The sequence below is a fragment of the Rarobacter faecitabidus genome (genome assembly GCF_006716265.1).
GTDB lineage: Bacteria > Actinomycetota > Actinomycetes > Actinomycetales > Cellulomonadaceae > Rarobacter > Rarobacter faecitabidus.
Genome location: NZ_VFOS01000001.1, coordinates 1,095,042 through 1,152,712, shown reverse-complemented (window position 1 = coordinate 1,152,712; position 57,671 = coordinate 1,095,042). Strand labels below are relative to the sequence as shown.

Here is a 57,671-nt window from a genome sequence, read left to right as displayed (position 1 = left end):
CGCAGGCGGCGCGTCGCGGGGAGGTAACCCTGATCGGGCGTATCCGCTCCGTCCTGGTCCAGCCGCGCGGAAGCGCACCCAGTCTCGAGGTGCAACTGGATGACGGGACCGGAATGGTCCGGCTGGTGTGGCTTGGTCGCCGCCGAATACCGGGCATCGAGGCGGGTAGGGAACTGAAGGTGCGCGGCTTCGTCAATCGCTCGGATTCGCTGATGACCATCTACAACCCGCGCTACGAACTGCGCGCAGTCCCGGGGGAACGATGACTAACGAGACCGGAATCAAGTCACTGACGGGGGACAAGTTCCATCCGCTCGCGGCGCTGGGGGGGATCCGCGGCATCATCGAGGCGATGGCGCCTGGTGCCGTCTTCGTGATCGTCTTCGTGGCCACCCGCGAACTGCTCGCCCCCGTGATCTCGGCCGGGGCGATCGCGCTGATCGCGGTGATTGCGCGCCTCATCCAGCGCACGCCGATCACCCAAGCGTTCTCCGGTGTCATCGGCGTCGGTATCGGCGTGATCTGGGCGTGGCGCTCCGGTGCGGCCGAAAACTATTACCTCTGGGGACTGCTCACAAACGCGGCCTATCTGTTGCCGATCCTCGTATCGATTCTGGTGCGCTGGCCGGTGGTGGGGCTGATCGCCGAAGGGCTCAAGGCCGGATTGACCGATGCCGGCAAGATCGAGCGGGGCGAGACCAAGGGCTGGACCTCCTGGCGTCGCAACCCGGAGATGATGCGGCGCTATCAACTCGCCACGTGGCTCTGGGTGGGACTGTTCGGCCTGCGCCTCGTGGTGCAGGTGCCGCTGTACCTCGCCCAAGAGGTCGGCTACCTCGGCACCGCGCGGCTCGTGATGGGTGTTCCGCTATGGGCCGTCACGCTGTGGCTGACCTGGATGCTCGTCCGCACTCCTGACGAGGATCCGGTGGACGATGTCGCTGCCGGTCGTGCCGTGGGCGTTGCTGATTCCACCGAAGTCGCTGCCGGTCCTGGCGTGGGCGTTGCTGATTCCACCGACGTCGCTGCCGGTCGCGCCGTGGGCGTTGCTGATTCCACCGATGTCGCTGCCGGTCGTGCCGTGGGCGTTGCTGATTCCACCGATGTCGCTGCCGGTCGTGCCGTGGGCGTTGCTGATTCCACCGATGTCGCTGGAGACTGAACCGCTCGCGATCCCCACTCCACCGCTGGCGGGCACCGGTTAGGGTTGCTCAGCACCCGATATAGCCGGTGTCGAGCAACCCCAACCGGTGTTTCATCGAGGGGAATAGCGCATCGGCACCCCAGCACGCTGCAAAATGCGTGCGAACCTCGCCGCATCGATGACGTCCCGCCAGGCAACACGGATCACGATAACCCCCGTGCGCCGGATGCGATCTTCCCGGAGTTTCTCGTCAACCAGGACTTCCGATGGGTTGCGACCACGCAGGATCGACTGGTCGATGTACTTCACGTGCCCGTCAAATTCCAGGAGGATTTGTGCATCTTCCCAGTAGAAGTCACCTCGACCTATGAATCCATCAGCATCGTAGAAGGCGTGCTGCAACGACGGCTGTTCGAAATGGAGTTCGTGGATGCGCGCGCGGCAAAGGGATTCCCCGACTGACTCGACTCTGGCGTCTGCAAGCCGTGCAACATCGCTTGCCCTGGAGAAACCAGTACGGTGCTCGTTCTCGCTGATGATGCCCAGCAATTGTCGCCTGGTGACGCGGCGATCGCGCAACGCCGCGTCCGCGCACGCAAGTCCGACCGCAAGGGGTTCGGCGCAGGCCACATCCAGGAGCGTCCTGGCAACCGATGTCACACGAAGACCGTCGACCGTGGTGGGTGCCGGGTCGAACCCCACTCGTCGACGTTGAATCACGGCTGATGACCGAGCTCCACCCTTGCGATGAGTGTTCACTTGCGCCTTCGAAGGAGGGGAGGACAGCCACGGCAGCCCGTGGAGCAGGGCGGCGGTTGCATGGCTGAACTGCAAGTCATCGGACCGTCGTGCCACCGCACGAGCGAGTTCTAGGTGCCTCCCCTCTGGCGTCAGGTTCTGCCAAACCTCGATGGCCGCGTAGTACCCGTATGCCACACGCACAAGCGTGCCTCGATCTACAAGTGAGCGCAGTTGCCCGCGCGAATAGGGTTTCTGACGTAACTCGGATGCGTGGGCGACGCAGAAAAGCGGTCTGCCCAAAATCGCGATGCCGGGTTCTGCCATCTGCGGTGCGGTCGACGTTGGGGCCATACGGACAGAATGCTCGAAAACGCACCTTCGAAGCCGCGCTGTGGGCGTATGTGGAAAACTGTGCGCGATGCCGCCGCGCGATAACACCGCTTGGGGTTCCCAAGCACCCGATATAGCCGGTGTTGAGCGACCCTAACCGGTGTCCGGCAGGAGGGGTGCAGGGATGCCGCCGCGCGATAACACCGGTTAGGGTTCCCAAGCACCCGATATAGCCGGTGTTGAGCGACCCTAACCGGTGTCCGGCAGGAGGGGTGCAGGGAGATCGCTCGGGCAGGAGGGCGCGTAGCGCGCAACGCGGTGCTCGGCCAGGAAGAGCACCGGGCCCGCGGAACTCGCAACGCGGTGCTCGGCCAGGAGGGTGCAGTGCCCGGAGAGCCGCAACCCGGCAGGAGCCCGCGCCGTCCCGGGAGCCCTATCCGGCCAGGTCGTCCGGATCGGGGGCGCCCGCAACCAGCAATGTCCGCAGGGCCGCCTGATCGGCGTCCGGACTGGAGACGAGCAGCAACTCGTCACCGACCTCGAGGGTGTCGTCTGCATCCGGCGTGAACGGCGACCGGTCGCGCACCACAGCCGCCAGCACGCATCCGGCGGGCCACGAGATGAGCCCCAGGGGCACGCCCACCACGGGCGAATCCTCCGGCAGGGTGATCTCCAGGATGTCGGCGCCCGACTGATGGAACGTGAACACGCGCACCAGGTCGCCGACGGATACGGCTTCCTCGATGAGCGCCGTCATCGTGCGCGGCGTCGACACGGCGACGTCGACTCCCCACGCGTCGTCGAACAGCCACTCGTTCTTGGGGTTGTTGACGCGCGCGACCGTGCGCGGCACCCCGAACTCGGTCTTGCACAGCAACGAGATGACGAGGTTCGCCTTGTCGTCACCGGTCGCCGCGACGACCACATCGGCGCTCTCGACCTGCGCCTGGGTGAGCGCCGACAGTTCGCACGCGTCCGCCAGCAGCCAGTCCGCCTCCGGCACCTGTGCTACCCGCATCGCCGAAGCCTGTCGGTCCAGCAGCGTCACCTCGTGCCCGTTGCCGACGAGTTCGCGTGCGATCGAACGTCCGACCGATCCGGCCCCCGCCACGACGACCTTCATGAGGTCGCCTTCTTCGGCGGGTTGGTCATGATGCGCTCCACGTGGCTGACCTGATCGATCGGCATTAGCAGATGGAGGGTGTCGTTCTCCTGGAGCACGGTGCTCGGCTGGGGGAACACGCCCTTGCCGTCGCGGATCAGATAGGCGGTCCGCGCGCCTGTCGCGCGTTCGACGCTCGTCAGTGCGATGCCGTACCACGTGGGGTGCACGTCGACCTGGTTCAGAGTGATGGTCCCGGACGGATCAACGAAGTCCTCCGTGGCACCCATGGGCAGCATGCGCCGCAGCACCTGATCGGCCGTCCACCTCACCGTGGCAACGGTGGGAATGCCGAGACGCTGATAGATCTCCGCGCGGTGCCGGTCGTAGATGCGGGCGACGACGTTGTCGATGCCGAACGTCTCGCGGACCACGCGGGCAGCGAGGATGTTCGAGTTGTCGCCATCGGACACGGCCGCGAAGCCGTAGGCGTCGCTGATGTCCGCCTGTTCGAGTGTGTCCCTGTCGAACCCGATGCCTGTCACGCGCTTGCCGCCGAAGTCGGTGCTCAGCCGCCGGAAGGATTCGACGGCCTGATCGATGATGGCGACCGAGTGCCCGTGCTCCTCCAGGGAGTCGGCGAGCGTGGCGCCCACGCGCCCGCAACCCATGATCACGAAGTGCATAGTTGCCAACGGTATACCCGTTCGCCGTAGCCGGGCGACACGCGCGCGCGGCGGTGGTGGACGGGCAGTGGTACTACGCTTTGCATGTGCCGAATCTTGGTGCCGCGGTCAAGCGGCTTATCGTCGGACGACCTGTTCGCTCTGACCGTGCGGGCGGCGCGCTGCTGCCCAAGCGCCTGGCGCTGCCGGTGTTCGCTTCCGACGCCTTGTCGTCGGTTGCGTACGCCCCGGACGAGGTCCTCCTCACTCTTGCCGTCGCGGGCGGCGCGGCGACCCTGATATCGCCATGGATCGGGGTGGCGGTGGCGATCGTCCTGGCGACGGTCGTGGCCTCCTACCGGCAGAATGTCCGCGCCTACCCCTCGGGTGGCGGCGACTATGAGGTGGTCACCGATAATCTCGGAGACAAGGCCGGGATGACCGTGGCGAGCGCGCTGCTGGTCGACTATGTGCTCACGGTCGCGGTGTCCGTGTCGGCCGGCGTGCTCTACGCTGCCAGCGCGATACCCGCGCTGCGCGGGCACGAGGCGATCACCGCCGTTGGAGCCATTCTGCTCCTGGCCGTGGTGAACCTGCGTGGCTTGCGCGAATCGGGTCGTGTCCTCGCCATTCCCGTGTACCTCTTCATGGGCGCCGTTGCCTTGACGGGAGTGGTTGGGTTTGTCCGGTTCGCGACCGGGACGTTGCCCGCGGTCGAGAGCGCGAACCTGGAGATCATCCCCAGCGCCGGCTACGAGGCTGGGCTGGTCGGGCTGGCGGGTGTCCTGCTGGTGGCCCGCGCCTTCGCGTCCGGCGCCGCCGCGCTGACGGGCGTTGAAGCCGTGAGCAACGGCGTTCCCGCCTTCAAGGAACCCAAGTCGCGCAACGCCGCGACGACCCTCGCGATCCTGGGGGGCGTGGCGATCACCATGATCGTGAGCATCCTGGTCCTCGCCCACGTGACAGGCGTCAAGTACGTGGAGAACCTCGACCAGTTGCGCAGCGCCGACGGTGCGTTGCCCGACGGCTACGTGCAGCATCCCGTGCTCGTGCAGTTGGCGAGCGCGTCCTTCAGCGGCGTGCCCGTCATGCTGTACGTCGTCTCGGCCGCGACCGGCCTCATCCTATTCCTCGCGGCGAACACGGCGTTCAACGGGTTCCCGATCCTGGGCTCGATCCTTGCCCGCGACGGCTACCTGCCGCGCCAGTTGCACACGCGCGGCGATCGACTCGTCCTGTCCAACGGCATCATGATCCTCGCCGCCATCGCTGCGATCCTCGTTTTTGCGTTCGACGCATCCGTGACGCGGCTCATCCAGCTGTATATCGTCGGCGTCTTCGTCTCGTTCACGCTGTCCCAGCTCAGCATGGTCCGGCACTGGACGCGCAAACTAGCCACGGCGACGGACTCGTCCGAAAAACGCCGGATGCAACGCTCCCGCCTCGTCGGTGCGTTCGGATTCCTGCTCACGAGCTCGGTCCTCGTGATCGTTCTGGTGACGAAGTTCACGCACGGCGCCTGGATCACCCTGCTGCTGATGGCCGGCACGTTCGCGTTGATGCGCTCCATTTCCAAGCACTACGCGACGGTGGGCGGTGAGGTGCGCTACGAAGAGGACGATCCCACGGTCCGTTCCCTGCCCAGCCGCGTGCACGCCATGGTGCTCGTCGCGCGAGTGCACAAACCCACCATGCGCGCCATTGCCTATGCTCGTGCCACGCGCCCGTCCCAGATCGAGGCGGTGACGGTCGCGGTCGACCCGAGCGAGTCTGCGAAACTGCTCCGGCAGTGGGATGATCTGTCGATCCCGGTACCATTGCGGGTGCTGGATTCGCCGTTCCGGGAGATCACCAGGCCGGTGCTGGGGTACATCAAGTCGATCCGGCGCTCCTCTCCGCGCGACCTGGTGGTGGTATTCATCCCCGAGTACGTGGTCACGCACTGGTGGGAGCAGCTCTTGCACAACCAGAGCGCGTTGCGCCTCAAGACGAGGCTGCTGTTCGTGCCGGGCGTCGTCGTGGCGTCCGTGCCGTGGCAGTTGGGCGATTCCGGCCACGGGGACCACACGGCCCCCGGAAACAGAACGAGGCCTCCACAGGGCCGGATTGGACACGAGTAACGATGACGACCACGCAGTCGGCGGCGCACTATCCGGGTGACCTGATCGAGGTGACCGTCGGCGCTCCGGCTCATGGCGGGCACTGCGTGGCGCGCCTCGACGGTCGCGTGGTCTTCGTCCGGCACGCCATCGAGGGTGAACGCGCGGTCGTGCGCCTGACCGAGACGGCGCGCAAGGGGTTCTGGCGCGGCGACGCCATGCAGATACTCGAACCCTCGCCCGACCGGGTCACTCCGGCGTGGTCCCATGCCGGTCCCGATGGCGTGGGCGGTGCCGAACTCGCGCACGTGGCCCCCGCGGCGGCCCGGGCATGGAAGTCGCGCGTGCTCACGGAGCAGTTCAAGCGGTTGGCCAAGATGGACGTCGACGTGCCGGTCGCGGCGATCGATGGCGACGATGAGGCGCGCTCCATGGGGTATCGGACGCGCGTACAACTCGTAGCGGGGGAGTCCGGACGCGCGGGCATGCGCGCTTTCCGTTCGCATCGCGTGGTGGAGTTGGACGAGATTCCCCTCGCCACTGAGGCGGCCTCTCAACTGCTGGCCGAGGAGGACGTCTTTGGCCGCGAGTGGAAGCCTGGCACATTGATCACCGCTGTGGCCCCCGCTGACGGTAGCCCGGGAATGATCCTGGTCGATGACGTGCCTTGGCATCACGGGCGTGCCGACCGCAGGCCGAATGCGCGGCAGACCGTAGCGGAATCGGTGCGGGTGGGGGAGGACGATTTCTCCTACCGCGTAGCAGCAGCAGGATTCTGGCAGGTGCATCGGGCCGCACCCGCAACGCTCGTCGATGCTGTGCTGGACCTGGCTGGCCGAGGTGAACTAGCCGGTGAGGACGTCATCGATCTCTATAGCGGGGCGGGGCTCTTCACGCAGCCGCTCGCGAGGGCGGCGGGGTCGGCGGGCAGCGTGCTCGCGGTCGAGTCCGGCCAGCGTGCGCTGCGCGATGCCCGGCGCAATCTTCGCGAGTACGGCAACGTTCAGTTCGTCGAGGGGCGCGTCGAGCAGGTGTTCTCGGCCGATTCTCCGGCCCGAGCCGACCTGGTGGTGCTCGACCCGCCACGCGCCGGGGCCGGGCGGCACGTGGTGGATGCTATTGCCAGCGGTGGTGCCCCGAGCGTCGTATACGTTGCGTGCGACCCCGCGTCACTCGCCCGCGATGTCGCCACCTTCGCCGAGCATGGGTACCGACTGCAGGAGATGCGGGCCTTCGATATCTTCCCAGCAACGCATCACTTCGAGTCGGTAGCCTTGCTGGTGCGGGACTAATCGGCTCGGTCCCCCGCTCGCCCGTTCCGCCGGCTCGCTCGGAACGGCTCGGGTAAACCTGACCACTCGGAGCGCGAGCGGATCGCCTCCAGCCAACGACAAGCGCCCCGGGAGGGCACATGCCGAAGACGAACGTGTTGTCCCACGAAGACGGTTTGACCTCATCCGAAGTCGCTCAGCGGGTAGCCGAGGGCAAGGTCAACGCGTTCGACGATTCGACATCGCGTTCGATCGGCACCATCCTGCGTGCCAACACGTTCACGCTGTTCAACTTCATCCTCGCTACCGCGCTCGTCGCCGTCCTCATCACGGGGCGCTGGCCCGATGCCGTGTTCGGCTTCGTGATGCTCATCAACATCGTGATCGGCGTCGTGACCGAGATCCGCGCCAAGCGCACGCTCGACTCGCTCGCCATCCTGTCCGCCCCGCACGCGGTCGTGACCCGCGACGGCCGGCAACTCAATGTGGGAGTGCACGAGGTCGTGCTCGACGACATCGTCACCGTTAGCACGGGCGATCAGGTCCCAGCCGACGGGGAGTGCCTCACGACGGTCGGACTCGAGGTGGACGAATCGCTCCTGACAGGGGAGTCGAAGCCGGTGCGCAAGCAGGTGGGGGACGAGTTGCTCTCGGGTTCCGCGATCGTCGCCGGCACGGCGACGTACCGCGTGAACCGGGTCGGCGCCGACGGGTACGTCAACAAACTCACCACCGCGGCCAAGAAGTACTCGCGCGCCCGCTCCGAGCTGCAGGAGGGGATCAACAAGATCCTCAAGGTCATCTCGATCATGCTCGTGCCCATCGCCATCCTGCTGGCCAACAGCCAGTTGCGCGCCACGGGCGGCTGGTCCCAGGCGTTCGTGGATGACAATTGGAAGGACGCCATCGTCGCTGCCGTCGCAGGCGTGGTCGGGATGATCCCCGACGGACTCGTGCTGCTCACCTCGATGAACTTCGCGCTCGCGGCCGTACTGCTGGCGCGCTCCAAGGTCCTGGTGCAGGAGCTGCCAGCGGTCGAGGTACTAGCCCGCGTCGATGTCCTCTGCCTCGACAAGACCGGCACCATCACCGACGGCACTATAGCCCTGAGTGAACTCATCGATCTAGCGGACGAGCCCGGCGCGGCCGCCGCGCTCGCCGCGCTCGCGCACCTGGGGGGAGGGAACGCAACCTCGGATGCGCTCGCGGCAGGACTGCCAGACGTGATGCCCGCGCATACTACGGACGCGGTGCCGTTCTCGTCCTCGCGAAAGTGGAGCGCCGTTGCCACGCCTGACTCGGCTTGGATCCTCGGCGCGCCCGAGATCCTCCTCGCGGGCCGCGAGGATGAGCCCGCGCGGAAGGCGATGGAAGCCGTGCGCACGTCGGCTTCGGCTGGTGCGCGCGTCATTCTGCTGGCGGCGTGTGACACCCTGCCGGATCCCGAGTCGCCGCTGCCCGGCGACTCGCGTCCCGTACTCGTGGCGGTGCTGGGCGAGCATATCCGCGAGGATGCGCTCGACACGCTGGCGTACTTCCGCCGCCAGGAGGTGGGCGCCAAGGTCATCTCTGGTGACAACCCCGAGACGGTGGCGGCGATCGCCACGAAGGTCGACCTGCTCGGCGACGGCCAGCAGTTGACCGGATTCGATGCCCGGGACCTGCCGGAGGATCTGGACGAGTTGGCCGACGTGCTGGAGCAGAATCATGTGTTCGGACGCGTGGTTCCCGAACAGAAGCGCGCGATCGTCCGTGCGTTGCAGAGCCGCGGTCATACGGTAGCGATGACAGGCGACGGCGTGAATGACTCGCTCGCGCTCAAGGACGCAGACCTCGGGATCGCCATGGGCAACGGGGCGGCCGCTGCCAAGGCGGTTTCCCGCATCGTCCTGCTCGACGGCAAGTTCAGTCGTCTCCCCGGCGTCCTAGGCCAGGGTCGGCGCGTGATGGCAAACATGGAGCGGGTATCGACCCTGTTCCTGACGAAGTCGGTGTATTCCTTCGTGCTGGCGCTCACGGTCGTGCTGCTGAGTTGGCCCTACCCGTTCCTGCCTCGGCATCTCACTCTTGCCAGTTCCCTGACGATCGGCATCCCCGCGTTTCTGCTGGCCCTGCCGCCGAACAATCGCCGCTACGTGGCGGGCTTCCTTGGACGAGTGCTCTCGTTCGCGATTCCGATAGGTGTCATTCTGGGGGCGGGAATCCTGACGAGTTATACGCTGCTCGGCGGGAACGACGATCCAGCGATGGCTCGCACCGCGACGACTGCGATGCTGATCACGGCCGGCCTATGGATCGTCGGCGCGCTGGCGCGTCCCCTCGTGCACTGGAAGATCGCGATGCTCGCCGTGCTCGCCGGTGCCGGCATACTGGCGTTCCAGATCCCGTTCGTTCGAGAGTTCTTCATGATGGAACCGGTGAACACCGAGCACTGGGTGATGGTCGCCGCGTGCGCCGTCGGCTGCTGGATCCTCATTGAGGCCGTCTACCAGTGGCATCAGCGCTATTGGCGTTCTGCGACGAGTCAGCATGGCGTCGAGTAGCGGCACACGTTATTGCCGCCGTTCGGTCATTGTCGACCGCCCCGCAAATTATCTTGACGTCAAGATATTGCGGTAGGCTGAGGTGTAACCCCTCATGTGCGTTGCCACGCCCCGGTGGCGCACCGCGTCCTTGAAGTAAGGAGCCCACTTGTGAGTCACGTCGATTCATTCGGTGCCAAAGGAAACCTGACCGTCGGTGACAAGTCCTACGAGATTTACCGACTTGCGTCGGTTCCAGGTCTTGAGCGTCTGCCCTACAGCCTGAAGATCCTCGCGGAGAACCTGCTGCGAACCGAGGACGGCGCGAACATCACCGCCGATCACATCAACGCCCTCGCGAAGTGGGACCCCACCTCGCAGCCGAGCACCGAGATCCAATTCACCCCGGCGCGCGTGATCATGCAGGACTTCACCGGCGTGCCCTGCGTCGTCGACCTTGCGACAATGCGCGAGGCAGTCGCTGACCTCGGTGGTGACCCCGCGCGCATCAACCCGCTCGCGCCGGCAGAACTGGTTATCGATCACTCCGTGCAGATCGACGTGGCCGGACGTGCCGATGCGTTCGAGCGCAACGTCGAGATCGAGTACGAGCGGAACCACGAGCGCTACCAGTTCCTGCGCTGGGGCCAGACGGCGTTCGACGACTTCAAGGTCGTCCCGCCGGGCACCGGTATCGTCCACCAGGTCAACATCGAGTACCTGGCGCGCGTGACCATGACCCGCGAGGTGGGCGGCGTCGTCCGCGCCTACCCAGACACGTGCGTCGGCACCGACTCTCACACGACGATGGTCAACGGGCTTGGCGTACTCGGCTGGGGCGTCGGCGGCATCGAGGCAGAGGCCGCGATGCTCGGCCAGCCCGTCTCCATGCTGATCCCGCGCGTGGTCGGCTTCAAACTGATCGGATCCATTCCGTCCGGCGTTACGGCTACGGACGTGGTCCTCACCATCACCCAGATGCTCCGCCAGCACGGCGTGGTGGGCAAGTTCGTCGAGTTCTACGGCGCGGGCGTCGCCGAGGTCCCGCTGGCGAACCGCGCGACCATCGGGAACATGAGCCCCGAGTTCGGCTCGACCGCCGCGATCTTCCCGGTCGACGATGTCACGCTCGACTATCTGCGCCTCACGGGCCGTTCCGACGATCAGCTCGCGCTCGTCGAGGCCTACTCGAAGGAGCAAGGCCTGTGGCACGACTCGGCCCACGAGCCGCAGTTCTCGGAGTATCTCGAACTGGACCTCAGCACGGTCGTTCCCTCGATAGCGGGGCCCAAGCGCCCGCAGGACCGGATCGAACTCTCACAGGCCAAGCAGCAGTTCCTACGCGACCTGCCGAACTATGCTCCAGAGGCGACGAACAAGATCGACGAGGCCGAGAAGGAATCGTTCCCGGCTTCCGACTCCCCGGCCATAGTGCCCGGTGAGGGATTCCATGCCCGTTACCCCGTCACCACCGCGGAGGGCGGGACATACGATCTGTTCCATGGCGCCGTCGCCATCGCCTCCATCACTTCCTGCACCAATACCTCAAACCCGTCGGTCATGCTTGCCGCTGGCCTGCTCGCCAAGAATGCCGTGGCGCGCGGATTGACGGCGAAACCGTGGGTAAAGACGTCCATGGCGCCCGGCTCTCAGGTCGTGACGAACTACTACGAGAAGGCGGGTCTGTGGCCGTATCTCGAGAAGTTGGGCTTTCACCTCGTCGGCTACGGTTGCGCGACCTGCATCGGCAACTCGGGTCCGCTCGCGCCCGAGGTCTCGGATGCCGTCAACGAGCACGACCTCGCGGTCGTTTCTGTGCTCTCGGGTAACCGCAACTTCGAAGGGCGAATCAACCCCGACGTCAAGATGAACTACCTGGCGTCCCCCCCGCTCGTCATCGCCTACGCATTGGCGGGCACGATGGAGTTCGACTTCGAGACCGAGCCGCTCGGCTTCGACGAGGCGGGGGCACCGGTATTCCTGCGGGACATCTGGCCGAGCCCTGCCGAGGTTCAGTCGACCATCGACTCGTCCATCAATCGTGAGATGTTCACCTCCGACTACGCGGACGTGTTCGCCGGCGATGACCGCTGGCGTTCGCTCGATACGCCGACCGGATCCACGTTCGAGTGGGACACGGAATCGACGTACGTGCGCAAGCCGCCGTACTTCGAGGGGATGGGCCTCACGCCGGCGCCGGTAACCGACATCGCTGGCGCGCGCGTGCTGGCGAAGCTGGGCGACTCCGTCACGACGGACCACATCTCACCCGCGGGTGCGATAAAACCGGGAACACCTGCCGCGCAGTATCTGGAAGCGCATGGCGTGGGCCGCCGGGACTTCAACTCGTACGGTTCGCGTCGCGGCAACCATGAGGTCATGATCCGCGGAACTTTTGCCAACATCCGACTGCGCAATCAGTTGCTGGAAGGCGTCGAGGGGGGCTACACGTTCAACTTCCTCCGTTCCGAGCAGTCGTTCATCTACGACGCCGCGCAGGACTACGCTGCGGCGGGTATTCCGCTCGTCGTCCTGGGTGGAAAGGAATACGGCTCCGGATCTTCGCGAGACTGGGCAGCAAAGGGGACGAGCCTGCTTGGTGTCCGTGCCGTCATCGCCGAGTCGTTCGAGCGCATCCACCGCTCCAACCTGATCGGGATGGGCGTGCTGCCGCTCCAGTTCCCCGCGGGGGAGTCAGCCGACTCCCTTGGACTGGATGGGACAGAGGTCTTCGCCATCTCAGGTGTTACTCAGCTCAATGAGGGCGTGACTCCGGACACGCTGAGCGTCGTGGCGACGCGGGCCGATGGCTCGACGATCCAGTTCGACGCCGTGCTACGTATCGACACTCCGGGTGAGGCGGATTACTACCGGAATGGTGGAATCCTGCAGTACGTTCTGCGCTCGCTGGCGTCCTCATGATGCTTATTTCCTGAGAGTTGCATCGTGATGGCGGGGCCGCTCCCGCGGGTTTGATTTGAACCCGCCGGGGAGTGGCCCCGCTGCCGTTTCCGATTAACACGAAACTGGTGGCCGTGCATCTTGACCCGGTCGTTCCGCTAGCCGTATGGTTCGGATGTGACAGCGTTGTCGGCTCCGGACTATTTCGGGGTGACGGTCACGCCTGAGTTATTCATCCGAACCGAACTGGGAGTGCAAGGATGCATCCAATTCAGCCGCAAAATCGCGGCGTATCAGCGGGATTCAGCGGGAAGCGGCGAGTGCTAGCCGCTGGCACCGTATTCGCCATATCAGCTTCGCTCATGGGCATCTGCGCCCCGGGAGCAACCGCCGCCGACATCGAAGGCGGGACGTGGTCGACGACGTACGAGACCGGACAACCGCAACCGCTGTCGCGCGTGGCGTATGAGCCGGTTGTCAACCTGCACGGCGAGACCGATGCTGCGCAGGACCTCGTCACGAGCGTCTATTCGGCCGACGCGAACGGCGGAAACACCGGAGCTGAGAACGTTTCGCTCATCGCGGACCGCGAGAAGACCTCAAAGTGGCTGGTCTCTCGGACGCTGAACGCGGGGAACCCCGTGCAGGCGATTTACTCCTTGAGCCAGCCCTCGCGCGTGACGGGCTACGAGATCACCTCGGCAAACGACAACTACAACCGCGACCCGAAGAACTGGATCGTGTACGGCTCCAACTCCGCTTCGGCCGCCACGAGCACGAGCGACGCTTCCTGGGTGCCGATTGATACCGTCACCAACGCCGACTTCGTCGTGACGGCCAGCCCTCGCCGTGGCACAAAGCGATTCGAGGTCGACGCGCCCGGCTCGTACCAGTACTACCGGATCGCCGTCTCCGACTCGAACGGCGCGACCGACCGGATGCAACTGTCCGACTGGACGCTGCTCACCCCCGATGCTCCCTCGACGCGCGCCCGGCGCGTTGCTCCCGCAGAGATCGTGAGCGCCTCGGCCAACCCGACCGCCGGCTGGCAGGCGGACGGCGAGAACTTCGACAAGCTGCACGACGGCGACTACGGCACCAAGAGCCTGGTAGCCCCCGGCATCGACTACGCCAACTTCTACATGCTGTACGAGCTGGCAGCGGAGACTCAGATCGACGGCTACATCTTCACGGCCGGTAACGACGCACCAGAACGCGACCCGAAGGCATGGACCATCTGGGGCACGAGCGACCCCGCGGTCGCTGCCACGCCGGCCAGCACGGCGGGCTGGACCCAGATCGACTCGCGTAGCGACATCGCCTCGACGACCTACCGTCGCGGCAGCCGCTACTTCACCGCAGCATCGCCCGGATCGTTCAAGTGGGTTCAGCTGCGCGTTTCCGGCGACAACGGTGGGCGTTTCCAGATGTCCGAGTGGACTCTCACCTCACCCTTGGCCGACAACCCGAATCTCGCCGTCAAGTTGGCCGACGGCCGCGCCGAAGGCGGCACCGCGAGCAACACGGTCCTGGCCTACGCGGGAAGCCCTGTCGCCGCCGGCGCCGCCAGCTCCGCGATTTTGATCCATCAGGGGCTCGATGTCGCGATCGGCTCGGACACCGCGCTCAGCTACCGCATCAAGCCGACGTCGGCGAGCGGTAAGAACGTCGTCGTGGACGTTGAATACTCAGATGCGGGAGGTGCCAACCCAGGGGTCGCCACACAGGCTAGCTTGCACGACATCCGCGGCAACGTATTCTCCACCGCGGGTCAAGGGGCCGCGCTCTTAGCGAACCAGTGGAGCAAGGTCACGGTTCCGCTGGGATCCCTGGCTGGCAAGGTCGTCCACAAGGTCGTCGTCCGCTACGCCGAGGCCAGCGCAACGGCAGGATCCGTGGCTTCGGGTCTCATCGATGACGTCGCCATCGGTAGCAGTCCCTTCACGGGCAGCCTCACCGTCAAGAACGTCGTGAACACGCAACTGCGCGCAGGCCAGGCGAACAACAAGGTGCTCGGCGTCATCACCGGACTGGGAACAGTGGCTACCGGCAACGACCTCGCAGCGGTTCTTCACCTGAACGATGCGGCGAATACCGAACTTCCTCTGGTCCTCACGGAGGGCGAGAACGGCACGAGCGTCTCGCTTGATCCCGCCTACCGCCCGCAGCAGGCCGGCATCTTCAACGCTCGCATCACCGCGACACTCGGCGCCGCCAGTGCATCGGCCAACTTCACGCTCACCGTGGTCGCCGATGACTCGCTCACGGGTCAGTTCGAGGATCTCGCGAACCTTGCCTGCTTCACGGTGACTGGCACGGTCGCGGACTGCGATGGCAACACTTACGCGTACGACCGCGTGAAGCTCGCAGCGCTCAACTACATCCCCGGTCAGAACGGCACCGTCACCATCGGAGCCACGACCTTCCACTTCGAGGTACCCAACATCCCGGTGGGGCAGTTCGACACCATCACGCCCGCAGGTCAGGCTTGGAACATCCGGGTGCCAGCGGGCGCCACTCAGATCTCGTTCATCGGAACGGGTAACGAGGGCACCAAGTCTCGCGACATTCAACTCGTCTACACCGATGGAACGACTGAGACGGTGACCGTGACGTTCGCCGACTGGGCCACCAGTGACACGACGAACTTCACGAACGCCGGTAACACGGTGGTGGCGCGCCCGCAGGGACGCCTCATGGGAACGAGCTCTTCGGACAACCTGTTCTCCGCTGTGCTCGCGTCGACGCCGCACACACTCGCGGCTGGGAAGACGATCGACTACGTTCAGCTCCCACCGAAGGTCGGTAACATCAAGCCCGAGGGGCAGGTGCACCTCTTCACCTTCGCCACGGACGCGCCGGTGCCCGCGTCGGTTCCGGCTCCCGTCGTGACGGCTTCGACGGTTCCCGCACAGCAGGCCACTGTTCCGTTCTCCGGTGAGCTCGTAACCTTCACCGGAGCGACCAATCCGGTGAACGCGACGATCAACTGGGGCGACGGCACGGCCTCCTCGAACGGAACCATCGGTTCCGGGAACGTCTCCGGTTCGCACACCTACGCGACGCCGGGAACCTACACGGCGACCGTGACCGTGACCGGGGCCGGAACGAGTGCATCGACGACCACCGAGATCGTGGTGACGACCGCGTCCTCGTCGGTGACCCTCACCGGTCCGTCTACCAACCCGATCGGAACCGCGGCGAACGTTACCGCGACGGTCGCTCCGGCGGCCGCCACGGGTACCGTTCAGTGGTCCGTCGACGGCGTCGACAGTGGCACGCCTACGCCGCTGAACGGTTCCAACCAGGTGACGTTCGACGTTTCCGGCCTCACAGCCGGAAGCCACTCGATCGTGGCGACCTACTCGGGTGACTCGGTGTTCGCCACCTCGGCTTCCGCCGGGCACGCGATCACGATCACCAAGCTCGCCTCATCGATCACGCTGGGCGCGTCCGCCTCCAGCGTGACCATCGGTGACTCCGTCACACTCACGGCCACGGTGTCTCCGGCCGTGGCAGGGCGCAGCGTGACCTTCACCGGTCCAGATAGCTGGTCGGCCACGGCTACGACGAACGCCTCTGGTATCGCCACCACTTCGGTGACGCCGTCTGCGGTCGGAGCTGCCAACTACTCGGCGTCGGTTGCCGAAAACGCCACCTACCTGACGGCTACGTCGACCCCCGTCGGCGTCACGGTCGTCAAGAAGGTCCTCGCCGCGGGCGACTGGACGGTGTCTGCTCCTACCGGGAGCGTTACCGTCGGCGGCGCGGGTTCGGTGAACGTCACGCTCCCGTCGCTTGCAACGGGGACCGTGTCGTTCCAGGTGGGTTCCTCGACTCCGGTCGTGGTTCCCGTGACCGCGGGCCAGGCATCCTTCGCGACCTCGTCGTTGGTTGCCGGTACTCACACCATCACGGTCGCCTACTCGGGTGACAGCAACTACGACGCACCTGCGCCGAAGACGGCGAACGTCACAGTGGTGAAGAACATCACGTCCGTGACGCTCTCCGCACCCGAGGGCAACATCGCGATCGGTGAGGACGTCGTCGTGACCGCCTCGGTGCCCACCGGGGCCACCGGCACCGTTCAGTTCAAGAACGGAACGGAGAACCTCGGTGCACCCGTGAATGTGACAAGCGGATCCGCAAGTCGCACGCTGTCGGGCCTGGCGCTCGGTGGCTACTCGATCACGGCCGTGTACTCGGGGGACGCCGCTTACGAGACCGCGACATCGGGTGCCAAGACGTTCACGATCGTCAAGCGCACGGCAACGGTCGGGCTGACCGCATCGTCCGCCAGCGTTGACGTCGGTACGGCGGTGACGCTCACCGCGACCGTTCCGAACGACGCGACGGGCACCGTTCAGTTCAAGAACGGAACGGAGGACCTCGGAACGCCGCAGGGCGTTACGAGTGGAACTGCGGCGCTGACTCTGAGTGATTTGCCGCTCGGAGCCAACTCGATCACCGCCGTGTACTCCGGTGACGGCAACTACGAGCCCGCGACTTCGTCGGCTCAGACCGTGACGGTGAACAAGAAGACGTCCTCGACGATCCTGCAGGCGTCGGCGACGACCCTGGACGAGGGTGAGTCGGTGACTCTGACCGCGACCGTTCCGCTCGATGGCACCGGTACCGTGCAGTTCTTCGACGGCACGTCTCCGGTTGGTGACGCGGTTACCGTCGCCGCTGGAAAGGCCGAGATCACGCTCTTGGGCGTCGTGGCTGGCGCTCACGAGTACACCGCGGTGTACTCGGGTGACTCGGTCTACCTTTCCTCGAACTCCGCACCGGTAACGGTCACGGCGCACGTCGTCGTTCCACCGGCTACGGATCCGACCGTGAGCGCGGTAACCGTGTCTCGCAGTAGCCAGGCCTACAACCAGAAGAGCGCAAGCAAGCGGGTCACCGTGAGCGTCGACATCACCGGAGCCACTTCCGGGACCGTCTCGTTCGTGTCCGCCAAGGGTGCGCTCGGATCTGCCAAGATCGTGGTCTCCGGGGGGAAGGCGAAGGCGAGCCTGACCGTCAAGGCTAAGGCGGCTGTCGGGACGTACTCCGGCCTGCGGGCTGTGCTCGCGGTATCCGGCACGAGTTACGTCTCACCCGCCGCGACCGCCAAGTTCAAGGTCGTTCGGGCCGCGGCTTCGCAGGTCAAGATCGCGACCAAGTCCTTCAAGTCGGGCTCCAAGCCGAAGATCAAGGTCACGGTCGGCAAGCTCTCGAACGGCCGCGTTGCCACCGGCAAGGTGCAGCTCCGCATCGGGAAGAACGTGGTCAAGACGGTCAAGTTGACTGCCAAGAGCAAGGGCAAGGTCACGGTCAAGTTGCCGAAGGCTTACACCAAGACCATCAAGGTCAAGGCAAAGTTCGTGCCGACGTCGACGAAGACGACTGTCGCCAAGTCGTCCAAGGCGGTGAAGGTCAAGGCCAAGTGATCGTAGATTAGTTCGCGATCAATCGAGACGGTCCCGCATCCCGAAAGGGGTGCGGGACCGTTCTGCTGTCCGCGGTGCTTGGTCCCAATTCGACACCGTTTGGGGCTGTGCGACACCCGATATATCCGGTGCGCGGCGACCCTATCGGGTGTCGGCGGGGCGATTATGCGGGGCGGTTGCGCGGGCGGAAGGTGCGCAACCCCATGAGCGCGCGCGGAACGATCAGTTCCAGCCGTCGCGCGCCGTCTTCCTTGATCGAGGCCAACTCGTCCGACGACAGGTCGTCCACCATTTCGGGCTCAGCAAGCCACTGCGCGAGGTGTGCGGGCGTGACCTCGAGATGGAACTGCAGGCCAATGGCGCTGCCGAGCGAGAATGCCTGCACCGGCGTGCGTTCCGTATAGGCGAGGAGTGTGGCGCCGGGAGGCAGCGTCACAGAGTCGCCGTGCCAGTGCAGGACGTCGGGATCCGCGGTCGCCTCCACGGCCAGCGGATAAAGGAGCGGATGCACCAGGCCATCGCCCGTTAGGGAGACGGGCGCGAGGCCGATCTCGCGCGCCGATCCAGTGTTCAGCCGCCCGCCGAGAGCGACCGCAAGCAACTGCATGCCGAGGCAGACGCCCAGCGTGGGCACACCGGCAGCCACCGCGTCGGCGATCAAGGATCGTTCCCGCGCCAATCCGGGAAATTCTGCGTCATCGAGCGCACCCATCGGCCCGCCCATAACGACGAGGGCTTTGAGGGACGAGGGCTCCGGCAGTTCGGCGGCCGGTTCGTCGATGAGGCTGAGCGTTCGCATTGCGCCCGCGGCGTCGTACGCGCCTAGCGCGCGGCCGATCAGCCCCGGATGCTCCCAGGGCCTGTGCTGCAGGACGAGCACACCGCCGTCAGCCGTGCTCACGCGTCACCACCCTCGCGGCAGGGGACGGCCCTCGGCGTAGCCTGCACTCGACTGGATGCCAGCCACGGCGCGCCGGAAGAACTCGTCCAAGTTGGCGGCACCGGCGTAGGTGCACGAGGAACGCAGCCCCGAGGCGATCTCGTCGATGAGGTCCTCGACGCCTGGCCGCGCGCGGTCGATGTACATGCGCGAAGTCGAGATCCCCTCCTTGTATAGCCCTTTGCGCGCCCGGTCGAACGGGTCGGAACCGGCCGTCCGCGCCGCGACCGCGCGGGCGGAAGCCATGCCGAACGATTCCTTGTAGAGTCGGCCCTCGCCATCGGCATGCAGATCTCCCGGCGATTCGTGGGTACCGGCGAACCACGAACCGACCATGACCTGACTCGCGCCCGCTGCGAGCGCGAGCGCGATGTCGCGCGGATGGCGCACGCCGCCGTCGGCCCAAACGTGAGCGCCCAACTCGCGCGCGGCGGCCGCACACTCGATCACCGCAGACAACTGTGGTCGGCCCACCGCCGTCTGCATGCGGGTCGTACACATCGCGCCGGGTCCGACGCCGACCTTGACGATGTCCGCTCCCGCATCGATCAGATCTCGCACGCCGCCCGCGGTCACGACGTTGCCCGCGACGATTCGCGTGTGCGGCGCCGTTGCGCGCACACGGCGCAGGGCCTCGATCATCTTGAGTTGGTGCCCGTGCGCCGTATCGACCACCAGCACGTCGGCTCCCGCGTCGAGCAGGCCTATGGTCTTGCGCTCCACGTCACCATTGATACCGATGGCGGCGCCGATCAGCAGCGCCCCGCTGGCATCGGTGGACGGCTCGTAGATGGAGGACCGCACCGCCCCGGTCTGCGTGAGAACGCCGACGAGCTTCCCGTTGTCGACGACCGGCACGAACCTTCGCCGGAGGGTCGAGAGCTCAGTGAAGATTTCCCGTAGGCCAGCGCCGTCCTCGCCGATCCGCGACAATTGCGCGACCTCGGGGTGCGGCGTCATGATCTCGTGGACCTGGGTGTAACGATCCGCCCCCTCGCAGTCGGCCGGTGTCACGATGCCGAGCGGCTCGCCATCGCGCACCACGATGGCCGCACCATGGGATCGCTTGGGAATCAGGCTCAGCGCCGTCTCGATGGGATCCGTGGGGGAGAGCGTAACGGCAGTCTCGACTACGGCGTGGCACGACTTGACGCGTTCGATGACCTCGCGCACCACGTCGAGTGGAATGTCCTGGGGAATGATAGCGATACCGCCGCGCCGGGCCACCGTTTCGGCCATGCGCCGCCCCGATACCGCGGTCATATTGGCGACCACGATCGGAATGGTGTTTCCTACACCGTCAACCGGCGTGAGGTCCACGTCGAACCTGGAGGTGACGTCCGAGCGGGAGGGGACCAGGAACGCGTCCTCGTACGTCAGATCGAACTGTGGGGCATGGCCGGGGAGGAATTGCATAGGTCCAGTGTAGGTATCGCCTGATGAATTCAGGTGAGACCAATGTTGCGCCCCGCTCAGGCTAAGGTAGTGAACTGTCTCGACAACGCGCGCGATGCGTGGCTTGAGGCGGAAGCAGCGTGAACCGGGAGGGGTACGTGGGAATTCTGAGGCGGGTGAAGACGCCCGCGGACGTGCGTGGGCTGTCCACCGCGCAAGCTGTTCAACTGGCGGCTGAGATCCGTACCTTCCTCGTGAAGAACGTTGCGATAACGGGCGGTCACCTCGGTCCGAACCTCGGGGTCGTCGAGCTCACGATCGCCCTGCATCAGGTATTCGACTCGCCACGCGACACGATCGTTTTTGACACCGGGCACCAAGCGTATGTCCACAAACTCCTGACCGGACGCTCCGACTTCTCCTCCCTGCGTCAGCGCGAAGGCCTGTCTGGCTATCCGTCGCGGCAGGAGTCGGAGCACGACGTCGTGGAGAACTCCCACGCCTCGACCGCCCTGAGTTGGGCCGATGGCATCGCCCGGGGATACCGGCTGCGCGGTGGTCCCAATCGGCATGTGGTCGCGGTGATCGGCGACGGCGCGCTCACCGGCGGCATGGCCTGGGAGGCGCTGAATAACATCGCTGCGGTTAAGGATCACCCACTGGTGGTGGTGATCAACGACAATGGCCGTTCCTACGCCCCCACGATCGGCGGTCTGGCCCACCACCTCGATACGCTGCGAACCACGCGTGGCTACGAGAACTTCCTCGACTGGGGCAAGAAGACACTCAAACGCGGCGGTTCGCCGGGGCGCCTTGCCTACGAGGCGCTGCACGGCCTCAAAAAGGGCCTGCGCGACGTGGTCATGCCGCTCGGCATGTTCGAGGACCTCGGGCTGAAGTACATGGGGCCGATCGACGGACACGACATCGTGGCCGTCGCGCGAGCGTTGCGCCGCGCCAAGGACTTCGGCGGGCCCGTGCTCGTACACGTCATCACGGAGAAGGGGCGGGGATACACCCCGGCGGAGAAGGACACGGCGGACCGTTTCCACGGGATCGGACCGATTCACCCCGAGACGGGTCTGCCCATCGCCCCGTCGCGCTTCGGATGGACGTCGGTGTTCTCCGATGAGATCGTGAAGATCGGCCGGGAGCGCGACGACGTCGTCGCGGTCACTGCGGCCATGCTCCGGCCCGTTGGCTTGGCGGCCTTCGCGGACGAGTTCCCCGACCGCGTAATGGACGTCGGCATCGCTGAGCAGCACGCCATCACCTCGGCCGCTGGAATGTCCTTTGCGGGGGTGCATCCCGTCGTGGCGCTGTACGCGACGTTCCTGAATCGTGCTTTCGACCAGGTACTGATGGATGCGGCGCTGCACCGTGCCGGCGTGACGATCGTCCTCGACCGTGCCGGCGTGACCGGTGACGACGGCCCCAGCCACAACGGCATGTGGGACATGGCGCTGCTCGGGGTTGTTCCAGGCCTACGACTCGCTGCACCGCGTGACGAAGCCACGCTGCGCGCCGCCCTGCGCGAGGCTGTCAGCGTCGAGGATCGCCCGACCGTGGTTCGATACCCGAAGGGACCAGTCGGCCCCGCGCTGCCGGCGATCGACATCGTCAACGGCGTTGATGTCCTGGGCAGGTGGCAGGCGAAGGAGTATCGCGGTGAAGCCGCGAATCGGGATGCCGCGGCGGCCGAGGAGCGGCCGCGCGTGCTACTGATCGGGATCGGCGCGATGGCCGTAACGGCAGTGACCGCCGCCGAGGATCTGGCGGCGGAGGGAGTCGACGTGACGGTGGTTTCGCCAACCTGGGTACTGCCCGTCGCGGGCGGTCTCCTCGACCTCATAGCGGACTACTCCATCGTGCTGAGCGTCGAGGACGGCGTGGTGGACCAGGGGATAGGGGAGCGAATCTCCGCGGCCGCTACTCGCGCGGGTTTCACGGGAACTTTCGTCTGCCGAGGGCTGGCATCGGAGTTCATCGAGCACTCGACTCGTGTGCAGATCCTGACGGATCAACGCCTGCTTCCCGCCGACTTGGCCGATGAGGTGCGGCGCGCCGCCGAGGTTGAGGCGAACTGAGCAGCCATCCCGCATGCCTTACGGGCGCCGTTTGGGCCCGCAGTTTGGGGGCCGGTTCCCGGCCAGCGCAGCGATGCGTTCGCCATGCTGCTGGTCTCATTAAGCCCTGGACTTTAAGTTCTGATAGATTGACGAACGCAACCGTGTGGTGCGGTTCCTGCTCGCCTCGATGTCGACGGGCAACCGCGCGGGTCACATGTCATCGGTAACGGACGGAGTTTCTGGTTTACGTGAAAAGTCGATTTCTCGGGAGCGTTCTCACCCTCGCTCTCCTTGCCACTGGTTCCACCGTCGCGGCGGCGGCATCGCCTGCCCCGGCGGACTCATCGTTGCAGGCTCGCGCATCGTCCCGCCTCGCGGAGAACCGCAAACTCCTCGCTCAGCGGCACCCGGACCTCAAACTCTCGGACAGGATCCGTGCGAACGCGGAGTCGGCCACGGTATTCGTGGAGGTGAACGCCGAGTCGGGGCTCGAGGCTCGCGGCAAGGCTGTGCGCTCCGGGCGAACCAAGTCGCAGGCCCGCCAGGTGACGGCGACTGCCGCTAGCAAGGCCGCCCAAGCGACTCGCGTGGTCCAGGCGGCTGCCGTGGCGCTCGACCCCGGGGCCGAGGTTCTGTATGCGGCCTCGTACTCCGCGGCCGGATTCGCCGCGCGGCTAGACGGCGCCGCGATCAGAAAACTCGCTCAGCGCGCCGATGTGGTCAGTATCGCCCCGGTGAGTCGCTACTATCGCCCCGAATCATCGCCGACGCCAGGCGGGCGTGCGGCCCTGCCTCGAAACGCGAGTTCGGCGAGCGCGACCCACACCTTCGGCGCGTGGGGCGACGGCGCGACCGGAGCCGGGCAGACCGTTGCCGTGATCGATACGGGCGTCGACTACACGCACGCGACATTCGGTGGCCCCGGCACGCGGGCGGACTACGACCTGGCTTTCGCGGCGCGGAACTCCACCACTGCCCCGAACTCAGCCTGGTTCAACGCGGCAAAGTTCAAGGGTGGCGTGGACCTCGCGGGGGAGGACTACGAAGCCATGGCGACCCTCGATGACCCGGATGGTTTGACTCCGATCCCGCATCCCGATGCGAACCCCATCGACTCACGGGCTCAGGGGCACGGCACGCATGTCTCGGCCACCGCGGTTGGATTCGGGGTGGGCGCCGATGGGCAGACCTTCACAGGCAGCTATGCGGCACTGGATCTCGAAACAGCCCACACCTTCAAGGTGGCTCCGGGTACGGCTCCGGAGGCCGCACTGGTGTCCGTCAAGGTCTTCGGCGATAACGGACAATCGACGGACCTTGCTGGCGCGGGCCTCGAATGGGTTGCCCAGCACGTCGACACCATTGACGTCGTGAACATGTCTATCGGTTCGGACTTTGCTCCCGCCGACGACCCCGACAACGCCAAGATCGACGCATTGACCGCCGCTGGCGTCGTCGTCGTGGCCGCGGCCGGTAACGCGGGCAACGCGACGGCTGCAGGGGGATCCCCAGGGAACGCCAAGTCGGCGATCGCCGTAGCTGCGTCCGATTCGGGGTACGTGTCGTACGACACGGCGGTCGTCAATGCGCCGGCGTCGTTCGCAGGCGCCTATCCGGGCCGCTACGACAACGTCTATCAGGGTGCGCCGGTTTCCGCGGAGATCGCGCGTCTCCCGTTCGGGAACGTCGGTCAGTTGTGCGCTCCCCTCACGCCGTTTCAGAAGCTCCGGGTTCAAAACAAGATCGTGTGGATCGAAGTGGACGTGCCGCAGTACCTGGACCCGGAAACCTGCCCGTACCTCGACGTCTTGAATCAAGCTTCGGTGAAGGGAATCGTCATCTACGGCGAGGACGCGTTCTACGCGCCGTCCGGCAGCGAAAACTTCCCGACATTCGTATTGTCCGCTGCCGCGGCGCCCGTCCTGAACGATGCGGTGGGCCAGGGAATCAACATCACCCTCGACCCCTCACGAAAATTCGACTACACGGAGCACAACGCGGCCTGGGACTCGACGCTCGCGGACTTCAGTTCGCGAGGTGAATTCGGCGCCTACGACCAGGTGGTCAAGCCCGACGTGGCGGCCCCGGGTTACGGCATCGTGTCCGCATTCGTCGGTTCCGGCATTGGTGCCGAGGCAATGGACGGGACATCAATGGCCAGCCCGCAGGTGGCGGGCATCGCCGCTCTCGTTCGCGAGGCGCACCCCTCGTACACGGCGATTGAGGTCAAGTCCGCCCTGATGAATAACGCCGTGCACGACCTGGCGGCCGATGCGGGGGTTGCCGGTCCGCTACGCGCGGGGACGGGTCTCGTGGATGCGACCAAGGCGATATCCGGAGCCGTGTCGGCGGTTTCCGTCGAGAACGGCTCGCTTATCACGGCCTCGTTCGGCGTCGTGGAAGCAGGGACGACTCCTCTGACCCAGACCAGGACGGTCAAGGTGACGAACCATGCGGCTACGCCCGGTGAGTTCGATGTGGCCTACCTGGAGCGCACGCGCCAATCCGGAACCGTCATCTCCGTTTCGCCCGATCACCTGTCGCTCGCGGGTGGCGCGAGCGCTAATGTGACTGTCACGCTCGGCGTCGCAGACCCCGCCAAACTCGCCCGCACTCCCGAGGGCGACGAGGAGACTATTGTTGATCCGCTGTTCATCACGTCGGTGAGTGGAATCGTGCAGGTGACGGATTCAGCATCGAGCGCCGACGAGGTGGCACGCGTCGCGGTCGTCGCCTCGGTCAAGCCGACGAGCGCGATGAAGGCGTCCGCACCCGAATTCGCACCCGGTGAGTTCGACGGAACGATCAGCCTGCAGGGACGCGGCCTGTTCCAGGGTGAAGGGCCCGAGGGTAACGAGAACGCCTACTCGTCTTACGTGGCGCCGCTGCAGTTGGGAACCACCGACCCTGAGGGGGATGCTCAGGACATCGGCCTCGGTGCCGTGCAGGCCGCGGCGTCGGACATCGTCGTGGCGGGTGCCGCGTCGGACTTCCCGTACATGCAGGACGTGGAATCGACCACGCTCACCTTCGGAGTGGGGGTCGCCAGCGATTGGGGGACGCTCAATCCCTACACAGCTCCCGTCCTCTACATCAGCACCGACGGCGACGATGTGCCCGAATTCCAGACGATTGCGACTCCCTCGGGTGGCTGGGACGGCCAATACGTCCTCACCATCGATCTCGGCTCGGGCGAAGTCGTGGACCTCAACTACGTGAATCTGGCCGGACCGGAGATCGACACGAACATGTATGCGACGAACGTCGTCGCGTACCCAGTTCTCGCTGCTTCGCTCGGCATCAAGAACAAGGGCGGAACCGGCAAGATCAAGTACTGGTTCCAAACCGAGAACGCGCTAACCGGCCAGGCCGCGGGCCTGTATGCCGATCGCAGCGCGCCGGTCGAGTTCAACGTGCGAGAGCCAGACCTGTACTTCGACTCCCCGTTGGTGAACGATCAGCCTCGGACTGACGACCCGGACGCCGAATGGTCGGGGGAGATCGGCGTGTTCCGTAAGACGCCCGATACGACCGCAAGCGCCCTGCTGTTGCACTTCAGCAATGCCAAGGGTTCCCGGATCGAGATCCTCGGACACGGGCCCGAGTCGCTAACGCCCCCGGAGATTCAGGGGGGAACGCAGGTGGGCGACACTCTGACTTCGTCGCCAGGGACGTGGAAGAACGCCACCGGCGCCACTTACACCTACCAGTGGTTCCGTGGCCAGACCAAGATCGCGGGCGCCACCAAAGCCAGCTACCGACTTGCGAAGACGGACATCGATTCGCTCGTTTGGGTGGAGGTCACCGTGACGACCGCCGACGGACGAGGGCGGGCGGAATCAGACCCCGTGCTGGCGATGGCAGCCGACGCGACGGTGGGCCTGAAACTGTCCTCGTCCAGCACTAGATACCCCAATAGCGCCGTGAAGGCATACGTTTCGCTCGCTGGTGACGCCGCCGCGGTGGCCGGGACCATCGTGGTCAGTGTGGACGAGAACCCTGTCGCCTTCGTCTCGTCTCCGGCGCGCTCAGCAACCGCGTCGGTGACGCTGCCGAAGCGGCTCTCGGCCGGGTGGCATCGGGTCTCCGCGATGTATTTGCCGGATGATTCGGTCACCACGATTGGCGCTGGGGTCTCGCCGACGCGCACCCTGGTGGTCAAGAAGGCCAAGACTAAGGTTTCGGTCAAGGCGGTGCGTAAGAGCGTCAAGAAGGGCAAGGCGGTGGCGCTTCGCATCACGGTGAAGCCGACCGCAATCGCCAGCGGTGGCGCGGTCGTTGTGAAGCAGGGCAAGAAGATCGTGGCTCGTGCGACGCTCAAGAAGGGCAAAGCGACCATCAAGGTCAAGAAACTGAAGCGCGGAAAGCACAAACTCCGCGTGTTCTTCCAGGGATCGGCAAACGCGGCCAAGGCGTCCTCCAAGCGCGTGACGGTGCGAGTTCGCTGATCGGCGACTTCGCGCGAGGGGCGGGCAGGACGGTTATGTCGTCCTGCCCGCCCCTGCGTGGTGGGTCCCGCGCCAGTGCCGGGGACGAGCGGCCGCGACGGTGTCGGCTCGCGCGTGCTTCGCCTACTAGACTGTAGAAGGCAAAAAACCACCCCGGACAAGTCGAAGGAAGTTCTGTGCTGCGCACTCATAACGCTGGATCACTGCGATCCGCGGACATTGGCTCCACCGTCACGCTGACCGGCTGGGTCGACCGTCGCCGGGACCACGGCGGTGTCGCCTTCATCGACCTGCGTGACGCGTCCGGCATCGCCCAGGTGGTGATCCGGGACGAGGCCGTCGCGCATCCCCTGCGTTCGGAGTTCGTTCTCCAGGTCGTCGGCGAGGTTTCCGCCCGGCCGGCGGGCAACGCCAACCCGAACCTTCCGACGGGTCAGATCGAGGTCATCGCTTCCGATGTGGTGGTGCTCAACGAGTCCGCTGCGTTGCCCTTCCAGGTGTCGACCGCGCTCGACGGTAACGAGACAATCGGTGAGGAAGCGCGACTGCGTTACCGCTACCTCGACCTGCGCCGTCCAGCACCTGCGGCCGCGCTACGCCTGCGTTCGCAGGTGAGCCACGCCGCCCGCTCGGTGCTGGCAAACCACGACTTCGTTGAGATCGAGACCCCGACTTTGACGCGGTCGACGCCCGAGGGCGCACGCGACTTCCTGGTTCCCGCGCGGCTCGCACCGGGTTCGTGGTACGCGCTGCCGCAGTCTCCTCAGTTGTTCAAGCAGCTCCTGATGGTGGCCGGCATGGAGCGCTACTACCAGATCGCTAGGTGCTATCGGGACGAGGATTTCCGGGCCGACCGCCAACCTGAGTTCACTCAACTGGACATCGAGATGAGTTTCGTGGACCAGGAGGACGTCATCGCCCTGGCGGAGGAGGTGCTCGCCTCGCTGTGGAAGCTGATCGGCCACGAGATCACCCAGCCGATCGACCGCATCACCTACGCGGACGCGATGGCTCGGTACGGCACCGACAAGCCCGACCTGAGATTCGATCTCGAACTGACCGACCTTACCGACTACTTCAAGGACACCCCGTTCCGGGTGTTCCAGGCCCAGCACGTGGGCGCGGTCGTGTTCCCCGGGGGCGCGTCGACGCCTCGCCGCGGATTCGATGCCTGGCAGGAGTGGGCACGCCAGCGCGGCGCCAAGGGCCTCGCGTACGTGACGTTCGCCGAAGATGGCGAACTGGGCGGCCCCGTGGCCAAGAACCTTTCCGAGGCGGAGCGCGATGGCCTCGCGGCAGCGACCGGCGCGAAGGTCGGGGACGCGGTGTTCTTCGCGGCCGGCAAGACCTCCGAGGCACGAGCGCTGCTGGGGGCGGCCCGCCTCGAGGTGGGCAAGCGCGCCGGACTCATCAACGAGGACGAGTGGTCCTTCGTGTGGGTCGTTGACGCCCCGCTGTTCAAGCCGACCGGCGAGGATGATGACGTCGCGCTCGGCAGTTCGTCCTGGACCGCCGTGCACCACGCGTTCACCTCGCCCAAGCCTGAATGGCTCGACTCATTCGACCGCGACCCGGGCAGCGCACTCGCCTATGCGTACGACATCGTGTGCAACGGCAACGAGATCGGTGGCGGATCGATCCGTATCCACCGCCGCGACGTGCAGGAGCGCGTGTTCGCGGTCATGGGGATCGGCGAGGAAGAGGCTCAGGAGAAGTTCGGGTTCCTGCTCGACGCCTTCCAGTTCGGCGCGCCGCCGCACGGCGGGATCGCATTCGGCTGGGACCGGATCGTGTCGCTCCTTTCCCGCTCCGAGTCGATTCGCGAGGTCATAGCGTTCCCGAAGTCTGGCGGTGGCTTCGATCCGCTGACGCAGGCACCGGCCCCGATTACCCCTGAGCAGCGCAAGGAAGCGGGCGTTGACGCAAAACCCGAGCCCAAGGGTGACTCGGAAAAGTAGATCTACCGCTGGTTTCCCGCACGCCGCGGGCGATCACCCCGGTCGGTGTGCAGTTCTCGGGAAACCGCCCGCGCACCGGCCGGGGGGCTCGCGTCGCGTCGTGGCAGTGCCGAAACGTTATCTTTGCGGATACCGTCAACTTTGTACGATTTGCCGGTAAAAGGTACCCGAAAACGGTCGCGGCGGATACGCTAAGACGGTGCCAATTCTCGGAACTTACACGGCATACCTGCCGACACCCCGCGACGAATCTGGCAAACTCCTCACCGCGACGATGGAGTCGCTCGTAGAAGACGCGATTGCCGCGGGTGCCACCTCTCTTGGCGTGCTAAGCGGGACGGGCGGGGCGATGTACGTGCCGCACAGCATCCGTCGCCGCGCCACAAGACTCGTCGTCGCGAAGACCGACGGGCGAGCCAAAGTGCTCGTCGGAATCTCCGATCCCGCCGCCGCCAACGTGGTGGCGAACGCGCAGGAGGCCTCGTCCTGCGGCGCCGACGCACTGCTACTGCAGCCCGTGGCCCCCAGCCCGCTGCGCGGCGAGGAGGTGCTCGGGCTCTACCGTGATGTGGCGTCGGTCGCCCCTTTGCCGATCTGGGTCGATCACAACCCCGGCGCCACCCACTACCGCATCTCAGCGGAGGACCTGGCCAAGATCGCGACGTTCAGGGGTGTGGGCGGCATCAAAGATGCTGCCGTGACAGCTGCGGAGGCGAAGCAGCGTCGCACGCGCGTCCTCGAGGGGCTGTCGCCGCGCACCGCTCAGCGGGTGGAGTACGGCTTTTCCACTCTGACGTTTAGTGCGCAGGTGCTGATCGAAGGTATGGGGACCTGGCACAGCGCGCTCGCAGGAGTGCTTCCGGAGTATTGCGGAGCGCTCGTCCATGCCGCCACAGCGGGTCGCAGGGGAGATGCCCGGCTCATGCAACGCGCGCTGGCACCGCTGTCTTTGCTGGCCGACCAGTATGGGCCCATGCGACTCTCGCACGCGATCGGCACGCTGCGAGGTCGCGAGATGGGCGAACTCCCCAAGCCGCTCCTTCCCCTGCCGCGCGAGGCTCGTTCCATCCTTCGCGTCACCCTGGACGGCTTGCGCCTCGATGAGGAACTCTCCTCGGAAAACCGCGAAGCCGTAGCGGCGCGTATCGCCGGACAGCGGCCCGCCAACGAGCCTCGTGAGCCGCAGAAGCCCCGCCGCGCCCACCGCGCATCGACGGACTGAGACGAGCGCCATCGTTGTGATGGCGCCGATTCGTAAGTGGGCGTCAAATCGTGCTAACGTACTCAGCGTTGCCCGCTGAAATGCGGACGGCAGCGACCTTGTCCGGGTGGCGGAATGGCAGACGCGCTAGCTTGAGGTGCTAGTGCCCTTTATCGGGCGTGGGGGTTCAAGTCCCCCTCCGGACACATTGGGATATCGCCGAGTATCCCCAAGGCCCGAACCCATGGACGTGGGTTCGGGTTTTCTCGTTTGGCACTGCGTCACGACCAGGAATCGAGCGTGAGATGAACACCGAGAAGCCGGCGGCGGTGGTCGCGGAGGACGAGGTCGTCCAGATCTGCCAGCGGCTGATCCGAATCGACAGCCAGAACTACGGCGACGACTCGGGCCCGGGGGAACGCGAGGCTGCCGAGCTCGTCATGGAACTGCTGTCCGATGTCGGCATCGATTCCACCTACATCGAATCCGCGCCGCGCCGCGGCAACGTGATCGCTCGCATCCCTGGGCGCGACCCATCACGCCCAGCTCTCGTCCTGCATGGGCACCTCGACGTGGTGCCGGCCATCGCGTCCGACTGGAGCGTGCCACCCCTGGGCGGCGAAATCGTCGACGGACTGATCTGGGGCCGGGGCGCCGTGGACATGAAGGACATGGACGCGATGATCCTCGCAGTCGTCCGCGAACTGGCCCGCCGCGGTCTGCGGACCGAGCGGGACGTGATTCTCGGGTTCTTTGCGGACGAGGAGGCCGGCGGCAACTTCGGCGCCGGGTACCTCGTCAAGCATCATCGCGACCTGTTCGAGGGCGCGACCGAGGCCATAAGCGAGGTGGGTGGCTTCTCGGTCGAGATTGATGGACAGCGCGCGTATTTGCTGCAGAGCGCGGAGAAGTCCCTGGCATGGCTCAGGCTGGTCGCTGACGGCGCGGCAGGTCACGGCTCGGGCGTGCACCAGGACAGCGCGATCACGACCCTTGCGGAGGCGCTCGTGCGCATCGGCGGACATCGCTGGCCCATGCGCCTGACTCCCACCATGAACGGACTGCTGGCCGGCGTGGCCGAACTCGTCGGGACGCGTTTCGACCCGGACGACGAAGCGGCCGTGCAGGAACTGATCGACAAACTCGGCCCGGCAAAGAAATTCGTCGGCGCGGCGGTGCGCAACACCACGAACGTGACGCGTCTCGATGCCGGTTACAAGGACAACGTCATCCCAGGTAGCGCGTCGGCCGTGGTCGATGCGCGTTTCCTGCCCGGTGACGAGGTGGCCGGTATGGCGGCGCTCGCACAACTCGCCGGCGAGCGAGTTCGCATCGATCCGATCTACGCCGACGGCTCGATCGAGGCAGACTTCGAGGCGCCGCTGGTCACTCGGATGATCGAAGCTCTACAGCGACACGACCCCGGGGCGCCCGTCCTGCCCTACATGCTCAGCGCCGGCACCGACAACAAGTCGCTGTCACGACTGGGAATAGCGGGGTATGGATTCGTGCCCCTCCAGTTACCCGCGGACCTCGACTTCACGGGCATGTTCCACGGCGTGGACGAGAGGGTGCCGGTCGAATCGCTCAGATTCGGGGTGCGCGTCCTGCGCGATCTACTGCTCGGCCTGTAGGTCGAACGCGCGGCGGGAACTCACTCCAGCGTCGAACTGATGCGCATGACGCGCCGCCGCAACCACACCTTGCGCATGCCACCGAAGTACTTGCGCGTCCGGGCGAGTTCCCACTTACCGTACTCGGCCTCGTGCGTCAGCATCGCGCGAGCGTCATTGCGTGAGGTGTCCGGGGTGATGGTCAGAACGCGATATTCGTATTCGCGTGGCGTGTGCGTGCGCATTGGTGACTCCTCATCCCTGCCTGGCGACTGAACTCGATTGACAGAACGTTAACAGGCGATCCGTCCCGAAAGGTGCCTTTGGACAGTTTTCGCCTGGAGCTGCCTTGCGCGAAATCGAAGTGCGTCCCAAGTTTTCCCATAACGCGGTGACATTTACGTGCCGGGCGCGCTACCGTCAGGGGTATGACTGTTGACCCACGTGCCGCACTGGACCGCCTGATTGCCGCCCTAGAGGCGCACTACAGCGCGGTGACCATGCGCAGATCCGAGGACGACCCGGGCGTGGACGACGCATATTACGTACTCGCTGACGCTTTCGACGTCTACGACGAGTCGCTCGGGCTCGAGTACGGCGAGGCGACGCCATTCGTTCTAGCGGATGAGGATGACGACGATGAGGAAGACCTCGAGCAGGCCGTAGTGCGAGGCGACGGTGACGCGGATGACGACGATGACGACGAGTTCGACGACGAGGATGAGGACGACGATCGCAAGTAGTCTCGTGCACCTAGCGCCGCTGTGGTCGGCCGCGCCAAATGGCGCGGGAGGGGCAGCGGGATAGGTACCGAGCGCGTCGCGGGGTTCGGGGCACGCCGACTGCGGTAGTGTGCGGGGGTGGAACTGTGGCATGCAATCGTCCTGGGCATCGTGCAAGGGCTCACGGAATTTCTCCCCGTATCTTCGAGTGCTCACCTGCGGATCGTTGGCGAACTCATCGGGGCGAACGATCCTGGTGCGGCCTTCACCGCGATCACTCAGATCGGCACCGAAGCCGCCGTCATCATCTACTTCCGCAAGGACATCGCGCGCATCATCGCGGCTTGGTGGCGCGCGCTGATTGGTAGGCGCGGTCCGAACTGGCGAGCGCGTGCCGGTTGGCCCACCCGAACCGCGGAGGCGGACCCCGATGCTCAGCTCGCCTGGTTCATCGTGCTCGGCTCTGTCCCGATCGTCGTGCTCGGCCTGGCCTTCCAGGACACGATCGAGAGCACGTTCCGCAACCTCTACCTGATCGCGGGCACGCTCGCAGTCTTCGCGGTATTCCTCGGCTTCGCGGACCGGATTGGGAAGAAGCGCCGCGACCTGAACGAACTCACCCTTCCGCACGCCATCGGTTTCGGCTTCGCGCAGTCGCTGGCTCTCATCCCCGGAGTTTCGCGCTCGGGCGGCACGATCACGATGGGTCTGCTGCTCGGCTATACGCGCGAGGCCGCGGCCCGCTATTCCTTCCTGCTGGCCCTGCCCGCTGTGCTCGGTTCCGGCCTGTACCAGTTGGCGAAGACCGCGGGGGAGCCGGCGATCGCCGGGGCGCCATCCGCCCTGGCGACCGCCGTTGCCACTCTCGTTGCCTTCGGAGTCGGATACGCCGTCATCATCGGATTCCTCGCGCTCGTGTCCAAGAAGTCGTACGCGCCCTTCGTCTGGTACCGCATCGGTTTAGCCGCGGTGATCGTCATTCTGCTCGGGACGGGCACCCTGCACGCCTACGGCTCCGTCTGACGACGAGCGGGCAGGCCGGGAGCCATTCGCCCTCGCCGGGCCGGTAAGGTTGACCCGTGCTTTCCTGGCCTCGCCCCACCATCCCCGACCTGCCCGATTCGCCGCATCAGCTCGCCCCGGTGCGGGCTTTCGATTCGTCCGCCAGGGCCGTCGTGGACACCGTCATCGAGGGTGCCGACAAGGCCGGACTCTACGTCTGCGGTGTGACCCCCTATGACGCCACGCACGTCGGCCACGCGGCCACCTATCTGGCGTTCGATGTGCTGCACCGTGCCTGGATCGACGCGGGGCTGACTGTTCTCTACACCTCGAACGTCACCGATGTGGACGACCCTTTGCTCGAGCGCGCGACGGCTACGGGGGTCGATTGGCGCGACCTCGCCGAGGCGCAGAGCGCCCTGTACGGCCGCGACATGACCGCGCTCAGCGTGATCCCGCCCGATACGTATATTTCGGCAACTGAGTCCATTCCGGCCGTTATCGACGCGATCGAAGAGTTCGTTGCCGCAGGGTTGGCCTACTTCGTTCCCGCTCCCGAGGCGGCCGAACCCGGCTCCCTCGACGTCTATGCGGACCTAAGCAAGATCGATTCGTTCGGATCCGTTGCCCACCTCGACCGCGACGGAATGCTGGCGGTCTTCGCCGAGCGCGGTGGGGACCCCGGCCGAGCGGGCAAGCGCGATGAACTCGATCCGCTGCTATGGCTGGCGGCTCGTCCCGGTGAACCTTCGTGGGATGGGCGATCCCTTGGCCACGGCCGCCCGGGATGGCACATCGAATGCGCCGTGATCGCGAGGGCGGGCCTTGGTGCGGTCTTCGACGTTCAAGGCGGGGGGCAGGATCTGCTGTTCCCGCACCACGAGATGTCCACCGCGCACAGCCAGGGCCTCGATCCGGCCGGATCGCGGGCGCGCCACCTTGGTGCGCGTCACCACGTCCATGCGGGCCTCGTGAGCTATCAGGGCGAGAAGATGAGCAAGTCGCTCGGGAACCTCGTCTTCGTTTCGACGCTGCTCGCCGGCGGCGCCCCGCCCGCGGCGATCCGGGTGGCGATCCTGAGTAACCATTACCGCCGCGATTGGGAATGGTACGACGACGCTGTCGAGCGTGCGCAGTCCCGCATCTCCACCTGGCGGCGTGCGCTGAGTGGGTATGGGGGCGCGGATCCGATCGAGTTCTTGGACGAGGTCCGCGCCGCGGTTCGCGACGATCTCGACACCCCGCGTGCGCTGCGCGCGATGGACGAGTGGTCCGCCCGCACCATTGCGGCCGCGGAAACCGGCGACGACGGTGTACCCGCAGCGGCTGGCATCGTTTCGCGCACGCTCTCGGCGCTGCTCGGGATCGACCTGTAGCGGTGTTGCCGAGTTGTCGCGCGATGAACGCCGCTAGCCGGGGTTGTTTGTGCCTCAGTCGTCGCCGCTCGGGTCCTCGGGAATCGCGGAGCCGGAGTCGCTAGGGAGCGCTCGTCCACTCGAATCCTGGCCCCGCGCACCACCGCGCTGCTGGAAGCCGCGCCGCCGCAAGAACCGCTCGAATTCCTCAGCGATAGCATCGCCACTCGCCTCGGGCAGATCCGCTGTATCCTTCACGGCCTCGAGTTGCTGGACGTACTCGGCGATCTGCTCGTCCTCGCGGGCCAGGTCGTCAACCCCGCGCTGCCACGCCTCGGAATCCTGCGCCAACGCGTCAGCGGGAATCGGCTCCCCGAGCAGGTCCTCGATCCTGCGCAGGATTGCAAGCGTGGCTTTGGGTGCGGGCGACTGCGCAACGTAGTGCGGGACGGCCGCCCACAGGGCGAACGCGTCGAGGCCGGCGTGCGCCGCCATGTCCTGCAGCACGCCGACGATTCCGATGGGGCCTTCGTAGTCGCTCGACTCGATGCCGAATCGATCCTGCAGATCGGCGTCGTCCGCGAAGAGCGAGACCGGGACGGGACGCGTGTGCGGCACGTCCGCTAGCAGGGCCCCGACAACGACGATGGTTGTCACGCCCAGTTCCTGCGCGGTCGCAATGATCTCCGCGCAGTATCGCTTCCAGCGCATGGACGGCTCGATCCCGTGAACGAGCGCGACCTGGCGCCCCGTGACGGGCGCCGTCGCCGTCGAGATCGCGGTGATCGGCCAGGCGATGCTGCGTTCGGAAAGTCCGCGGTGGGTCAGGACTGGCCTGTTGACCTGGAAGTCGTGATAATCCTCCGGGTCGAGCCGGTAGTGCTCGTTCGCGTGCCACTCCTCCACGAGGTGAAGCACCGCGCCGGAGGCCGCGTTGCCGGCATCGTTCCAGCCGTCGAACGCCGCGAACATCACCGTGCCGTCGATCCGCACGGATTCGCTCGGGGGAGTCCTGTCATCCGTTGTCATGTATCAACCCTAGGGCGTTCGGCGCTCGGATTCCGTGCAATCTGCGAAAATGGTGCAGTGCGCCTAACTAACGGTCTATCCGCGGTCCTCTTCGACATGGACGGAACGCTGATTGACTCCGAGCCTTACTGGATGGCCTCGGAGACGTCCCTTGTCGAGAGCTTCGGCGGAGTCTGGACACACGAGGACGGACTGCAGATGGTCGGCAGTTCTCTCGTCGGCGCCGCAGCGATCCTGCAGACGTATGGGGTTGCCATGCCCATCGATGAGATCGTCGCGCACATGGTGGGAGCGGTGTCGCAGGAACTACGGAGGCACGTGCCGTGGCAGCCGGGCGCGTTCGCCCTCCTGCAGGAACTCGGCGACGCAGGCATCCCGACTGCGCTCGTCACCATGTCCTACACCGAACTCGCGCGAATCGTCGTCGATGGCGCCCCTGCGGGGTGCTTCCAGGCGGTGATCACGGGCGACGCGGTGACTCGCGGCAAGCCTCACCCCGAACCGTACCTAGCCGCCGCCCGCGCACTCGGCGTGCCGATCGAGCAGTGCCTCGCCATCGAGGACTCCCTCACCGGCCTCCAATCCGCGATGGCGTCCGGTGCGGTGTCCGTCGCGGTTCCGCACATGGTGCCCATCTCGGATCAGCCGGGTGCCACCGTCATCCCGAGTTTGGGCGGGGTGGGGATCGCGGAGTTGGACGAGATCTTCGCCGCCGCGCGCGTCCAGGCTAGACTGACGGTCCGTGACTGACGAACGCGAGAACCTGCCCCCCACGACCGGCGTCGAACTAAAGCGGGGTCCGCTGCGCGTGGGCGATCGCGTCCAGTTGACTGATCCGCGCGGTCGCCTCTCCACGATCACGCTCGAAGAGGGCGGTGAGTTCCACACGCACCGCGGATTCCTGCGGCACGATGACCTGATCGGCAGCCCCGAGGGGATCGCCGTGACCAACACTTATGGCATCGAGTACCTGGCCTTCCGCCCGCTGCTGAGCGACTACGTCCTGTCCATGCCGCGCGGCGCCGCCATCGTGTACCCCAAGGATGCCGGTCAGATCGTCGCCCAGGCGGACATCTTCCCCGGCGCGCGCGTCATCGAATCGGGCGTCGGGTCGGGCGGGCTCACGCTCGCGCTATTGAATGCCGTGGGTGACGGTGGGTACGTCCACTCGATCGAACGACGTGAGGACTTCGCGGCGATCGCGCGCGGAAACGTCGACAACTACTACGGCGCGCCGCATCCGGCATGGCGGCTCTCGGTCGGCGACCTCGCCGATGTGCTGCCCGAATCCGACTCGCCCGGCAGCGCCGACCGCGTCGTGCTCGACATGCTCGCCCCCTGGGAGAACCTCGAGGTGGCCGCCGACGCTCTTGCACCCGGCGGGGTGCTGATCGCGTACGTCGCCACGACCACGCAACTCTCACGCCTTGCGGAGGCGGTGCGCGACAGTGGCCGTTACTCCGAGCCCTACGCCTGGGAGACGATGCAACGCGGCTGGCACCTGGAGGGGCTGGCGGTGAGGCCGCAGCACAGGATGATGGGGCACACCGGCTTCCTCCTGACGACGCGGCGCGTGGCGGATGGCACGGTGGTGCCGGAGCGAAAGCGCCGGCCCGCCAAGGGCTCGTACCCCGCGACGGCCGAGGATTGGACGGAGGACGATCTGGGGGAGCGCGTGCCGACGGATCGCAAGTTGCGGCGGACTCGCCGAGCCGTCGGGCAGCCACGCCCCGACCAGCAGACGCCGCACAACTAGGCGGCGCGGAGCTAGGCGGAGCGCCGCGCGACGAAGATGGCGGTTCCCGGGATGACTCGCCCTCGCAGCGGGCTCCACCCGCCCCAGACGTTGTCGTTGTCCTCGGGCCATTCCGGTTCGACGATGTCGAGGAGAGTGAATCCGGTTCGCGTCAGCGCACGGACGTAGTCGCCGATCGTGCGGTGGTACTCGGCGTACGTCACCTCGCCTCGCGCCGAGGTCTCCACGTACGGATCGCGGTCGAAGTAGGACTTCGACACCGTCAGCCCCGATTCCCCGGGGGCGTCGGGAAACGCCCACCGAACGGGATGCGTCACGGAGAATACCCACCGGCCACCCGGGCGCAAGACGCGCGAGATCTCAAGGAAGACCTGATTTAGCTCGGCCACGAACGGCAGCGCACCGTACGCCGTGAACGCGTGGTCGAAACTCGCCTCCGCGAACGGTAACTCGCGGGCGTCGCCAAGGACTAGCGGTACCTCGATTTGCGCTGAGCGATTCATCGCGGAGGCCTCGTCCAGCATCGCCTGGGAAATGTCCAGCGCCACCGCGCGGACGCCGTTGGCGGTCAGCCAGCGCGAGCATTGCGCGGCCCCGCAGCCGACCTCGAGGACGTCCTTCCCGATGAGTTCCGTGACCGTGCCGAGCAGCGCGGCCTCCGGCTCGGTCAGCCCTTCTGGGCACCAGACGAACTTCGTCTCGGCCAGGAATTCGCCGTGATCCGCCAGGTATTCACGCGCATTGGCGTCCCACCAGGACCGCCCCGCTCCGCGGGTTGCCGAGGGCTCTGCCGGTGAGTAGCCGGTGAAGTTTGCTGGAAGGCGCGACCTGGTCATGGTCAACATTGTGACTCAGCACGCCACGCCGATGTCGTCATGGGACGTTGGATGTCCCGGTAGGGCGATTGAATGGATAGGCTGGCACCAGCGCTGTTCCACTGCGCACGCCGCATACGTTCGCGCGGCATCACGATACGTGGCCCGGAATTCTAGGAGTTACAGACATGCAGATTGGCTTGTTGACCGGTGGGGGCGACTGCCCGGGACTGAACGCCGCTATTCGCGCGGTTGTGAAGCGCGGACTTGGCGAATACGGCCACTCGATCATGGGCTTCCGCAACGGCTGGAAGGGCGTGGTGGACGGTGACATCCTGCCGCTCACACGCGACAAGATCCGCAACACCCTGCCGCTCGGCGGTACCCTCCTGGGCACCGCCCGCTACCACCCCACCAAGGAGAACGGTGGCATCGATGCGGTGCTGCAGGTTCTGGAGCAGGAGCGAATCGAGGCCCTGATCTGCATCGGCGGTGACGGCACGCTGCACGCGGCGAGCGAGGTCGCCGCAGCTGGGGTCAAGATCGTCGCCATTCCCAAGACGATCGACAACGACGTGTGGGGCACCGACCAGTCGATCGGCTATCACACCGCCGTGAACATCGCGACGGAGGCCATCGATCGCATTCACACCACGGCCGAATCGCACAACCGCGTGATGGTCATCGAGGTCATGGGGCGCACGGCGGGCTGGATCGCCGTCAACGCCGGCATCGCCGGTGGCGCGGAGATCGTGCTGGCGCCCGAAGAGCCGTTCGACATGGACAAGGTCGTGCGCTTCCTTACGCACCGCCACCGGTCGCACGCGAGCTTCTCGATCGTGGTCGTGGCCGAGGGAGCACAGGCGGTTCCGGGCAGCTCGTTCGAGTACACGAGCGCGACCGGCAAGTATGGTGAGATCATCGGCGGCGCCGTCGGTGCTGCCGTCTCCCAGGAGATCGCGCAGCGCACCGGATTCGACACGCGCCTCACGGTGCTCGGTCACGTGCAGCGCGGCGGGTCGCCCACGCCCACCGACCGCATCCTGGGCTCGCGCTTCGGCGTGGCTGCGGTCGATGCGATCAACGCTGACAAGTCGGACGTGATGACCGCGCTCATCGGTGAGCACGTCGAACTCGTGAGCCTGCAGGAGATCGCGGGCAAGGTCAAGACCGTGCCTGCCGAATTGCTGCAGGTTGCCAGGGCGCTCGCGTAGGTGCTGGCCTGGCCTGGGGGATAGCGCCTGGCCGCGTGAAGCCGGGTCAAACGGGAGAATCCTCCCGTTTGACCCGGCTTCACGCTTCCTGGTAAAATCCTTAGCGGTCTAGGCTGGGTCGTTTCGAGAACAACAGCGTCTCGAACAGGTAGAGCTCAATAGGGTTTTGCGTGACATCGCGGCTTGCCTGGCCGCCATGCCCATACTCGCACTATTCCTGTCCGCATCGGAGCATCTGACTTATATGACCACCTCGACCCCTACGAAGTCCGTCCCCACAGTGGCCGTCAACGACATCGGCACTGAGGACGACTTCCTCGCCGCTGTCGACGCCACCATCAAGTACTTCAACGATGGCGACATCGTCGAAGGCACCATCGTCAAGGTTGACCGCGACGAGGTTCTTCTTGACATCGGCTACAAGACCGAGGGCGTCATCCCCTCGCGCGAGCTTTCCATCAAGCACGACATCGACCCGTCCGAGATCGTCCAGGTTGGCGACAAGGTCGAGGCCCTCGTCCTGCAGAAGGAAGACAAAGAAGGCCGCCTGATCCTCTCGAAGAAGCGCGCTCAGTACGAGCGTGCCTGGGGCACCATCGAGAAGGTCAAGGAAGAGGACGGCATCGTCACCGGTACCGTCATCGAGGTCGTCAAGGGTGGTCTTATCCTCGACATCGGCCTGCGCGGCTTCCTGCCCGCATCGCTCGTCGAGATGCGCCGCGTGCGCGACCTGCAGCCCTACGTCGGCAAGCAGATCGACGCCAAGATCATCGAGCTCGACAAGAACCGCAACAACGTTGTGCTGTCGCGCCGTGCCTGGCTCGAGCAGACGCAGTCCGAGGTTCGCTCCACCTTCCTGCAGACCCTGCAGAAGGGCCAGGTTCGCCCCGGTGTCGTCTCCTCGATCGTCAACTTCGGCGCGTTCGTGGACCTCGGCGGCGTCGATGGTCTGGTTCACGTGTCCGAGCTCTCCTGGAAGCACATCGACCACCCGAACGAGGTCGTCGAGGTCGGTCAGGAAGTCACCGTCGAGGTCCTCGACGTCGACTTCGACCGCGAGCGCGTCTCGCTGTCGCTCAAGGCGACGCAGGAAGACCCGTGGCAGACCTTCGCTCGCACTCACGCGATCGGCCAGGTTGTGCCCGGAAAGGTCACGAAGCTCGTTCCGTTCGGTGCGTTCGTGCGCGTCGAGGACGGCATCGAGGGTCTGGTGCACATCTCCGAGCTCGCGCAGCGTCACGTCGACCTGCCCGAGCAGGTTGTCACCGTCGGCTCCGAGGTGTTCGTCAAGATCATCGACATTGAGCTCGACCGGCGTCGCATCTCGCTATCGCTGAAGCAGGCCAACGAGGGCGTCGACCCGACCTCGGAGGACTTCGACCCGGCGCTGTACGGCATGGCCGCCGAGTACGACGAAGAGGGCAACTACAAGTACCCGGAGGGCTTCGACCCCGAGACGAACGAGTGGCTCGAAGGCTTCGAGACGCAGCGCGAGTCCTGGGAGGCGGAGTACGCCAAGGCCCACGAGCGCTGGGTTGCGCACAAGGAGCAGGTTGCTGCCGCGATCACCGCGGACCAGGCCGCCGCTTCCGAGCCGGCTTCGGACGACTCCGAGTCCGCCGCTCCGGCAGCCGCGAACTACAGCTCGATCAGCCAGGATGCTGGCGAGGGCACGCTGGCCTCGGACGAGGCGCTCGCTGCGCTTCGCGAGAAGCTGACGAGCAACTGATCCTCAGTTAGTTCCTCGGGCGGGGCGTTCACCTTCGGGTGGGCGCCCCGCCCTTTTCCGTGGACGAGTTCCCCTGTACGCGTCGTCGATCCGGTCGGCAGACACCGGTTAGGGCTGCTGCGCACCGGGTATAGCGGGTGTCGGGCGGCCCTAACGGGTGCCGAGTGTGTGCCGGGCCGCGCAACCAGGCACCTTGCCGCCAGGGCCGGACGTGCGGGGAGCCGGTAAGGTAGTTGCACCGAGCTGGTGATTATCCGCCAGGGCGCAGCACAAGGCATCAACGGCGATCAGGAGGCTGTCATGATCCGCGTGGGACTGACGGGAGGCATCGCGGCCGGGAAATCGATCGCGGCTGCGAGGCTCCGGGAACTCGGGGCGTACGTGATCGACCACGACAGGCTGGCCCGCGAATCGGTGGCGCCGGGCTCCGCTGGCCTGTCGGCTATCGTCCAGCGCTTCGGCCCCGGCGTGCTGGCGGCGGACGGCACACTCGATCGGGCCGCGCTCGCTTCGATCGTCTTCGGGGACGAGGCCGCCCTCACTGACTTGAACGCAATCGTTCACCCGCGGGTTCACGATCTTGCAGCCGCGTATGAGCAGGCTGCAGCCGGGGACGGGAATGCTGGAGTGATCGTGCACGACATCCCGCTACTGATCGAGACCGGTCAAGCCGGTGACTTCGACGTCCTGGTCGTCGTCCACGCGCCTGCGGACCAGCGCATCACGCGCCTGGTGGAGAACCGCGGCATGTCCCTGCCCGAGGCGCGCAAGCGCGTTGCCTCGCAGGTCGACGATGCCGTCCGACTGGCCGATGCGGACGAGGTCCTGGACGGGACGGGACAGCCCGATAACCTGCGCGCGCAGGTCGATGCCCTATGGGAGAAACTTCAGAAGCGCCACGAGGCGTAAAGCGGCGAGCGCTCCGCCACGGGTTGTCGCCGGTTGCCCGGCGACTCGTACACTTGTCCGATTGGATCTAGAATGGTGCCTATGGCAGCGCGCGACGACCTCCGGCAATCCCTGGCCCCGTTCGAGGTCGTCTCGGAGTTTCAACCCTCGGGGGACCAGCCGACGGCCATCGCTGAACTGACGGAGCGCCTGCAGGCGGGGGAGAAGGACATCGTCCTGCTCGGCGCCACCGGCACTGGAAAGTCGGCCACTACCGCGTGGCTGATCGAGCAGGTGCAACGCCCCACGCTTGTGATGGCACCGAACAAGACTCTCGCAGCGCAGTTGGCGACGGAGTTCCGCGAATTGCTTCCCAACAACGCTGTCGAATACTTCGTGTCGTACTACGACTACTACCAGCCCGAGGCCTACATCGCGCAGACGGACACGTACATCGAGAAGGACTCGTCCATCAACGACGAGGTGGAGCGGCTTCGGCACTCGGCCACCTCCAACCTCCTCACCCGGCGCGACGTGGTCGTGGTGGCCTCGGTCTCCTGCATCTACGGACTGGGCACCCCGCAAGAGTATGTGGACCGGATGGTCCGCCTCGCCGTGGGTGACACGCTCGACCGCGACGAACTGCTGCGGCGGTTCGTCACGATGCAGTACACCCGCAATGACGCCTCGTTCGTCCGGGGCACGTTCCGCGTGCGCGGGGACACCGTCGAGATCATCCCCGTCTATGAAGAGCTGGCGATCCGCATCGAGTTCTTCGGCGACGAGATCGAGACGATCTCGACGCTGCACCCGCTTACCGGCGACGTTGTCCGGGACGAGGCCGCTGTCTACGTGTTCCCGGCCTCGCACTACGTGGCGGGTCCCGAGCGCATGCAGCGCGCGATGTCGAGCATCGAGGAGGAACTGCAGCACCGCTTGGCCGAGCTCGAACGCCAGAACAAGCTGCTCGAGGCGCAGCGACTGCGCATGCGGACCACGTACGATCTGGAGATGATGCGCGAGATCGGCACGTGCTCGGGCATCGAGAACTATTCGCTGCATATCGACGGCCGAGAGCCCGGTTCGCCCCCGCATACGCTGCTCGACTACTTCCCGGACGACTTCCTTCTCGTCATAGACGAGTCGCACGTCACCGTCCCGCAGATCGGTGCCATGTACGAGGGCGACATGTCGCGCAAGCGCAACCTGGTCGACTTCGGCTTCCGGCTGCCGAGCGCGATGGACAACCGGCCGCTTCGCTGGACCGAGTTCCAGGAGCGCATCGGCCAGACCGTCTACCTCTCGGCGACCCCCGGCGACTACGAGCGCTCCCAGTCCGATGGCGTCGTGGAGCAGATCATCCGGCCGACAGGCCTGATCGACCCCAAGATCGTGGTCAAGCCAACCACCGGCCAGATCGACGATCTGCTGGGTGAGATCAAGACCCGCGTGGAACGAGACGAGCGGGTGCTTGTGACCACGCTGACCAAGAAGATGGCGGAGGACCTCACCGACTACTTCCTCGAGCGCGGCATCCGCGTCGAATACTTGCACTCCGACGTCGACACGCTGCGCCGCGTCGAATTGCTCCGAGAGCTCCGCCTCGGACGGTTCGACGTCCTGATCGGCATCAACCTGCTCCGCGAGGGGCTCGACCTGCCCGAGGTATCTCTCGTGGCGATCCTCGACGCCGACAAGGAAGGCTTCCTCCGCTCCGGGCGATCGCTCATCCAGACGATCGGCCGCGCCGCGCGAAACGTCTCTGGTGAGGTCCACATGTACGCGGACAAGGTCACCGAGGCGATGAGACTGGCCATTGACGAGACCGAGCGGCGCCGCGAGAAGCAGATCGCATACAACCTCGAACACGGAATCGATCCGCAACCGCTGCGCAAGAAGATCGCCGACGTGACGGACATGCTCGCGCGCGAGGACGTCGACACCCAGGAACTGCTTGCGACCGGGTACCGCGGCGCGGGCAAGAAGCAGGGACGCTCGGCCGCGACCGACTTCGACTCGGACACCGGAGTCAAACTCGGCACCTCTGTCCGCCGAGCCGTCCCCAGCGGCGAGGGAGAACTCGTCCAACTGATAGCGGACATGAACGACCAGATGCACGCCGCCGCCGCCGAGCTCCAATTCGAGCTTGCCGCGCGCCTGCGGGACGAGGTCGCCGACCTGAAACGCGAGCTGCGGCAGATGCGCGAGGCGACCAAATAGGCCATCGGCGACGCAAAACGCGCGAGGCGTGATAGCCTCTATCCCGTTGAGAAGGGGAGTATTCCTCTCGCGATTGCCTCGTCATCACGAGCCGTAACGGCTCCGGGGAATCGGCCGGCATCCCGGTGGAAGAGACCTTCGAGATTCGATTCAAGTCCTGCTGACTCCGTTTGGCGTCCCCAGAAGTGAAGGAATCCTCGAAAGTGGTCGTACCTGTCTGGGCGTGGGCCCTCACCATCGCCGTCATCATCGCCATGCTCGCCGTCGACTTCGTGGGCCACGTGCGCACGCCCCACGCTCCAAAACTCAAAGAGGCCGCGTTGTGGTCGGCGATCTACGTCGCCATTGCGCTCGCCTTCGGCCTGATCGTCTGGGTCGCGTGGGGCTCGACGTTCGCGGGCGAGTACTACGCCGGATTCATAACCGAGAAGAGCCTCTCGGTGGACAACCTGTTCGTATTCGTGCTGATCATGTCGAGTTTCCGCGTTCCCCGCGAGTACCAGCAGAAAGTGCTGCTGTTCGGCATCGTGATCGCGCTGATCCTGCGCACCGTGTTCATCGTCGTCGGTGCGACTGTCATCGCTCACTTCTCGGCGATCTTCTACCTGTTCGGCGCCTTCCTGCTCTACACCGCGTGGACCCAGATCCGCGGATCGGGGCACGACCCGGAGGAGGGGTTCAAGGAGAACGGCTTCCTACGGCTCATGCGGCGCATCCTGCCGACCTCGGACGGCTACATCGGCGATCGGATGTTCGCCCGTCAACACGGCAAGTTCGTTGCGACCCCGATGTTCATCGTGATACTCGCCATCGGCTCCGCCGACCTCCTCTTCGCGGTCGATTCCATCCCGGCCATCTTTGGCCTGACACAGGAGACGTTCCTGGTCTTCACCGCGAACGCGTTCGCCCTGCTCGGCCTGCGCCAGCTCTTCTTCCTGCTCGACGGGCTCCTGGACAAACTGGTGTACCTGTCCTACGGGTTGGGTGCCATTCTCGCGTTCATCGGCGCGAAACTCGTCATCCACGCCATGCACACCAACGAGGTTCCGTTCATCAACGGCGGGGAGCACATCACCGCCATTCCTGAGGTGAGCACGGCCGTTTCACTAGGCGTCATCGTGGGAGTACTCGTCCTCACCACGGTGTTGAGCCTCACGATCGGGCGCCGCCCCGCTGAGGGAAGAATGGCGGCCAAATCGGCGGGTATCGCGCACCAGGAAATGGCGGCGAAGCGGTCGCTTGGGGATTACGAGGCCGATGCTACGGCGCATCGATCGCAGTCCGGCGACGATCAGAAGTAAGGGCCCGATTGATTCCGCAGTGGTTCATCGTCGGCTCGCTCATCGTGATGGTGGCGATCCTGCTCACAGACCTCGCCTTGGTGCGCAAACGACCGCACATACCGTCGGCCGCCGAGTGCATCGCCTGGGTGGCCTTCTACGTCTCACTTGCGCTCGTGTTCGCGGGCGCGCTGTATCTCCTCGCCGACCGAACCACCGCGGGCCAGTTCCTCGCGGGTTGGGTGACCGAGTATTCCCTCTCCGTGGACAACCTGTTCGTCTTCCTGATCATCATGTCGAAGTTCGCGGTGCCCAAGAAGGAGCAGCAGCTCGTCCTGATGGTGGGGATCATCATCTCGTTGGTGCTGCGCGGTGGGTTCATTCTCGCTGGCAGCGCGGTGCTGGAGCGATTCGGCTGGGTTTTCTACCTATTCGGGATCTTCCTTATCTACACCGCGGTCAAGGTGGTGATCGACCGTAACGCCGAGGAGGAGTACCAGGAGTCGAAACTCATCGCGCTCATCCGTCGCGCGGGACGGGTCCACGACCACTACGACGGTCCACGTGTCCGGACCACGGTCGATGGGAAGCGCTTCTTCACTCCGATGATCCTCGTCTTCGTCGCCATCGGTACGACCGACCTGCTCTTCGCCCTCGATTCCATCCCCGCGATCTTCGGCTTGACGACTGACCCATTCATCGTGTTCTCCGCCACCATCTTCGCGCTCATGGGACTACGCCAGCTCTACTTCCTGCTGGGCGGCCTGCTCGATCGCCTGGTCTACCTGCCGTTCGGGCTGGCCGCGATCCTGGGGTTCATCGGCGTGAAGCTGATCTTTGAGGCGCTAGGCACCAATACACTGCGTTTCATCAATGGCGGGCACGGGGTCGCGTGGGTTCCGGAGTTCTCGACCGAGCTATCGCTCGCGGTCATTCTCGGCGTCCTGGCGGTGACGGCGCTCGCGTCCGTGGTCAAGGCGAGGGTGGACGAGGCCCGCCTTGATAACCGGTGACCTCTATTCGGCGAGTTAGTCCGCCCAAGGGCCGATGACGGGTGTCCAGCGCACCGCCTGGCGCTCGGCGACGGTCCCAGCCTCAAGGAACGGGTCCGCGTCCAGCAACGCCAGCGCCCCGGCGGCGGACGCCGCCCGCACGATGATCAGTGCCCCGGCTGCTCCTTCGGAGTCGACGGGACCGGAGGCGAGCAGCACTCCGGCCGCGTGGAGACCGGTGAGAAACGCGCGATGGCGGGGCCTGACTTCCGCTCGAAGTTCCTCGTTCGTGTCGTAGGCGTAGGTCACCGCGTATATTTCCATGACTGCCATTTAACCAGGTTCGCTAGTCTGCGCTTTTGGCGGGGAGCCACAACCTACCAGCCGCGCGCCTTCCACTGGGGCAGGTGCGGGCGTTCGCGTCCGAGTGTGGTCGGTGCCCCGTGTCCGGGATGAACAACGGTGGCGTCGTCATACCGATCGAACACCCGCCGCACGACGTCTCGGTACAGGGAGGCGAATTCATCCCTCCCGGCGGTCTTTCCCACCCCTCCGGGGAAGAGCGAGTCACCAGTGAACAGGTGCGTCCGGCCCTCTGCGTCCTCGATCGCCAGTGCGATCGAGCCGGGCGTGTGCCCGCGTAGGGCGATCACATTGAGGACGAGTCCTCCCACGCTGACGGTGTCCCCGTCCTCGAGCCTGCGATCCGTAGGCACCGCGATTCCGTCCGCATCGTGCGCGCCCGCGAGCGTGCGTGCACCCGTGGCGTGAACGACTGCGGCGAGTGCGCCAGCCCAGTGATCCCGATGGTTGTGCGTGGTCACGATCTGCTTGCCGCGTTCTGGGGTGAAGGACCGCAGGATGCGTTCCGGTTCAGCGGCGGCGTCGATGAGCAGTTGCTCGCCGGACGCGTTGTCGGTGATCACGTAGGCGTTGTTGTGCATGGGGCCGACATCGAGCGTGGCGAGACGCCACGGTCCGTAGTTGAGCACGACGTCGATGGGATACCCGAACAGTGCCGAGGCGCCGACGGCAAGCGGCGGAACGAGTTGGGCCGCCATTCTCCGGTAGACGGACATGGTTTGGCGATAGGGATCGATGATGTCGTCATCTGCGGGGTCGCGTCGCGGAGCTAGGCCGCGCCGCGCGGCGATCGCGCTCATCGCCGCGCGCAGGTCTGCCACGGTGGCGACCTCGCTCGGCAGCGTCCCGGTCGGCACGTCGGCTGCCAGCGCGGCGAACTCTCGGATGGTGAAGATCTTGCGTGCGGCGCGTGGCAGAGTGCGCGCGACCTCTTGGCGGTGTTCGCGAGTCGAGACGAGAATCAGGTCGGCGTCTGCGAGCATATCCGGCGTCACGGCGCGCGCGGCATGTGGGCTACGCACGCCGCCGAGCTCGGAACTGAGTGTCTGCGAGTGCGCCGACAATCCAGCGATCGCCGCCTCCGTGGCGCGCGTTGCCAATCACGTCCAGCGCCACTCGGCTGCCCTGCTGCCAGAACAACCTTAGGTGGCATAAGCGGGTTATGCGCCGGGGATCGCACCACTGGGAAGTTCCGATGCGGCGATCGAAGGATGAACGACTATCGGCGGTGATGGTGCCGCGGTCCGCGGCGCGGCGGAAGCGCGTACACCAGCGGGAGCGCGGAGGTGTCCATGAGCACGGTGCCGAGAGCGGCGCTGTCGGGACGTAGCAGAGCGCCGGCGATTAGCAGGCCGGCGAAGACGACGGCGGCGAGCACCCTGCGTCCCAGGCGCTCGAGCCGTGCGAGGCGGCGATCGAGGTGTGAGACGTCGAAGCTGACCCGGCCGTCCTCTATTTGTGTGATCAGGCGATCGACGCGCTGGGGCAAGCCCCACACCGTCTTTGCGACCTGCCCAGCCTGGCTGGCGAAACTCGTGAGCAGGTTACCGGCCTCGTCTCGCACCAGCTGCGTGACGTACGGCTCGACGACGTCCCACACGTTGAACTTCGGGTCGAGCCCGCTGCACACGCCGGAGGTGACGGACACGGCGCGGATCAGCAGCAGGAAGTGCTCGGGCAACTGGAATGGCAGGTTTCTAACCACGTCGCCGAACTCGTCCGCGAAGTCCTGGAACTCGCGCGGGTCGACCTTGCGCAACTCGGCCAGTCCCATCCCGCTGAAGCGCTTGAACAATTCGGTCATCGCGCGCTCCAGCTCCGCCGTGCCCGCCGAGGGCAGGAGCATTCCCACCTCTTCGATGGCGGACACGAGCCCCTTGCTGTCGCGGGATGCCACGGCGATCAGCAGCTTGCGCAGGCCATCGCGGGTGCTCTCGGAGATCTCGCCCATCATGCCGAAGTCGATGAACGTGAGCTGCCAGGGGACCGGCTCGCCGGCGGGCAGCGGCGTGACAAAGATGTTGCCCGGGTGGGGATCGGCGTGGAAAAAGCTGTCGGTGAAGATCTGGTCGAACATCGCGCCGGCGAGCGCCTCCGCGACCTCGACCGGGTCGATGCCGGCCGCGCGCAGCGCGTCGACGTCGCTGATCTTGATCGCGGTGACGTCCTCCATCGTGAGCACCCGGCGCGTGCTGCGCTCCCACACGATCTCCGGCACGCCGACCCGCGGATTCTGCGCGCTGTTCTCCCGGAAGCGCTCCGCGCTGGTGGCCTCGTGTAGGTAGTCGATCTCTTGCAGGCTCGTCGTCGCGAACTCCTCGACCAGGGCAACAGGGTCCACTCGGTTGGCTACAACCCGCACGCGGCGCAGGCGCTGAGCGATGACGCGCAGGGCCGCGAGGTCAACCTCCACGATCCCATCGATGCCGGGGCGCTGGACCTTCACCGCCACCTCGCGCAGGCCGAAGTCGGCGGCGTCGAGCGCCGTTAGCCGGGCGCGATGCACCTGCCCGAGCGACGCGGCGGCCACGGGAGTGGGATCGAAGTATTCGAACACCTGCTCGAGCGGCAGCCCGAGTTCGAGTTCCGCTGCCTCCTTGATCGCGGGAAAGGGCACGGCGGGGACCTCGTCCTGCAAACCCTCAAGTTCGTGGACGATTTCCGGCGGGAGGACGTCGAGCCGCGAGGACATGAACTGTCCCACCTTGATCAAGAGTCCGCCGAGTTCGATCGCCAGGTCGTGGAAGCGGCGTGCTGTGCGGCGGATGCGCCGCGCGCGGGTGCGATCTGCGACGCGGCGCAGCCCGATGCGGGGCAGCACCGACTCGTACCAGAGGGTCTGCGCGCCAACGCGCGCAGCGAATCTGACGATGCGGCGATAGCGGGCGCGTGAGTCGCGCGCCGACAGGTCCTGCGCCATCCCGTCAGCCCTGAGCGAGGATCGCGTAGAGGCGGCGGCGGGCATCGTCCAAAACCTCGACGGCCTGCTCCTGCTGCTCCTTCGTGCCCGTGCGCGCCACCTGTGCGGCTGCCTGCGCCAGGTCGATTCCTGCCTTGGGCAGCGCCCCGTGGTGCGATTCCTCCTTGGCGCCCGGCGTCTCCCACAGCAGAGGCTTGCTGGCCGCGGCCTCCGCCTCGATGCGCCCGGCGTCGGTCAACTCGTACGTCTTGCGGCCGTCGGACTCGTGGACGCTGATCAGGTCCTCGTCCGTGAGCTGCTGCAGGGTGGGGTAGATCGAGCCGGCGCTGGGCTTCCATGCCCCGCCGGTGCGTTCCTCGACCTCCTGGATAATCTGGTAGCCGTGCCGCGGCTGCTCCGCCAGCAGCACGAGGATCACGGAGCGGATGTCGCCGCGGTCCGCGCGTCCGGCGCCGCGCGAGCGCGTGCGGCTTTCCACGTTGGCCCGCAGGCGGTCCAGGGCCTGCCACAGGTCCTCGCCCGGGTTGAACGAGCCGAAGCCGCGCGAGCCGCCGAATCCTGCAGATGATCGAGTGTTCATCGTGACCGCCTCCTGTGAGAATCGTCGTGGCCGCGTATCGGCCGATCGACGTTAACGATACTTAACGATGTATCGTTCGCGTTGGGAAAGGGCTGGGTGCGGGTCGGTGACCAGCGTCGGGTGACTAGCATCGAAGGTATGACCTTCCACACCTCGCACGTGGGCCGGCTGCGGCTCGACGACCACACCATCACCGTCCCGCTCACCGCGGACGCCCGCGATCCGCGCACGATCGACGTGTTCGCCCGCGTGGTGACGCGGCCCGGTGGCGAGTCGCTGCCGCACCTGCTGTTTCTGCAGGGTGGGCCGGGGGTGGAATCGCCGCGGCCGTCGCTCGACCCGGCATCGCCGAGCTGGCTGGAGACGGCGCTGGAGCGCTATCGGGTCGTATTCCTCGATCAGCGCGGGACCGGGCGGTCGACGCCGGTGGGGGACGATCTCATCGCGTCGCTCGGCGCGAGCGGCGCGGCCGAGTACCTGACGCACCTGCGGGCGGACGGCATTGTGCGGGACGCCGAGGCGCTGCGAGAGCTGCTCGGCATCGGCCGCTGGCACACGCTGGGGCAGTCCTTCGGCGGATTCACCACGCTGCACTACCTGAGCGTGCATCCCGACTCGATCGAGCGCGCGTACTTCACCGGCGGGTTGTCCGCCGTGGGGCGCCACTGCGACGACGTGTACGCGCTGTGCTACGCGAAGGTGGCGGCGGCGTCCGAGGCGTACTACCGGCGCTTCCCCGAGCACCGCGGGGTCGTCGCGCGGCTCGTGGACCGCGCCGCGGCCGGGGAGATCGTGCTGCCCAGCGGCGAGGTCGTCTCGCCATCGCGCCTGCGCAGCCTGGGGCACTGCCTCGGGTCCGACGACGGCTGGCTCGCGCTGCACAGCCTGCTGGAACTCGACCCGCGCAGCTTGGCATTCCGCTACGACCTCGCGGACCTGCTCCCGTTTGGGGGCCGCAACCCGCTGTACTACGTGATCCACGAGTCCTCGTACGCCGACGGGGTCGTGACCGACTGGTCCGCCGAGCGTACCGAACCGGAGGCTTTCAAGGCCGACCCCACCTGGCTCACGGGCGAACACGTGCGCCGCGAATGGCTGGAGACCGTGCCGGCGCTTGCGCCCTGGAAGGACGTGGCCCTCAAGATCGCCCAGGTCGAGTGGCCGCGGTTGTACGACGCAGACGCGCTGGCGGACTCCGACGCACGCGGCGCCGCGGCCGTGTACGCCAATGACTGCTACGTGCCGCTCGAGTACTCGCTGGAGACCGGGGCGCTGCTGCCGGGGGTCCACCGGTACGTCACGTCCGAGCACGAGCACTCCGGGCTGCGGTCCAGTGGCGGAAAGGTGCTGGCGCACCTGTTCGACCTTGCCGACGGGGGACGGGTGCGCTGAGGCGGTGCGCTAGCGCCCGCCTGCGCGCCGCCGGACGAGCAGCGCGGCGGCGGTCGCGCCCAGAGCCGCGCCTATGGCCGTGCCCAACGTGTTGAGCGCGACGTCCTGCAGCGACGCGACACGGCCGGGCAGCAGCCAGCCCTGGATCAGCTCGATTCCGAGCGACGCCGCGCCGCCGGCGAGCGTGACCAGGAGGGCGGCGCGCCAGCGCTGGGCCGCGGTCCACCGGGGTCGGCCCTGTTGCACCAGTAGTTGCGCCAGCAATCCGAGCGGGATGAAGATGCCGACGTTGCCGATCGCCTCCGCCTGGTTGAACGTGAGCGGCAGCCCGAGCGCGCTCACCCACTGGGCGACGGCCGAGATCGTGTGAGAGGGGGACTCGTCCCGCAACGTCATCGCGACGAGGGCCAGGCACCACAGGCCGAGCAGCGCGGCGGTGACGCGCGTGCGCAGCGGGGTCGAGGTGGACGAAGGCATGCGTGCCATTATCCACGCCGCGCAGGGCGGCGGAGCGCTCGTCCATCCTCGATTCCATCCGGGCCGCCTGACCAGCGCCGCCACGCGCGGTCGTACAGATGTGCGAATCGAGGGATTTTCGTCCTAGAATGATGTGGTGAGTGAACGCCTCGTCATCCAGGGTGCGCGGGAACACAACCTGCGCAACGTCAACCTCGACCTACCGCGAAACAAGTTAATCGTCTTCACTGGCCTTTCGGGATCCGGGAAGTCCTCCCTCGCGTTCGACACGATCTTCGCCGAGGGGCAGCGCCGGTACGTCGAGTCGTTGTCCGCGTACGCGCGGCAGTTCCTCGGCCAGATGGACAAGCCGGACGTCGACTTCATCGAGGGCCTGTCACCCGCGGTGTCGATCGATCAGAAGTCGACCAACCGGAACCCGCGATCGACAGTGGGGACGATCACGGAGGTCTACGACTACCTGCGGCTGCTCTTCGCACGAGCGGGGACGCAGCACTGCCCGGTCTGCGACGAGCGGATCGTGGCGCAGTCCCCGCAGCAGATCGTCGACCGGCTCCTGGAATTACCCGAGGGTACTCGCTTCCAGTTGCTCGCGCCGGTAGTGCGTGGGCGCAAGGGGGAGTACTCCGATCTGTTCGCCGACCTCGTGACGCAGGGCTTCTCTCGCGCGCGCGTCGACGGCCAGGTGTCTCAGCTCTCCTCACCGCCTGCCCTGGAGAAGAAGCTCAAGCACGATATCGACGTAGTGATCGACCGGCTCGTGGCCAAGGACGGCATTCGCCGCCGCCTTACCGACTCGGTCGAGACGGCGCTGCGGCTGGCCGACGGCCTGCTAATCGTGGAGTTCGTGGACTTGGACGCCGAGGATCCTGCGCGCGAGCGCCGATTCTCCGAGCACCGCGCCTGCCCCAACGACCACCGCCTCACGCTCGACGAGATCGAGCCGCGCACGTTCTCGTTCAACGCCCCCTACGGCGCGTGCCCGGAATGCACCGGGCTCGGGAACCGACTCGAGGTGGATCCCGACCTGGTCATACCCGACGACGAACGGTCGCTCGGAGAAGGCGCGATCGTGCCCTGGGCGCAGACGTCGAGCGAGTACTTCGACCGCCTCCTGACCGCATTGGCCAAGGAGATGGGCTTCGACATGAAGACCCCCTGGAAGGACCTAGGCAAGGACATCCAGCGAGCCATCCTGCACGGCCGCAATCACGAGGTCACGGTCCGCTACCGCAATCGGTGGGGTCGTGAACGGCAGTACTCGACCGGATTCGAGGGCGTGATGCCGTTCCTGGAGCGACGTCACACCGAGACCGAGTCCGAGTGGTCAAAGGAGAAGTACGAGGCCTTCATGCGCGAGGTTCCCTGCCCCGCGTGCCAGGGCGCACGGCTGAAGCCCGAGGTGCTGGCGGTTAGGGTATCGGGGAAGTCGATCGCCGATGTCTGCAACCTGTCGATCGGCGATGCGAGCGCATTCCTTGACGATCTGACCCTCGGGCAGCGCGAGCAGGTGATCGCCGGGCAGGTACTCAAGGAGATCCAGGCACGACTCGGCTTCCTGCTCGACGTTGGGCTCGACTACCTTTCGATGTCGCGCGCCGCCGGCACGCTCTCCGGTGGCGAGGCCCAGCGCATTCGGCTGGCCACGCAGATCGGCTCCGGCTTGGTGGGGGTCCTTTACGTTTTGGACGAGCCCTCCATCGGACTCCACCAGCGCGATAACCGCCGGCTCATCGACACGTTGACGCGACTACGCGACCTGGGCAACACCCTGATCGTCGTGGAGCACGATGAGGACACCATCCGGACGGCCGACTGGATCGTCGACGTCGGCCCCGGCGCGGGCGAGCACGGTGGCCGGATCGTTCACTCGGGGGACCTAGCCGGTTTGCTGGCCTCCAAGGAGTCGGTCACCGGGGCGTACCTCTCCGGGCGGCGGGAGTTGCCGCTGCCGGCGACCCGCCGCCCCATCGATCCGGACCGCGAACTCAAGGTCATCGGTGCGCGGGAACACAACCTGCGCAATGTTGATGTGTCGTTCCCGCTCGGCGTCCTGACCTCCGTCACGGGGGTTTCGGGGTCGGGCAAGTCGACGCTCGTGAACTCCATCCTCTACACGGTGCTCGCGAACGAGCTCAACGGCGCCAAGCGAGTGGCTGGCCGGCACAAGCGCGTGACGGGTCTGGAGCACCTCGACAAGGTCGTGCACGTGGACCAGGGGCCAATCGGCCGCACCCCGCGATCCAACCCGGCAACCTATACGGGCGTTTGGGACGCGGTTCGTAAACTATTCGCCGAGACGACGGAGGCGAAGATCCGTGGCTACGGGCCGGGCCGTTTCTCCTTCAACGTCAAGGGCGGTCGTTGCGATGCGTGCTCGGGTGACGGCACGATCAAGATCGAGATGAACTTCCTACCGGACGTGTACGTGCCGTGCGAGGTGTGCCACGGCGCCAGGTACAACCGCGAAACGCTCGAGGTGCACTACAAGGGCAAGACCGTCGCCGATGTATTGAGCATGCCGATCGAGGAGGCAGCCGACTTCTTCGCGGCCGTTCCACGCATCGCCCGGCACCTCAAAACGCTCGTGGATGTCGGGCTCGGGTACGTGCGACTCGGGCAGCCTGCCCCAACCCTGTCGGGCGGTGAGGCACAGCGCGTGAAACTTGCCGCAGAGCTCCAGCGCCGATCCACCGGCCGCACGATCTACGTGCTGGACGAACCCACCACCGGCCTGCACTTCGAGGACATCCGCAAACTGCTCGGTGTGCTGCAATCGCTCGTCGACAAGGGCAACAGTGTGGTCGTGATCGAGCACAACCTCGACGTGATCAAGAGCTCCGACTGGGTCATCGACATGGGCCCCGAGGGCGGCTCCGGCGGCGGCATGGTCGTCGCGAAGGGAACGCCGGAGCAGGTGGCGAAGGTGAAGAAGAGCCACACCGGCAAGTTTCTCGCTCCGCTCCTCTGACTCGAATGCGCCTTTGAGGGCGCTTTTGAGTTGCGGGTGAGGGCAGGGACGACGGGCATCGAAGGCGACGGCCCGCCGAAGGAAATGTCAACGATTCGGGGGCCGTGCGCATCGATGAGTGCGCACGGCCCCCGAATCGTCAGCGGGAAACGTGATGAGGGGATCTCGTTGGTCGAGCCCTCAGCCGGCTCAGGAACCGCTTATCGGGACCGCGCCATGCTCACCGGCGTACTTTGACCGGCTTCGACTTCTTGCTGACGGTGAAGTATCCCGCCTTCTTGGCAGTCACCTTCACCGTGATCTTCTTCCCACGATCCTTCGAAGTCAGCTTGTACGACTTCTTCTTCGCCTTCTTGATCTTCTTGCCGTTCCGGTACCACTGGTAGGAGTACTTCAGTTTCGCCGGACTCCACTTGCCCGGCTTGGCAGTCAATTTCTTTCTCACCTTTTTGGTGCCCGCGATCTTCGGCGTCTTCGTGACGATGGCATCGGCCACTCGAAGCGTGTAGGGCTTTCCCCACGTGTTCCAGCTATCCCGGCCGTGGATCTGGATGTACGTCCCGCCCCGCGGTGCTGCGATCGCCAGTTTGCGTCCCCAGGCACCCGAAGCGTTCTTGCCGGTCAGCGACCACCTCTGGATCAACTGGTACTTCGAGTTGTAGACGGCGACGTCGTACGCCGACCCGCTCAGTCTCGCAGGGAAACGGAGGTTGATCGCAAGGCGAGCCGACTTGGTGTGGGGAACATAGAAATAGTCGGTGTCGACCGTGCAGCATTGGGTCCCCAGGATCGAGCCCTGAATCGTGGTGCCGCGCGGTAGCATCGTTGCGCTGGCGATGGAGTTGTTCGGTTCTCTTTCCACCGTCCCCGGCGTGTGCGTCGCCCGCAAGGTGTAGGGCTTTCCCCACGTGTTCCAGTTGTCCCGGCCGTGGATCTGGATGTACACGTTGCCGGTGACGTAGACCGCGTAGTCGCTGGCCCAGGCGCCGGAGGAGTCGCGTCCGATGAGCTTCACGGAGAGCCGGGTGTCCTCGGCGGCATCGAACACCTTCACGTCGTACGCGTCGCCGGACAGGTTCGCCGGGAACGTGAAGCTCAGATTGAGTCGCCCTGGCTTGCTGACCGGCACGTAGTAGTAGTCGCTGTCGACCGTGCAGCATTGGGTCCCCAGGGTCGAGCCCTGAATCGTGGTCCCCAGAGGAAGGCTGGTGGCGCTGGCGATGGAGTTGTTCGGTTCTCTTTCCACCGTCCCAGGGGTGTGCGTCACGCGGAGCTGGTACGGCTTGTTCCACGTGTTCCAGTTGTCCCGGCCGTGGATCTGGATGTACACGTTGCCGGTGACGTAGACCGCGTAGTCGCTGGCCCAGGCGCCGGAGGAGTCGCGTCCGATGAGCTTCACGGAGAGCCGAGTGTCCTCGGCGGCATCGAACACCTTCACGTCGTACGCGTCGCCGGACAGGTTCGCCGGGAACGTGAAGCTCAGATTGAGTCGCCCTGGCTTGCTGACCGGCACGTAGTAGTAGTCGCTGTCGACCGTGCAGCACTGCGTACCCAGCGTCTTGCCCGTAAGAGTGTCCCCGAGGGCCAATGTCTGAGCCGTCGCGATGGAGTTGTTCGGCTCGGTCTCGGTGACGGCCGCGGCGGCTGCGCTGGTCGCGGTGACGGCGAGGCCGACGGTGAGCAGGAGCGCCAGGATTGTGGCGGCGATAACGCTCCGACGGATACCCGCTTGTGGAGAGAGGGGATGTGAGTCCAGATGAGTCATCGGCAAGGGGTCCGTTCTTCGCGAAGATATCTTGTCGTCATGATGCCCTATCAAGACAAATGGGCACTGCCAGGCTATCCGCTCGACGCGCGAATATGAAGAGGGCTTGGAGTTCCAGATGCGGCCGTGCACTTCCCATCACGGTCTGACCGGAGCACCGTGCCCGCTCCCTTCGACCGTCATTCCCTGGGATAATCGAACGCATGGCAGACCCGGCAAGTTACCGCCCCAAGCAGGGGGAGATACCGACGTCGCCGGGCGTCTATCGTTTCCGCGACGAGGACGGCAGGGTCATCTATGTCGGCAAGGCCAAGAACCTGCGCGCGCGACTGGCGAACTATTTCCAGCCACTGCACTCTCTGCA

General features: G+C 65.9%; 40 protein-coding genes and 1 tRNA gene (2 of these 41 cut by a window edge). 27 read left to right on the top strand and 14 right to left on the bottom strand.

Annotated elements, in window-relative coordinates:
- A protein-coding gene (locus FB461_RS05145; protein ID WP_142119565.1) for an OB-fold nucleic acid binding domain-containing protein crosses the window boundary here: on the top strand, nt 1-266 show its 3' portion. Its footprint begins 145 nt before the window's first position; only the last 266 of its 411 coding nucleotides appear in the window; its start codon lies off the left edge, out of view; its stop codon occupies nt 264-266.
- Nucleotides 263-1,162 (top strand): DUF3159 domain-containing protein, encoded by a 900-nt coding sequence (locus FB461_RS05140; protein ID WP_246046026.1) that lies wholly within the window; start codon nt 263-265, stop codon nt 1,160-1,162. Before FB461_RS05145 ends, FB461_RS05140 begins: the two co-directional genes overlap by 4 nt.
- A gap of 93 nt (nt 1,163-1,255) precedes the next feature.
- Here the strand turns inward: FB461_RS05140 and FB461_RS05135 are convergent, their stop codons facing one another.
- From FB461_RS05135 to FB461_RS05125, 3 genes are all read right to left on the bottom strand, one after another.
- Nucleotides 1,256-2,236 (bottom strand): hypothetical protein, encoded by a 981-nt coding sequence (locus FB461_RS05135; RefSeq protein ID WP_142119563.1) that lies wholly within the window; start codon nt 2,234-2,236, stop codon nt 1,256-1,258.
- Nucleotides 2,237-2,648: 412 nt separating this feature from the next.
- Nucleotides 2,649-3,338, bottom strand: coding sequence for a potassium channel family protein (locus tag FB461_RS05130; RefSeq protein WP_142119561.1), 690 nt, complete (start codon nt 3,336-3,338; stop codon nt 2,649-2,651).
- A complete protein-coding gene (locus FB461_RS05125) occupies nt 3,335-4,003 on the bottom strand; it encodes a potassium channel family protein (protein WP_246046025.1) in 669 nt (222 codons plus the stop codon). The genes FB461_RS05130 and FB461_RS05125 overlap by 4 nt, the downstream gene beginning before the upstream one ends.
- Before the next feature lie 86 nt (nt 4,004-4,089).
- On the opposite strand from FB461_RS05125, the gene FB461_RS05120 reads away from it, so the two are divergent.
- The 5 genes from FB461_RS05120 to FB461_RS05100 all read left to right on the top strand — a co-directional run bounded on the left by FB461_RS05120 (nt 4,090) and on the right by FB461_RS05100 (nt 18,213).
- A complete protein-coding gene (locus FB461_RS05120; protein ID WP_142119559.1) occupies nt 4,090-6,102 on the top strand; it encodes an APC family permease in 2,013 nt (670 codons plus the stop codon).
- 2 nt (nt 6,103-6,104) lie between these two features.
- On the top strand, nt 6,105-7,373 hold the full coding sequence (locus tag FB461_RS05115) for a class I SAM-dependent RNA methyltransferase (RefSeq protein WP_142119557.1): 1,269 nt from the start codon (nt 6,105-6,107) through the stop codon (nt 7,371-7,373).
- 119 nt (nt 7,374-7,492) lie between these two features.
- Nucleotides 7,493-9,895 (top strand): cation-translocating P-type ATPase, encoded by a 2,403-nt coding sequence (locus tag FB461_RS05110; RefSeq protein ID WP_142119555.1) that lies wholly within the window; start codon nt 7,493-7,495, stop codon nt 9,893-9,895.
- Nucleotides 9,896-10,045: 150 nt separating this feature from the next.
- Nucleotides 10,046-12,796: an aconitate hydratase AcnA gene (acnA, locus tag FB461_RS05105; RefSeq protein WP_142119553.1), complete on the top strand. Its 2,751-nt coding sequence runs from the start codon at nt 10,046-10,048 to the stop codon at nt 12,794-12,796.
- 341 nt (nt 12,797-13,137) lie between these two features.
- On the top strand, nt 13,138-18,213 hold the full coding sequence (locus FB461_RS05100) for an Ig-like domain repeat protein (RefSeq protein WP_170222617.1): 5,076 nt from the start codon (nt 13,138-13,140) through the stop codon (nt 18,211-18,213).
- A gap of 163 nt (nt 18,214-18,376) precedes the next feature.
- Here the strand turns inward: FB461_RS05100 and FB461_RS05095 are convergent, their stop codons facing one another.
- Nucleotides 18,377-19,114, bottom strand: a complete 738-nt coding sequence (locus FB461_RS05095; protein ID WP_246046024.1) for a type 1 glutamine amidotransferase — start codon at nt 19,112-19,114, stop codon at nt 18,377-18,379.
- Between the two features lie 3 nt (nt 19,115-19,117).
- Nucleotides 19,118-20,569, bottom strand: coding sequence for a GuaB1 family IMP dehydrogenase-related protein (locus FB461_RS05090; RefSeq protein WP_142119549.1), 1,452 nt, complete (start codon nt 20,567-20,569; stop codon nt 19,118-19,120).
- A 137-nt stretch (nt 20,570-20,706) separates the two neighbouring features.
- Between FB461_RS05090 and dxs the strand changes: the two genes are divergently transcribed.
- From dxs to FB461_RS05060, 6 genes are all read left to right on the top strand, one after another.
- Complete coding sequence (dxs, locus tag FB461_RS05085) at nt 20,707-22,635, top strand: 1-deoxy-D-xylulose-5-phosphate synthase (protein WP_142119547.1); 1,929 nt, start codon at nt 20,707-20,709, stop codon at nt 22,633-22,635.
- Nucleotides 22,636-22,865: 230 nt separating this feature from the next.
- Nucleotides 22,866-27,065: a S8 family serine peptidase gene (locus FB461_RS05080; RefSeq protein ID WP_142119545.1), complete on the top strand. Its 4,200-nt coding sequence runs from the start codon at nt 22,866-22,868 to the stop codon at nt 27,063-27,065.
- 176 nt (nt 27,066-27,241) lie between these two features.
- On the top strand, nt 27,242-29,023 hold the full coding sequence (gene aspS / locus FB461_RS05075) for an aspartate--tRNA ligase (protein ID WP_142119542.1): 1,782 nt from the start codon (nt 27,242-27,244) through the stop codon (nt 29,021-29,023).
- A gap of 199 nt (nt 29,024-29,222) precedes the next feature.
- On the top strand, nt 29,223-30,245 hold the full coding sequence (locus FB461_RS05070) for a dihydrodipicolinate synthase family protein (protein ID WP_142119540.1): 1,023 nt from the start codon (nt 29,223-29,225) through the stop codon (nt 30,243-30,245).
- Nucleotides 30,246-30,345: 100 nt separating this feature from the next.
- A tRNA-Leu gene (locus FB461_RS05065) sits at nt 30,346-30,430 on the top strand.
- A 99-nt stretch (nt 30,431-30,529) separates the two neighbouring features.
- Entirely contained in the window at nt 30,530-31,858 is a 1,329-nt protein-coding gene (locus FB461_RS05060; protein WP_142119539.1) for a M20/M25/M40 family metallo-hydrolase, read from the top strand.
- A 20-nt stretch (nt 31,859-31,878) separates the two neighbouring features.
- Here the strand turns inward: FB461_RS05060 and FB461_RS05055 are convergent, their stop codons facing one another.
- Complete coding sequence (locus tag FB461_RS05055) at nt 31,879-32,082, bottom strand: DUF5703 family protein (protein ID WP_142119537.1); 204 nt, start codon at nt 32,080-32,082, stop codon at nt 31,879-31,881.
- A 183-nt stretch (nt 32,083-32,265) separates the two neighbouring features.
- Here FB461_RS05055 and FB461_RS05050 point away from each other — a divergent pair, with 183 nt between their 5' ends.
- From FB461_RS05050 to mshC, 3 genes are all read left to right on the top strand, one after another.
- Nucleotides 32,266-32,580, top strand: a complete 315-nt coding sequence (locus FB461_RS05050) for a primosomal protein (protein ID WP_142119535.1) — start codon at nt 32,266-32,268, stop codon at nt 32,578-32,580.
- 117 nt (nt 32,581-32,697) lie between these two features.
- Nucleotides 32,698-33,582: an undecaprenyl-diphosphate phosphatase gene (locus FB461_RS05045; protein ID WP_142119533.1), complete on the top strand. Its 885-nt coding sequence runs from the start codon at nt 32,698-32,700 to the stop codon at nt 33,580-33,582.
- Between the two features lie 56 nt (nt 33,583-33,638).
- Nucleotides 33,639-34,937, top strand: coding sequence for a cysteine--1-D-myo-inosityl 2-amino-2-deoxy-alpha-D-glucopyranoside ligase (mshC, locus tag FB461_RS05040; RefSeq protein ID WP_142119531.1), 1,299 nt, complete (start codon nt 33,639-33,641; stop codon nt 34,935-34,937).
- Nucleotides 34,938-34,991: 54 nt separating this feature from the next.
- Here mshC and FB461_RS05035 read toward each other — a convergent pair whose 3' ends face one another.
- Nucleotides 34,992-35,945 (bottom strand): PAC2 family protein, encoded by a 954-nt coding sequence (locus FB461_RS05035; protein ID WP_142119529.1) that lies wholly within the window; start codon nt 35,943-35,945, stop codon nt 34,992-34,994.
- A 57-nt stretch (nt 35,946-36,002) separates the two neighbouring features.
- Between FB461_RS05035 and FB461_RS05030 the strand changes: the two genes are divergently transcribed.
- On the top strand, nt 36,003-36,695 hold the full coding sequence (locus tag FB461_RS05030) for an HAD family hydrolase (RefSeq protein WP_246046023.1): 693 nt from the start codon (nt 36,003-36,005) through the stop codon (nt 36,693-36,695).
- Entirely contained in the window at nt 36,688-37,701 is a 1,014-nt protein-coding gene (locus FB461_RS05025; protein ID WP_246046022.1) for a tRNA (adenine-N1)-methyltransferase, read from the top strand. Before FB461_RS05030 ends, FB461_RS05025 begins: the two co-directional genes overlap by 8 nt.
- A gap of 11 nt (nt 37,702-37,712) precedes the next feature.
- Here the strand turns inward: FB461_RS05025 and FB461_RS05020 are convergent, their stop codons facing one another.
- Entirely contained in the window at nt 37,713-38,537 is an 825-nt protein-coding gene (locus FB461_RS05020) for a class I SAM-dependent methyltransferase (protein WP_142119527.1), read from the bottom strand.
- 167 nt (nt 38,538-38,704) lie between these two features.
- On the opposite strand from FB461_RS05020, the gene FB461_RS05015 reads away from it, so the two are divergent.
- The 6 genes from FB461_RS05015 to FB461_RS04990 all read left to right on the top strand — a co-directional run bounded on the left by FB461_RS05015 (nt 38,705) and on the right by FB461_RS04990 (nt 46,860).
- Nucleotides 38,705-39,730: a 6-phosphofructokinase gene (locus tag FB461_RS05015; protein WP_142119525.1), complete on the top strand. Its 1,026-nt coding sequence runs from the start codon at nt 38,705-38,707 to the stop codon at nt 39,728-39,730.
- 244 nt (nt 39,731-39,974) lie between these two features.
- On the top strand, nt 39,975-41,459 hold the full coding sequence (rpsA, locus tag FB461_RS05010; RefSeq protein ID WP_142120786.1) for a 30S ribosomal protein S1: 1,485 nt from the start codon (nt 39,975-39,977) through the stop codon (nt 41,457-41,459).
- 300 nt (nt 41,460-41,759) lie between these two features.
- Nucleotides 41,760-42,368 carry a dephospho-CoA kinase gene (gene coaE / locus FB461_RS05005; protein WP_142120784.1) on the top strand — a complete coding sequence of 203 codons (609 nt, stop codon included), beginning with the start codon at nt 41,760-41,762 and terminating at the stop codon, nt 42,366-42,368.
- Between the two features lie 81 nt (nt 42,369-42,449).
- On the top strand, nt 42,450-44,567 hold the full coding sequence (gene uvrB, locus FB461_RS05000) for an excinuclease ABC subunit UvrB (protein WP_142119523.1): 2,118 nt from the start codon (nt 42,450-42,452) through the stop codon (nt 44,565-44,567).
- A gap of 203 nt (nt 44,568-44,770) precedes the next feature.
- Entirely contained in the window at nt 44,771-45,868 is a 1,098-nt protein-coding gene (locus FB461_RS04995) for a TerC family protein (protein ID WP_142119521.1), read from the top strand.
- Between the two features lie 8 nt (nt 45,869-45,876).
- On the top strand, nt 45,877-46,860 hold the full coding sequence (locus FB461_RS04990) for a TerC family protein (protein WP_281282060.1): 984 nt from the start codon (nt 45,877-45,879) through the stop codon (nt 46,858-46,860).
- Between the two features lie 15 nt (nt 46,861-46,875).
- Here FB461_RS04990 and FB461_RS04985 read toward each other — a convergent pair whose 3' ends face one another.
- The 4 genes from FB461_RS04985 to FB461_RS04970 form a co-directional block, all read right to left on the bottom strand.
- Complete coding sequence (locus tag FB461_RS04985; RefSeq protein ID WP_246046021.1) at nt 46,876-47,172, bottom strand: YciI family protein; 297 nt, start codon at nt 47,170-47,172, stop codon at nt 46,876-46,878.
- 44 nt (nt 47,173-47,216) lie between these two features.
- A complete protein-coding gene (locus FB461_RS12275) occupies nt 47,217-48,302 on the bottom strand; it encodes an MBL fold metallo-hydrolase (protein ID WP_246046020.1) in 1,086 nt (361 codons plus the stop codon).
- A 119-nt stretch (nt 48,303-48,421) separates the two neighbouring features.
- The gene (locus FB461_RS04975) at nt 48,422-50,122 is read right to left on the bottom strand and encodes an ABC1 kinase family protein (protein WP_142120778.1); all 1,701 of its coding nucleotides are present in this window, start codon (nt 50,120-50,122) and stop codon (nt 48,422-48,424) included.
- Between the two features lie 4 nt (nt 50,123-50,126).
- Complete coding sequence (locus tag FB461_RS04970; protein ID WP_142119519.1) at nt 50,127-50,702, bottom strand: PadR family transcriptional regulator; 576 nt, start codon at nt 50,700-50,702, stop codon at nt 50,127-50,129.
- 138 nt (nt 50,703-50,840) lie between these two features.
- On the opposite strand from FB461_RS04970, the gene FB461_RS04965 reads away from it, so the two are divergent.
- Nucleotides 50,841-52,094 (top strand): alpha/beta fold hydrolase, encoded by a 1,254-nt coding sequence (locus FB461_RS04965; protein WP_142119517.1) that lies wholly within the window; start codon nt 50,841-50,843, stop codon nt 52,092-52,094.
- Nucleotides 52,095-52,103: 9 nt separating this feature from the next.
- Here the strand turns inward: FB461_RS04965 and FB461_RS04960 are convergent, their stop codons facing one another.
- Nucleotides 52,104-52,571, bottom strand: coding sequence for a VanZ family protein (locus FB461_RS04960; protein ID WP_211349836.1), 468 nt, complete (start codon nt 52,569-52,571; stop codon nt 52,104-52,106).
- Between the two features lie 136 nt (nt 52,572-52,707).
- Here FB461_RS04960 and uvrA point away from each other — a divergent pair, with 136 nt between their 5' ends.
- Complete coding sequence (uvrA, locus tag FB461_RS04955; protein WP_142119513.1) at nt 52,708-55,542, top strand: excinuclease ABC subunit UvrA; 2,835 nt, start codon at nt 52,708-52,710, stop codon at nt 55,540-55,542.
- Between the two features lie 220 nt (nt 55,543-55,762).
- On the opposite strand, the gene FB461_RS04950 is transcribed toward uvrA, so the two are convergent.
- Nucleotides 55,763-57,307: a hypothetical protein gene (locus FB461_RS04950; RefSeq protein WP_142119511.1), complete on the bottom strand. Its 1,545-nt coding sequence runs from the start codon at nt 57,305-57,307 to the stop codon at nt 55,763-55,765.
- Between the two features lie 203 nt (nt 57,308-57,510).
- Here FB461_RS04950 and uvrC point away from each other — a divergent pair, with 203 nt between their 5' ends.
- A protein-coding gene (gene uvrC / locus FB461_RS04945) for an excinuclease ABC subunit UvrC (RefSeq protein WP_142119508.1) crosses the window boundary here: on the top strand, nt 57,511-57,671 show its 5' end (the start). The gene runs 1,855 nt beyond the window's last position; only the first 161 of its 2,016 coding nucleotides appear in the window; it begins with the start codon at nt 57,511-57,513; the stop codon falls past the right edge of the window.

Excerpts from the sequence above, each read along its gene's own strand:
- FB461_RS05140 (WP_246046026.1), top strand. The coding sequence starts at position 263 with ATGACTAACGAGACCGGAATCAAGTCACTGACGGGGGACAAGTTCCAT.
- FB461_RS05135 (WP_142119563.1), bottom strand. The coding sequence starts at position 2,236 with ATGGCCCCAACGTCGACCGCACCGCAGATGGCAGAACCCGGCATCGCG.
- FB461_RS05130 (WP_142119561.1), bottom strand. The coding sequence starts at position 3,338 with ATGAAGGTCGTCGTGGCGGGGGCCGGATCGGTCGGACGTTCGATCGCA.
- FB461_RS05125 (WP_246046025.1), bottom strand. The coding sequence starts at position 4,003 with ATGCACTTCGTGATCATGGGTTGCGGGCGCGTGGGCGCCACGCTCGCC.
- FB461_RS05115 (WP_142119557.1), top strand. The coding sequence starts at position 6,105 with ATGACGACCACGCAGTCGGCGGCGCACTATCCGGGTGACCTGATCGAG.
- FB461_RS05110 (WP_142119555.1), top strand. The coding sequence starts at position 7,493 with ATGCCGAAGACGAACGTGTTGTCCCACGAAGACGGTTTGACCTCATCC.
- FB461_RS05100 (WP_170222617.1), top strand. The coding sequence starts at position 13,138 with ATGGGCATCTGCGCCCCGGGAGCAACCGCCGCCGACATCGAAGGCGGG.
- FB461_RS05090 (WP_142119549.1), bottom strand. The coding sequence starts at position 20,569 with ATGCAATTCCTCCCCGGCCATGCCCCACAGTTCGATCTGACGTACGAG.
- FB461_RS05060 (WP_142119539.1), top strand. The coding sequence starts at position 30,530 with ATGAACACCGAGAAGCCGGCGGCGGTGGTCGCGGAGGACGAGGTCGTC.
- FB461_RS05055 (WP_142119537.1), bottom strand. The coding sequence starts at position 32,082 with ATGCGCACGCACACGCCACGCGAATACGAATATCGCGTTCTGACCATC.
- FB461_RS05050 (WP_142119535.1), top strand. The coding sequence starts at position 32,266 with ATGACTGTTGACCCACGTGCCGCACTGGACCGCCTGATTGCCGCCCTA.
- FB461_RS05035 (WP_142119529.1), bottom strand. The coding sequence starts at position 35,945 with ATGACAACGGATGACAGGACTCCCCCGAGCGAATCCGTGCGGATCGAC.
- FB461_RS05020 (WP_142119527.1), bottom strand. The coding sequence starts at position 38,537 with ATGACCAGGTCGCGCCTTCCAGCAAACTTCACCGGCTACTCACCGGCA.
- FB461_RS05015 (WP_142119525.1), top strand. The coding sequence starts at position 38,705 with ATGCAGATTGGCTTGTTGACCGGTGGGGGCGACTGCCCGGGACTGAAC.
- rpsA (WP_142120786.1), top strand. The coding sequence starts at position 39,975 with ATGACCACCTCGACCCCTACGAAGTCCGTCCCCACAGTGGCCGTCAAC.
- coaE (WP_142120784.1), top strand. The coding sequence starts at position 41,760 with ATGATCCGCGTGGGACTGACGGGAGGCATCGCGGCCGGGAAATCGATC.
- uvrB (WP_142119523.1), top strand. The coding sequence starts at position 42,450 with ATGGCAGCGCGCGACGACCTCCGGCAATCCCTGGCCCCGTTCGAGGTC.
- FB461_RS04985 (WP_246046021.1), bottom strand. The coding sequence starts at position 47,172 with ATGGCAGTCATGGAAATATACGCGGTGACCTACGCCTACGACACGAAC.
- FB461_RS04975 (WP_142120778.1), bottom strand. The coding sequence starts at position 50,122 with ATGGCGCAGGACCTGTCGGCGCGCGACTCACGCGCCCGCTATCGCCGC.
- FB461_RS04970 (WP_142119519.1), bottom strand. The coding sequence starts at position 50,702 with ATGAACACTCGATCATCTGCAGGATTCGGCGGCTCGCGCGGCTTCGGC.
- FB461_RS04965 (WP_142119517.1), top strand. The coding sequence starts at position 50,841 with ATGACCTTCCACACCTCGCACGTGGGCCGGCTGCGGCTCGACGACCAC.
- FB461_RS04960 (WP_211349836.1), bottom strand. The coding sequence starts at position 52,571 with ATGCCTTCGTCCACCTCGACCCCGCTGCGCACGCGCGTCACCGCCGCG.
- FB461_RS04950 (WP_142119511.1), bottom strand. The coding sequence starts at position 57,307 with ATGACTCATCTGGACTCACATCCCCTCTCTCCACAAGCGGGTATCCGT.